This window comes from Dickeya fangzhongdai (assembly GCF_002812485.1).
In the GTDB taxonomy this organism is placed as follows: Bacteria; Pseudomonadota; Gammaproteobacteria; order Enterobacterales; family Enterobacteriaceae; genus Dickeya; species Dickeya fangzhongdai.
This window is the reverse complement of record NZ_CP025003.1, coordinates 1,438,472-1,496,142: the sequence shown is the minus strand read 5'-3', so window position 1 is coordinate 1,496,142 and position 57,671 is coordinate 1,438,472. Positions and strand designations below refer to the sequence as shown.

Genomic DNA, 57,671 nt, shown 5'->3' with positions numbered 1-57,671 from the left:
ATCTGGCCGCGCAAGCCATCGATATCGCGCTGAGTGTCGGCGAGTTGTTGCTGAAGTTGGGTTAATAACTGACTGTGAGCGTTAGAGATACGCTCAAGCTGAGTGACTCGATCTTCTACCGAGCCAGAGCCGACATTACTGATTGGCGCCTGGGCAGTAGCGGCCCAGGGGGCCGCTACGCCAACCAGTAACGACAGACTCAACACGTGATGTCTGAAGTTACTGCTCATGCGATTCTCTTAGTATACCAGAACGGCACGACGGTTCTTGGACCATGCTGCTTCGTCATGACCCAGAACGGCAGGTTTCTCTTTACCGTAAGAAACCACGGAGATCTGATCGGCAGACACGCCTTTACCCTGCAGGTACATCTGCACAGCGTTGGCACGACGTTCGCCCAGCGCGATGTTGTATTCCGGCGTACCGCGTTCGTCCGCATGACCTTCAACAGTCACTTTGTAGGACGGGTTGCTGCGCAGGAAAGCAGCGTGTGCATCCAGCATCTGAGCGAAATCAGGACGAATGTCGTATTTGTCCAGATCGAAGTAAACGATGTTGTTGCGCTGTAGTTCCTGCATCTGCAGACGAGCCTGCTCAGCAGAAGACATGTTGCCGCCATTTTCCATGCCAGCGCCGCCGTTCAGGGAAGACTGGTCGTTATTAGCGTGTTTGTTGGAGCTACATGCGGCAACAGCCAGCACCGGCAGAGCCAACATCAGGCCTTTCAGCACTTTATTGAATTGCATTTCTATGTCCTTTAAATAGGTTATTGTACATATTTTGATTACATATACGGCGACCAGGCAGGGAATCTCACCTGACCATCGGTTGCCGGAAGACGCGCTTTAAAACGCCCGTCGGTCGAAACCAGTTGCAGCACGGAACCCAGCCCTTGTTTGGAACTGTAGATTACCATGGTGCCATTGGGTGCGATACTCGGCGTTTCATCCAGGAACGTGTCCGTTAATACTTGAACGCCACCCGTTACCAGATCCTGTTTGGCGACATGCTGAGCGCCGCCGTTGGAGCTGACCATCACCAGGAATTTACCATCGCTACTGATTTCAGCATCCTGATTCTGAGCGCCTTCCCAGGTCAGACGTTGGGGAGCGCCGCCGTTAACACCGATTTTATAAATCTGCGGACGACCAGCCTGGTCAGAAGTATAGGCCAGCGTCTGGCTGTCAGGGAACCAGGTCGGCTCAGTGTTATTGCTGCGACCGTCGGTCACCTGAGAAATCTGACCAGAGCCCAGATTCATCACATACAGATTCAGGCTACCGCTCTTGGAGAGCGCAAACGCCAGTTTGGAGCCGTCCGGAGAGAATGCCGGCGCACCGTTATGACGCGGGAAAGAAGCGACTTGTTTGATATCGCCATTAGCCAGCGTCTGAACAACCAGCGCGGAGCGGCCGCTTTCAAACGTCACATACGCCAGTTTGCTGCCATCCGCCGACCAGGAAGGAGACATCAGCGGTTCCGGAGAACGGTGTACCACGAACTGGTTGTAACCGTCGTAGTCCGCTACACGCAATTCGTACGGATACTGCCCGCCATTGGTCTGCACCACATAGGCGATACGGGTACGGAAAGCGCCCTTGATGCCGGTCAGTTTTTCAAACACTTCATCACTGGCGGTGTGAGCGGCATAACGCAGCCACTGTTTGGTCACTTTGAACTGGTTCTGGGCCAGTACGCTGCCGGCACTGCCGGAGGTATCCACCAGTTGATAGGACACCAGGTAGCCATCCGCAGTCGGTTGAACCTGGCCGACAATTACCGCATCGATCCCCAGAGCAGTCCAGGCGGCCGGAGTCACTTCAGCGGCACTACCTGGCTGCTGAGGCATACGGCTCGGATCGATCGGATTAAACTTGCCGCTATTGCGCAAATCCGCGGCGACAATACTGCCGATTTCTTCAGGAACAGCGCCGCCCGCCGATTTGAACGGAACCACACCGATTGGGCGCGCAGAGTCGACCCCCTGGGTAATTTCAATACGGACTTCTGCATGCAACACAGCCGTCCACAGCATCAGAAAACTCAATGCAATTTTTAATGCCTGCTTCATCTCATCTCCCTTATCCCGGCTCCAGAGCCTACGATAACCTGGCAGCGTTTTAACAAACCCATATCAACAAACACGATGTGCACGGCGACCAGATATAGTCATAGTCTTAAACTCCGCCAACTGGCAACCGGGTCACTGCGGTTTAAAGTCTATCGGTGCGTTCTTGAAAGCTTCATATACATCAGAGCTGGGCGGCTTCGGTATCCGCGCCTGTTTGGCAGCAGCAATCGCCGCCTGACACAACGCCGGATCGCCCCCCTCGCTCTTCACATCAACCAGCAGGCCATCCGGCGCCAGTCTGATACGTAACGTACAGGTGCGCCCCTTGTAGGACTCCCAGTCATAAAATTTGCTCTGAATCGCGGTGCGAACCTGGCTGCCGTAGCTGTCCAGCGCAGCGCCGGATGCCCCGCTCTTCTTGTTATTGCCTACCCCGGCCGGCGCTCCGCCGCCAGCGGCACTGCCGCCGCCTTTCGGCGCGTTCTTCGATGAAGCCAGCCCGCCGAGCAGATCATCAACCTCACCGGCCTGTTTGGCCGCCTTTTTCTTGTCGTCAGCTGCTTTCTTGGCTGCGGCGGCCGCCTCGGCTTTCTTGGCAGCATCGGCTGCCGCCTTTTCCTTGGCGGCTTCCGCCGCGGCGGCCTTAGCCTCTTCCTCGGCTTTCTGCTTAGCATCAGCCGCCGCCTTGGCTTTGGCTTCCTCTTCCGCTTTTTTCTTTGCTTCTGCCGCGGCGGCAGCCTTGGCTTTAGCCTCTTCTTCCGCCTTTTTCTTCGCGTCGGCAGCAGCCTGCTTTTTCACTTCTTCCTCAGCACGCTTCTTCGCCTCGGCTGCGGCTTTAGCTTGCTGCTCGGCCTCCGCTTTGGCTTTAGCGGCGGCGGCTTCCGCCTGTTTCTGCTGTTCTTTCGCTTTCTGGGCGGCTTCTTCCGCCTGTTTACGTTGTTCTGCCTGTTCCTGCGCCTGCTGTTTCGCCTCTTCCTGCGCCTGCAGACGCTCTTTTTCCAGTTCTTTCAGCCGTTGCTGTTCAGCCGCCTGTTTCGCCTGCAGTTCTTCTGCCTGCTGTTCCGCCTGCTTCTTACGCAGCTGTTCGGCGCGGCGGGCATCGTTCTGTTGTTGTTGTTGCCGGTTGTACTGATCGACCACCGCGCTGGGATCGACCATCACCGCGTCGATGGATGACCCGCCGCCACCGCCGCTGGCGTCATCCATCTTCTGGTTCAGCGAACTCAGAATCAGCAACGTAATCAGAATAACGTGCAAAACGACCGAGATAATGACGGCACGCTTTAGCTTATCGTTTCGTTCGTTTGCCTTTAACACAAGGGGTTCCCAAAAACAGTTTTGCCAGACAAATGACTACTCATCGTGTAAAAACGTCATCGTGTAAAAACGTCATCGTGCACAAACGCCATTATCCACAGACTTCATCATTCACGGACTCGCCGGTCAAATCGGCTGTGTCATCAACCCGACAGATTTGACACCCGCCTGATGCAACAAATTCAGCGCCTTGATGATCTCATCATAAGGAACATCCTTGGCACCCCCGATCAAAAAGACCGTTTTCGGGTTTGCGGTCAGGCGGGACTGGGCTTCAGCCACCACCTGCTCCGCAGGCAGTTGATTCATACGATTATGATCAACCACCAGACTGTATTGCCCTACACCGGATACCTCGACAATCACTGGCGGATTATCGTTGCTGGATACGGTTTTGGATTCGGTTGCATCCGGCAGATCCACTTCCACGCTCTGGGTAATGATCGGTGCGGTCGCCATGAAGATCAGCAGCAGCACCAGCAACACGTCCAGCAGGGGAACAATATTAATCTCGGATTTCAGCGACCGGCGGCCGCCACGCGCACGAGCCATATCACCTCCCGATTAACGGTTGCCTTCGCTGGAGAAAGCCTGACGATGCAGGATAGCAATGAACTCTTCCATGAAGTTATCGTAATTCTGCTCAAGCTTGTTGACGCGCTGGTTCAGGCGGTTATAGGCCATGACCGCCGGAATCGCGGCGAACAGACCGATGGCGGTAGCGATCAACGCTTCCGCGATACCGGGCGCAACCATCTGCAACGTCGCCTGCTTCACTGCGCCGAGCGCGATAAATGCGTGCATAATCCCCCATACGGTACCAAAAAGACCGATATAAGGGCTGATGGAGCCGACGGTGCCGAGGAAAGGAATGTGGGTTTCCAATGTTTCCAGCTCGCGGTTCATGGAAATGCGCATGGCGCGAGACGCGCCTTCCACCACCGCTTCAGGCGCATGGCTGTTGGCGCGGTGCAAACGGGCGAACTCTTTGAAGCCCGCATAGAAGATTTGTTCGGTTCCGCCCAGGCTTTCGCGGCGAGTCTGGCTTTCCTGATACAAACGGGACAGTTCAATCCCCGACCAGAACTTGTCTTCAAACGCTTCGGCGTCACGCGTCGCAGAATTCAGAATACGGGTACGCTGAATGATAATCGCCCAGGAAGCGATGGAAAAACCGATTAAAATTAACATGATAAGTTTAACCAGAAGGCTAGCCTTCAGGAACAAATCAAGAATATTCATGTCAGTCACTGCTTAAACTCCGCGACAATAGACTTAGGAAGCGCAATTGGCTTCATTTGAAATGGATCGATGCATGCGACTAAAACCTCGGCATGGCTTAGCAGGGTGCCATGTGAGTCAAGGATTCGCTGTGCGAATGTCAGGGAAGCGCCGCGTATCACAACGATTTCGCTCTGCACTTCCAGTAAGTCGTCAAGACGCGCCGGGGCAAGATACTCAACCGTCATTTTACGAACAGCAAAGGCAACATGTTCATTCATGAGTACGCGCTGATGAAAATCGTGTGCGCGCAACATTTCGGTTCTGGCCCGTTCATAGAAGGCCACATAACGCGCGTGATAAACCACACCACCTGCATCTGTATCTTCATAGTAGACGCGCACTGGCCAGCGGAACACTTTATTACTCACTCTACATCCCGGTAATGCGATAAACCCCGCTACTATACGCAAGAGGGATAAGGTTTGGAATGGGTTCTATGTACAGGAAGGTAAATAATTATGGGTTGCGGACAACCCATAACCAAAAGGAATGAGAGGCTATTTTACAGGAAGTAGTAATACAATCCTGCGGCCAGGATCACAAAGGCCGGAAGGGGGGAAAAGAAAGCGCGCCAGCGCATCCCCTGAGGACGAAAACCCACGCCGTGAACGACGCCGGTACAGACCGCCCAAATCAGCGCTATCCCCTGCCAGACCGCCAGCGAGCTGGTGCGTGCGGCAAAACGCGCCGGCTCCCAGAATACGCAGCCGGCCAGCAGTAGCGCCATAATCAGGGAAAGGGCCCGTAACGGGCCCTTATCCATACAGCGGTACAGACGATCAATGAAAGCAATCATTGCGGTTTATCTTGATTCGTCTTGGTTGCTTCGCTCTGTTCCAGTGCCAGAGCGGTAATCACGCCTAGCGAACAAGCAAGAAGCGTTCCCAATATCCAGGCAAAATACCACATAAGTCAGGCTCCTTACTTAGTACAACGAATGAGAGTTCTGCTCAACATGCTCTTTGGTGATGCGTCCGAACATCTTGTAGTAACACCAGATGGTGTAGGACAGCACGATGGGAACGAAAATAATCGCTACCACGGTCATCACTCTGAGCGTAAGCAGGCTGGATGTGGCATCCCACATAGTCAGGCTGACATTCGGTACCGTCACCGACGGCATAATGAACGGGAACATGGCGATCCCGGCGGTCAGAATCACACAGGCGATACTGAGCGAAGAGAACAGGAACGCCATCGCGCCTTTCTCCGCACGGGCCATGACAGCAGTCATCAACGGCAGCACGACGCCCAGCAGCGGGATAGCCCACAGAACCGGGTGCTGATTGAAGTTGACCAGCCAGGCGCCGGCCTGACGCGCCACTTCTTTATGCAGCGGGTTAGATTCACCAGCGGTATTGATGACCGAGGTCACCGCATAGCCATCGATGCCATAAACCACCCAGACTCCGGCCAGAGCAAAGGTTACTGTCAGCGCCAGCGAAGAAAACTGAGCAACCTTTTTAGCGCGGAAGTGCAGATCGCCAGAGGTACGCATCACCAGATAGGTAGCGCCCTGAGCCACGATCATGCTCAGGCTGACAACGCCCGCCAGCAACCCGAACGGATTGAGCAACTGGAAGAAATTGCCGGTGTAGTACAGGCGCAGATACTCATCCACATGGAACGGCACGCCCTGCAGCAGGTTGCCGAATGCCACCCCGATGACCACCGGCGGTACGAAACTACCGATGAAAATGCCCCAGTCCCACATGTTACGCCAACGCGGATCTTCGATTTTCGACCGGTAGTCAAAGCCGACCGGACGGAAATACAGAGACGCCAGCACCAGAATCATGGCGATGTAGAAACCGGAAAACGCGGCGGCGTAAACCATCGGCCAGGCAGCGAACAGTGCGCCGCCCGCCGTGATCAACCAAACCTGGTTACCGTCCCAGTGCGGCGCGATGCTGTTAATCATCACACGGCGCTCTACATCGTTGCGACCCATCAGGCGAACCAGAACACCTACGCCCATGTCGAAACCATCGGTGACCGCAAAACCGATCAGCAGCACACCAATCAGCAGCCACCAGACAAAACGCAATACTTCATAATCAAACATAGTGGACTCCTGTTACCGTGCTTCCTGAGCCGCGATCGGCTGTTCGAAGTGATAGGCCCCCGTTTTCAGGCTGCTTGGACCCAGACGTGCGTACTTGAACATCAGGTACATTTCAGCCACCAGGAACAGCGTGTAAAGACCACAAATCAGTCCCATGGAGAACAGGATGTCTCCCGCGGTGAGCGAGGAGTTGGCGACAGCTGTCGGCAACACTTCACCAATCGCCCACGGCTGACGGCCGTATTCAGCCACAAACCAGCCGGCTTCAACGGCAATCCACGGTAACGGGATGCCGTACAGCGCGATACGATGCAGCCAGCGTTTTTGACCAATCTTGTTGCGCAGCACCGTCCAGAAAGACAGACCGATGATCAACAACATCAGCACGCCACAGGCCACCATGATGCGGAAGGAGAAGTACAACGGCGCCACACGCGGGATAGAATCCTTGACCGCCTGTTTGATCTGCGCATCGCTGGCATCAGCCACATTGGTGGTATAGCGCTTGAGCAGCAGGCCATAACCGAGATCCTGCTTGTTCTTGACGAATTCATCACGAACCGCCGGATCGGTGTTGCCGGAACGCAGTTGCTGCAACAGGTGATAAGCTTTCATCCCGTTACGAACGCGCACTTCATGCTGTTCCATCAACTCTTTCAGGCCGGTAACGGTCTTGTCGGTAGAACGGGTGGCGATCAGGCCCAACATATAGGGAATCTGAATCGCGTACTTATTCTCCATCGTCTCCTGATTCGGAATACCGAACAGAGTGAACGCCGCCGGCGCTGGCTGGGTTTCCCATTCAGCTTCGATGGCCGCCAGCTTGGTTTTCTGCACGTCGCCCATTTCATAACCGGACTCATCGCCCAGCACGATAACAGACAGCACCGCCGCCATACCAAAACTGGCTGCGATAGCAAAGGAGCGTTTGGCGAAAGCGACATCGCGCCCTTTCAGCAGGTAGTAAGAGCTGATGCCCAGAATGAACATCGCGCCGGTACAGTAACCCGCGGCGACAGTGTGAACGAATTTCACCTGTGCAACCGGGTTCAGCACCAGATCGGCAAAGCTCACCATCTCCATGCGCATGGTTTCGAAGTTGAAATCCGACGCGACCGGGTTCTGCATCCAGCCGTTAGCCACCAGGATCCACAGCGCAGACAGGTTGGAACCCAATGCCACCAGCCAGGTTACCGCCATGTGCTGCACTTTGCCCAGGCGATCCCAGCCAAAGAAGAACAACCCGACGAAAGTGGATTCCAGGAAGAACGCCATCAATCCTTCGATTGCCAGAGGTGCACCGAAGATATCGCCGACATAGTGAGAGTAATATGACCAGTTAGTACCGAACTGGAATTCCATGGTCAGACCGGTGGAAACGCCGAGAGCAAAGTTGATTGCAAACAACTTGCCCCAGAACTTGGTCATATCTTTGTAGATTTGTTTGCCGGACAGGACATACACGGTTTCCATGATCGCCAGCAAAAACGCCATCCCCAGCGTTAAAGGCACGAACAGGAAATGATACATCGCGGTCAAGGCAAACTGTAAACGTGACAGTTCGACTACATCAAACATCTTAACTCCTTGCTCCTCGCAGGAGGGTCTTTAGCTCGCTGTACGGACAAGCCACTAAATACCCGGCAGTTAGTAACCTAAAGAACACAACAATTGCTTTAGCACAGGCCTCAATATGCGCTACCACGTCACCACGGCGCATTTGAAAAGTAAGCCAAAGAGAAATTACAGAATTACAAATAGCATACTCGGATAAGAGTATCGGTATATTACGCCTCTACAACCCTACAATAAATAGGTTTTTACGTGATGCGGATTGAGTTTTTTGATTCTACGCCAACCTCTGCACCGCATACCGCCAAAGACACAATTGACCTGACGCAATTTAATCTTATTTTCAAATGGATATCCAGCCTGGATTTTTGATCTAAAACAAATATCCATCCCAATGTTAATAAAATGCGTCTTTTATTTTACATTTCATCAAATGTTAATCCAATGTAATTGGGCGGTTTCCGATGCGTGTCGTTAATAATATATTTCTTATTTTAATTAAAAATAGCGCGAGTTGATCTCAAATATAGAATTTTTTAATTTATGCGCTCATTGTTACTTTATTGTTGCCGGATTGATTAAATATTTTTCTTTCAGGCTATATTTTTGCGACAAGCTTCAAATATAAAAAAGGCCACCCGAGGTGGCCAAACATGTCGAACTTTGAAAATATTACACACTACTTTTCCGGTATGCTGAGCCTGCGGCTTAACGCCCCAGCACGGCTTTTACCGCATCGCCGATATCAGCCAGGCTGCGTACGGTCTTGACGCCCGCCGCTTCCAGCGCAGCGAATTTGTCATCCGCCGTACCTTTGCCGCCCGCGATAATCGCGCCGGCATGGCCCATGCGCTTGCCTTTCGGCGCCGTAACCCCAGCGATGTAACCCACTACCGGTTTGGTAACATGCTCTTTGATGTAAGCTGCCGCTTCTTCTTCCGCGGTGCCGCCGATTTCACCGATCATCACGATGGCTTCGGTTTGCGGATCCTGCTCGAACAACTTGAGAATATCGATAAAGTTTGAGCCCGGAATCGGGTCGCCGCCGATACCTACGCAGGTCGACTGACCCAGACCGGTATCAGTAGTCTGCTTCACCGCTTCATAGGTCAGCGTACCGGAACGGGACACGATGCCTACCTTGCCAGGCAGATGAATGTGGCCCGGCATGATGCCGATCTTGCAGGCGCCCGGCGTAATGACCCCCGGACAGTTCGGACCGATCATCCGAACGCCGCTCTGCTCCAGCTTCACTTTCACCGTCAGCATATCCAGCGTCGGGATACCTTCAGTGATACAGATGATCAACTGGATGCCGGCATCAATGGCTTCCAGAATGGAGTCCTTGCAGAACGGCGCCGGGACATAGATGACCGACGCTGTCGCGCCAGTGGCTTCTACCGCTTCGCGCACGGTATTAAATACCGGCAGACCCAGATGCTCGGTGCCGCCCTTGCCTGGCGTCACGCCCCCAACCATCTGCGTACCGTAAGCAATCGCCTGCTCTGAATGGAACGACCCCTGACTGCCGGTAAAACCCTGACAGATGACTTTGGTGTTTTTATCGATCAGAATGGACATTATTTACCCTCCACTGCAGCAACCACTTGCTGAGCCGCATCCGTCAGGCTGGTCGCAGCAATGATATTCAGACCACTATCCGCCAGTTTTTGCGCTCCCAGTTCGGCATTGTTGCCTTCCAGACGCACCACCACCGGAACGTTCACACCCACTTCGGCTACCGCGCCGATAATACCGTCGGCAATCAGGTCGCAACGCACGATACCGCCGAAAATATTCACCAGAACCGCTTTCACCTTGTCGTCGGACAGGATGATCTTGAAGGCTTCAGTAACACGCTCTTTGGTAGCGCCGCCACCCACATCAAGGAAGTTGGCCGGTGAACCGCCGTGCAGTTTCACGATGTCCATGGTTCCCATAGCCAGACCGGCGCCGTTTACCATGCAGCCGATATTGCCATCCAGCGCCACATAGTTCAGTTCCCACTGAGCGGCATGCGCTTCACGCGCGTCTTCCTGAGAGTGGTCGCGCATTTCGCGCAGTTCCGGCTGACGGAACAAGGCATTGCCGTCGGCGCCCAGCTTGCCGTCCAGACAGATCAGATCGCCCTGTTTGGTGATCACCAGCGGGTTGATTTCCACCAGCGCCAAATCACGCTCCAGGAACAGGGTCGCCAGTCCCATGAAAATTTTGGTGAACTGCGCCACCTGCTTGCCGCTGAGGCCCAGCTTGAACGCCAGCTCACGCCCCTGATACGGCTGCGGGCCGGTTAACGGATCCAGCGCGACTTTATGGATCAGGTGCGGCGTTTCTTCCGCAACTTTCTCAATCTCTACCCCACCCTCGGTGGATGCCATGAACACCACACGACGAGTGCCGCGGTCGACGACCGCACCCAGGTAAAGTTCTTTATCAATGTCCGTCGCGCCTTCCACCAGAATTTGGTGAACCGGCTGGCCGCTGGCGTCAGTCTGGTAGGTCACCAGACGCTTGCCCAGCCAGTTTTCGGCAAAGGCGCGAATCTCTTCTTTGCTGTTCACCAGCTTCACGCCGCCGGCCTTGCCGCGGCCGCCGGCATGTACCTGACACTTCACGACCCACGGACCTGCGCCAATCTTGGATGCCGCTTCTTCCGCTTCACGCGGTGTTGTGCAGGCGTAACCGGTAGGCGCCGGTAAACCATACCGCGCAAAGAGCTGTTTTGCCTGATACTCATGTAAATTCATGATGTTCTATCCATTTAAGTTTGAAGATAAGTCCAAAGACTCTCTGTCGTGGATAACGCCGCCGCGCGTTCGCAACGGCCTGCATAGCACATAATAAAGGCGGCAGGGCGCAGGCCGGCCGCCTTTCACTGCAACGCGTTAGACATCCAGCAGCAAGCGGGCCGGGTCTTCCAGCATCTCTTTAACGGTAACCAGGAAACCGACCGATTCACGGCCGTCGACCAGACGATGATCGTAGGACAATGCCAGGTACATCATCGGCAGAATCACCACCTGACCATCCACCGCCATCGGGCGATCCTTGATGGCGTGCATCCCCAGAATCGCGCTCTGCGGCGGGTTGATGATCGGGGTCGACATCAGGGAACCGAACACGCCGCCGTTGGTGATGGTGAAGTTACCGCCGGTCAGCTCTTCGACGGTCAGTTTGCCGTCACGGCCTTTCACCGCCAGTTCTTTGATTTTCTTCTCGATCTCGGCCATACCCAGCAGATCGACATCTTTCAGCACCGGCGTCACCAGACCGCGCGGGGTCGACACCGCGATGCTGACGTCAAAGTAGTTATGGTAAACCACATCTTCGCCATCAATGGACGCATTCACTTCCGGGAAACGCTTCAGGGCTTCCACAACGGCCTTGATATAGAAGGACATGAAGCCCAGGCGAATGCCGTGACGTTTCTCGAACGCCTCGCCATACTGCTTGCGCAGATCCATGATTGGCTTCATGTTGATTTCGTTGAACGTGGTCAGCATGGCGGTGCTGTTTTTGGCTTCCAGCAGACGCTCGGCCACACGCTTACGCAGACGGGTCATGGGAACGCGTTTCTCGCTACGGTTGCCCAGAGCCGGTGCAGATGAAACCGGCGCTGCGGCAGGCGCATCCGCCTTTTTGCCAGCCGGTTTCTGAGCAGCCAGGTGTTTTTCCACGTCTTCACGAGTGATACGGCCGCCGACACCGCTGCCCTTGATGGCAGCCGCGTCCAGATCGTGCTCGGCAATCAGACGACGGATAGCCGGACTCAGGGCATCGTTATTCTCATCTTCCAGCCCGGCTGTATGACGCTGTGCGGGCGTCGATTCTTTGCTCTGCGCTTTTTCGCTGGTTTCCTTGCCAGAGTTGTCGCCGGGACGCAAACGCCCCAGGACCTGACGGGACGTCACGGTGGCGCCTTCCGCTTCCAGCACCACTTCCAGCACGCCGGCTTCAATCGCAGGAACTTCCAGCACGACTTTATCGGTTTCAATTTCAACCAGCACTTCATCACGCTGGACGCTGTCGCCCGGTTTCTTGTGCCAGGTAGCCACAGTCGCATCGGCTACCGATTCAGGCAGGTCAGGGACAAGAATATCTACGCTACTCATTATCTATCCTTATTCATTTAATTAACGTTCAGCGCGTCATCAACCAGAGCTTGTTGTTGTTTCTGGTGTACGGACATATAGCCGACGGCGGGTGAAGCAGAGGCCGGACGACCGGCATACCGCAACGAGGCGCCAAAAGGAATCACCTCACGGAAGTGGTGCTGGCTGCAGTACCACGCGCCCTGGTTCAGCGGCTCTTCCTGGCACCAGACAAAATCATGTACGTGAGCGAACGGCTCCAGCGCGGCCTGCACGGCCTGATGCGGGAACGGGTACAGCTGTTCGATACGCACTATCGCCACATCTTTCTGTTCATTCTTGCGACGTTGTTCCAGTAAATCATAGTAGACCTTGCCGGAACACAGCACGACGCGCTTCACCGCTTTCGGATCAAGCTCGTCAATTTCCCCAATCGCCGGCTGGAACTGGCCGCTTGCCAGTTCATCCAGCGTGGAAGTAGCCAGCGGATGACGCAGCAGCGATTTCGGCGACATCACCACCAGCGGGCGACGCATGCCACGCAACGCCTGACGGCGCAACATGTGGTACACCTGCGCCGGCGTGGACGGAATGCACACCTGCATGTTCTGCTCGGCGCACAGTTGCAGATAACGCTCCAGACGCGCGGAGGAGTGCTCCGGTCCCTGACCTTCATAGCCGTGCGGCAGCAGCATCACCAAACCGCACATACGGCCCCACTTCTGCTCGCCGGAACTGATGAACTGGTCAATCACTACCTGCGCGCCGTTGGCGAAGTCGCCGAACTGGGCTTCCCAGATAGTCAGCGTGCGCGGTTCGGCGGTGGCATAACCGTATTCGAACGCCAGCACCGCCTCTTCAGACAGCACCGAATCCCAGACATTGAACACACCTTGCGCGTTATGCACATGCGCCAGCGGCGTGTAAGTGGAACCGCCTTTCTGGTTATGCACCACCGCATGACGATGGAAGAAGGTGCCGCGCCCGGCGTCTTCACCGGACAGACGTACCGGGATGCCCTCATCCACCAGCGTGGCGTAAGCCAGCGTTTCCGCTCCGCCCCAGTCGAACAGTTTTTCACCCGCCGCCATCTCGGCGCGGTCGTTATAAATCTTGGCGACGCGCGGCTGCATTTCCAGCGCTTCCGGCACTTCACTGATCCGGTGCGCCAGCTCCTGCAGGCGTTTGGTTTCAACCTTGTGCGGATAAGGCTCATCCCACTCATGGTTGAGATAAGACATCCAGGTGAAGGAGTGCATATCCATCGGGCGCCACTCGTCTACCACGCATTCGCCGGCATCCAGCGCGTCGCGGTAAAGATTGACTAGCTCGGTGGCGTCTTCCAGCGTCGCCATCTGCTGTTGCTCCAGACGGTCGGCGTAGATTTTACGCGGCGTCGGGTGTTTCTTGATCTTCTGGTACATCACCGGCTGGGTAGCACTCGGCTCATCGGCTTCGTTATGACCGTGACGGCGGTAGCACACCAGATCGATGAATACATCACGCTGGAAGGTGTTGCGGAAATCCAGCGCCAGACGGGTGACGAACGCCACCGCTTCCGGGTCGTCGGCGTTGACGTGGAAAATCGGCGCCTGCACCATCTTGCCGATGTCGGTACAGTATTCGGTGGAACGAGCATCACGCGGATTCGACGTGGTGAAACCGATCTGGTTGTTGATGACGATACGGATAGTACCGCCTACTTCGTAACCCCGAGCCTTAGACATGTTCAGGGTTTCCTGCACCACGCCCTGACCGGCAATCGCGGCGTCGCCGTGAATGGTGATCGGCAACACCAGAGAGCTGCTGGGGTTGTCCAGACGATCGATACGCGCGCGTACCGATCCAATCACCACCGGGCTGACAATTTCCAGATGCGACGGGTTGAACGCCAGCGCCAGATGCACTTTGCCGCCTTCGGTTTCCATATCAGACGAGAAACCCTGATGGTATTTCACGTCGCCGGTACCGAGGTGATCTTTGTGCTTGCCGGAGAACTCATCGAACAGATCCTGGGGTTTTTTACCCATCACGTTCACCAGCACGTTGAGACGCCCACGGTGGGCCATCCCCATCACCACTTCGCGCGTACCGTTTTTACCCGCGTGACGGATGATTTCCTTCAGCATCGGGATCAGCGCATCGCCCCCTTCGAGCGAGAAGCGCTTGGCACCTGGGAACTTGGCGCCCAGATAGCGCTCCAGCCCTTCGGCGGCGGTCAACTCTTTCAGAAAACGCTTTCTTTCTTCGACGGTAAAACTCGCCAGCCCCACTACCGACTCGATGCGCTGCTGAATCCAGCGTTTTTCTTCGGTATTGGTGATGTGCATGTATTCTGCGCCAATCGGGCCGCAGTAGGTCTGCTTGAGCGCCGCGTACAGCTCGCCAAGCTGCATGGTTTCCTTGCCGATGGCGAACGAGCCGACATTGAAGCTCTCTTTCAGGTCGTCGTCAGTCAGGTTGTGATAGGCAAGATCCAGATCCGGTACGTGTTCCTGTTTCCATAAACCCAGCGGATCAAGATTGGCATGCTGATGACCACGGAAACGAAAAGCGTTAATCAGCTGCAATACCTTAACCTGCTTGGCATCGTTGTCAGGATCGGTAATGGAAGAGGTATAACGCGAAGCGTCTTTCGCCAGGCGGCGGAAATAGTCGCGGGTTTTGGAGTGAAGTTGATCCGGTTTAACCCCAGTGGTGGGAAGTTGTTGAAAAATCGAACGCCAGCTGTGATCGATAGAATCCGGGTCAGTTAAAAAATCTTCATAGAGCTGCTCTATGTAGGACTGGTTCGCGCCCGCCAGATAGGAGGAATCCAGCCAGGCCTTCATTGCGCCGTTCTGCATTGTGATCCCTTAAGCTAATAAGCTTCAGTTTTCGCCGTGGTTAACATGTCTTATGTTGCCGTTATAAAACGGGTTGCCGTAAAAACGGTTCACTTGCTGTGCCTGGTTACACACGCTGCGGATATTCCTATCCTGAAGGAACCTTTAAAAAACGGTTCTGGCGCATAAGCCGGTTTTTAAAGGTTTCCTGTGACTCCCCCGCCTTACTGCGGGGGAACCGGTTTGTTACATGCGTCTGAAACTCAGGCGCTACGCTGCAACAGCATCGACTTGATATGGCCGATGGCGCGCGTTGGGTTCAAGCCTTTCGGGCAAACGCTGACGCAATTCATGATGCTGTGACAGCGGAATACGCTGAAAGCGTCATTCAGGTCGTCCAGACGCGCTTTGGTTTCCGTATCGCGGCTATCGATCAGGAAACGATACGCGGCCAGCAGACCGGCAGGCCCGATAAACTTATCCGGGTTCCACCAGAACGACGGGCAGGACGTGGAGCAGCAAGCGCACATGATGCACTCGTACAGTCCATCCAGTTTTTCCCGCTGTTCCGGCGATTGCAAATGCTCGCGCGCCGGCGGATTTTTCCCATTATTCAACAGGTAAGGTTTGATTTTCTCATATTGGGCATAGAACTGCCCCATGTCCACCACCAAATCACGAACAACCGGCAACCCCGGCAGGGGGCGGATCACAATTTTGCTATTGCCGTTACGCAGGGTGGACACCGGAGTAATGCACGCCAGCCCATTCTTGCCATTCATGTTCAGACCGTCAGAACCACACACCCCCTCACGACAGGAGCGGCGAAACGCCAACGTCGGATCCTGTTCTTTCAGGAGGATCAACGCATCCAGCAGCATCATGTCGCGGCCTTCTTCCGCTTCCAGCGTATAGTCCTGCATGCGCGGCGCACTATCGACATCCGGGTTGTAACGATAAACGGAAAATTCAACTTTCATCGCTTTCTCTCCGCACAATTAATAAGTACGCACTTTCGGCGGGAACGCCGGGCGCAGTTTAGGCTGCATGTTCACCTCACGGCGCGTCATGCTTTCGGTTTGCGGTTGATACAGCGAATGACACAACCAATTCTCGTCATCACGATCAGGATAGTCGAAGCGGCTGTGAGCACCACGGCTTTCAGTGCGGAAGTTTGCCGATACCGCGGTGGCGTAAGCGGTTTCCATCAGGTTGTCCAGCTCCAGACATTCGATGCGCTGGGTGTTGAACTCGCTGGAAGTATCGTCCAGACGGGCATTGTTGAGACGCTCGCGGATCACTTTCAGCTCTTCCAGCCCTTTCGCCATCGCGTCGCCTTCGCGGAATACCGAGAAGTTATTCTGCATGCAGGCTTGCAGCGCCTTGCGGATCTCCACCGGGTCCTCACCGGAACGGGTATTGTTCCACCGGTTGAGACGTTCCAGCGAGGCGTCGACATCGGAATCGCTGGCGTCGCGGGTATCGCCCTGTTCGGCCAGAGATTCCTGCAGGTGCATACCGGCGGAACGACCGAACACCACCAGGTCAAGCAGCGAGTTGCCGCCCAGACGGTTGGCGCCGTGTACGGAAACGCAGGCGATTTCGCCCACGGCGAACAGACCCGGAATCACCACGTCTTCGCCCTTCTCGTTCACGGTCAGCGCCTGGCCGGTTACCTTGGTCGGAATACCGCCCATCATGTAGTGGCAGGTCGGGATAACCGGAATCGGCTCTTTCACCGGGTCTACGTGCGCAAAGGTACGGGACAGTTCCAGAATGCCCGGCAGACGGGATTCAAGAACGTCCTTGCCCAGATGGTCCAGCTTCAGTTTGGCGTGCGGCCCCCACGGGCCATCGCAGCCCCGGCCTTCGCGGATTTCGATCATAATGGAACGCGCTACTACGTCGCGCCCCGCCAGATCTTTGGCGTTCGGCGCATAGCGCTCCATGAAACGCTCGCCGTGCTTGTTCAGCAGGTAACCGCCTTCACCGCGGCACCCTTCGGTCACCAGCACGCCGGCGCCGGCGATCCCCGTCGGGTGGAACTGCCACATTTCCATGTCCTGCACCGGCACGCCGGCGCGCAACGCCATGCCGACGCCGTCGCCGGTGTTGATGTGGGCGTTGGTGGTGGACTGATAGATACGGCCTGCGCCGCCGGTCGCCAGTACGGTGGCACGGGCTTTGAAATAAACGACTTCGCCGGTTTCGATGCAGATGGCGGTACATCCCACCACCGCGCCATCCTGGTTTTTCACCAGATCCAGCGCATACCATTCGGAAAAGATCGTGGTATGGTTTTTCAGGTTCTGCTGATACAGCGTGTGCAGCAACGCGTGACCGGTACGGTCCGCCGCCGCCGCGGTGCGGGCAGCCTGCTCGCCGCCGAAATTCTTGGACTGACCGCCGAACGGGCGCTGATAAATGCGGCCGTCATCCAGACGGGAGAACGGCAGCCCCATGTGCTCCAGTTCCAGAATCGCCTCCGGACCGGTTTTGCACATATATTCAATCGCGTCCTGGTCACCGATATAGTCGGAACCTTTCACGGTGTCATACATGTGCCATTCCCAGTTATCCTCGTGGGTGTTACCCAGCGCCACGGTAATTCCGCCCTGAGCGGACACGGTATGGGAACGAGTCGGGAACACTTTTGATAACAGGGCGCAGGACAGGCCCATCTGGGAAATCTGCAGCGCGGCGCGCATACCGGCACCACCCGCGCCGACGACAACGGCATCAAACTCTCTGACTGGCAAATTCATTACGCACCCCACACCACAACAGTTCCATAAATGACGTACACCAATAACGCGACCACGATAGCCAGCTGCAAAGTCAGCCGGACGGCCAGCGGTTTGATGTAATCAGTCAGCACCTGCCACATCCCGATCCAGGCATGGACCAGAATGGCGAACAACGTCAGCAGGGTGAATACCTTGGTGAGGTGCATGGCGAAGAAACCACGCCAGATTTCATACGTGATGTTACCGGCGCTGGCCACAAAGCCAACGATATACAGGACATACAGCACGATGACGATGGCAGAAGCGCGAAGTAATAACCAATCGTGTACGCCATTACGCCCCAATGCGGAGGCATTGCTTACCATACGAGGACTCCAGCCAAAAATGAAAGCACGACAGTAATAATGAAAGAGGTTTTTGCAGAACGTGATCCCGCCGCGAAATTTTCTTCGATGTAGCCGAAATCCATCAGCAGATGGCGCAGACCACCTACAATATGATAGGCCAGCGCGGTCAGAATGCCCCAGACAATGAATTTCACGATGAAGCTGTCCATGATGGCCGCCGCCTGGACAAACCCTTCCTGCGAAGAGAGGGAGAGACCGAGCAGCCACAACAGAATACCCACAGCAACAAACGTAATAACGCCGGAGACACGGTGAAGAATAGATGCTATCGCGGTAACGGGGAACCGGATCGTCTGCAGATCCAGATTGACAGGTCTTTGTTTTTTCACGGGTTTGCCCACACAGCTTTTATTATTTTCTTCCTCCGGACCTGTTGTGGGGTCAGACAGTGTGGACAGTGAGATGATGTTTGTCTCTGTCAATGCGCGCCTGAATCATGATCCTTTTCTTCAGTCGCACAAACCGATCACACTGGGTGCTCCTACTGCAGGGTATTCCGGAGACCTGGCGGCAGTATAGGCACTTCACATTCTTATTACAATTACCCTACAAACTGTTTGGGCACATTTGCCCTGAACAGTGAGTAAGATCACGAATTTCACAATTTATATAAAATTAATTATCTGATTTGACAAATCTTAAACATTTAAATTACAACTAGGACCCAAGAAACCTTTTGCCCTGTTAAAGCTCATCGGTAGCTCTTTCCCATTCACCAAAGTTATGTAACAGTGGGAAACAAAGTCCCCGGAAAAGTGATAAGTACTAGCTACAATTAGAGCAGGACAGGGTTAATGCCCAGGCTGGGAGAGCACGTGTTCACCCTGACTGTGGCCGCCTGACATATGGTCAACTCTGTACCCCGGTCTTCTTGCAGACCGCAGAGTGACGTCTGGTCTGTTTACTTTGTCCAGTGTGCGGGCATGACGGTATTTCTGCAGTGACGAATTTTTAAAATTAAAGATTAAAGCGCTAAGGAGACTGTAAATGGCTGATAAAAAAGCAACGCTTACCATAGACGGTAAAGAGTCTATTGAGCTGAATGTCCTGTCTGGTACGCTTGGCAACGACGAAATTGATATTCGTAGCCTCGGTTCTAAAGGTTATTTCACATTTGACCCCGGTTTTACCTCTACCGCGTCCTGTGAATCCAAAATCACTTATATTGACGGCGATGTGGGCGTACTGCTGCACCGCGGCTATCCCATCGCGCAACTGGCGGAAAAATCCAACTACCTGGAAGTCTGCTACATCCTGCTGTTTGGCGAAGCGCCGACGCAGGAACAGTACGACACCTTCAAGACCACCGTTACCCGCCATACCATGATTCACGAGCAGATCACTCGCCTGTTCCACGGCTTTCGCCGTGACTCCCACCCGATGGCGGTGCTGTGCGGCGTGACGGGCGCACTGGCGGCGTTCTACCATGACTCGCTGGACATCGGCAACGAACGTCACCGCGAAATCGCCGCCTATCGCCTGCTGTCGAAAATGCCGACCGTGGCGGCCATGTGCTACAAGTACTCCATCGGCCAGCCGTTCGTGTATCCGCGTAATGACCTGTCCTACGCCGGCAACTTCCTGCACATGATGTTTGCTACGCCGTGCGAAGAATACGTAGTGAATCCGGTGCTGGAACGCGCTATGGACCGCATCCTGATTCTGCATGCCGATCATGAACAGAACGCGTCCACGTCCACCGTGCGTACCGCCGGTTCTTCCGGCGCCAACCCGTTCGCGTGTATCGCCGCGGGCATCGCTTCGCTATGGGGGCCGGCACACGGCGGCGCCAACGAAGCCTGTCTGCGTATGCTGGAAGAAATCAGTTCCGTCGAGCACATTCCAGCCTTCATCAAACGCGCCAAGGACAAGAACGACTCGTTCCGCCTGATGGGCTTCGGCCACCGCGTGTATAAGAACTACGACCCGCGCGCCACCGTGATGCGCCAGACTTGTCATGAAGTGCTGAAAGAGCTGGGCACCAAGGATGACCTGCTGGAAGTGGCGATGGAGCTGGAAAATATCGCACTGAACGACCCGTACTTCATCGAGCGCAAGCTCTACCCCAACGTGGACTTCTACTCCGGCATCATCCTGAAAGCCATGGGCATTCCGTCCACCATGTTCACGGTGATTTTCGCGATGGCGCGTACCGTCGGCTGGATCGCTCACTGGAGCGAAATGCACGGCGAAGGGCTGAAAATCGCCCGTCCGCGCCAGCTGTACACCGGCCACAGCGAACGCGATTTCGAGCCATCAGTCACCAAACGCTAAACGCGGCCGCCCTCTGGTGGTTAGCAGTGAAAAGGTCGGGCTCAACCCGACCTTTTTTATTTGTATTTATCATACCGTTCGCCGCACCGGTCCCCTCACCCGCGTATCATTGCTGGCAGTGCGGGCAGGCATAAAACGGTCGTGACGCCACCAGGCTTTTCACAATAGGGTGACCACAGCGCTCGCAGGGTTTCCCATCCAGATGAAACACGTGAAAACGGAATAACGCGCCATGATGACGATTCTCATCGTCTTCCGAACCGCGAGTCTGGTACGACAATCTGGGAATCTCCAGCAGCATGCGGCTTAACATCGCCAGTTCAGTCTCGCTGAGATCCGCCGCCCGCCGCGTTGGCGCCAGCGCTGACGCCCACAAAATTTCCACCCGCAGATAATTGCCAAGCCCGGCCAAAAATCCCTGATCCAGCAGCAGGGTACCGAGTTGCCTGCGGCAAAAGCGCGCCGACAGCAGCCGTTCCCGCACCTCGTCGACCGTTAATGACTCATCCAGCACGTCCGGCCCAATCCGCTGTAAAAAAGGGTGAGTCGCCAGCTGTTCGGGCGTCAGCATAGTGATATCAGAGGCGCTGTAGAGCGAAACGGCATTATCGGCGGTATCCAACCTGACTCGCAGCTCCCGGCGGGTATCGGGCGGCTGTTTTCCCACACGCCAGACCCCGTACAGCTGATTATGGCTGTACATGACCACGTCATTGGAGAACCAGGTCAACAGCGCCTTGCCACGGGTGACGATACGTTCAACCTTTTCCCCCATCAGCGTTGCTTCGTAGGATTTGAGTTCAGGAAAAGCAAACCACACGCCAGTCAGCGTTTTTCCCACCACTGCGGCAACCAGCCGATCGGCGGCACGTCGAATTTCGGGGCCTTCGGGCATCCTCTCCTCCGTTATCGGGTCGTAACCTGTATGCCATACTGGGTGAAGCTTTCTCGCAACCGGCGGGCGAAAATCAGCGCGTGGGCGTTATCGCCGTGCAGACAGACCGTTTCCGCCTGTACCGCGACCCAACTGCCGTTGCTGGCGCGAACCCGCTGACGCTGCACCATTTCCAGCGTCTGAGCCAGCGCCAGTTCATCGCTGCTGATCACGGCGGAGGGCTGATCGCGCGGCACCAGCGAGCCATCAGCCTGATAGCTGCGGTCGGCAAACACTTCCTGACGAGTCTTCAGCCCGGCTCGTTTACCGGCACGAATCAGCTCGCTACCCGCCAGACCCACCAGACACAGCGACGAATCCACCGCCGCCACCGCGCGGGCAATGGCATCCGCCAGCGCCGGCTCGCGCGCCGCCTGATTGTAGAGCATGCCGTGGGGTTTAACGTGAAACAGGCGTGCGCCTTCCGCCTTGACGATCGCCGCCAGCGCGCCAATCTGGTACACCACCTGCGCGTAAACCGTTTCCGGCGGCAGGTTCATGGCCGAACGGCCGAAGTTTTCGCGATCGGGAAAGCTCGGATGCGCGCCAATCGCCACGCCATACTGGATGGCCCAGCGCACCGACTGGCGCATCAGGTCGGCGTCGCCGGCATGAAAACCGCAGGCGATATTGGCGGAACTGACCAATTGTAACAGTGCCTCATCGTGCTGGCCGCCTTCTCCCAGGTCGGCGTTCAAATCAATTACCATGCAGCCTCCAGGCCAGTTGTTCCAGATAGCGATGTTGCTCCTGCAATGCCCGTAGCGCGTCATCCGGCGAGCAGCGAATAAAATGCACCGGTTCGCCCAGGCGCAACTGCGCCATGTTGTACAGGTCAGCCTCAATCACGCAACCGATGCGCGGATAGCCGCCGGTCGTCTGGGCATCGGCCATCAGCACAATCGGCTTGCCGTTGTGGGGCACCTGAATCACCCCCGGCAGCAGACCGTGGGACAGCATTTCCCGGTGATTTTCACGCATCAGCTCCGGCCCCAGCAGGCGATAGCCCATACGGTTGCTCTGTGGGCTGAGATGCCAGCCGGTGCGCCAGAAATTGTCGCGCGCCTCTTCGCTGAACTCCTGATACTCCGGCCCCGGCAACACCCGCACCCGATTGCTGAACAGCAGTTGCTTAACCCCGACGGAACGGCCGGGTAAACGCCGCGGTTTTCCCAGCGGCAACGTATCGCCGTCCGCCAGCGGGCGTCCTTCCAGCCCGCCAATTCCCGCCTTCAGGTCGGTGCTGCGAGATCCCAGCACCTCCGGTACCGCGATTCCGCCGGATAGCGCCAGATAACTGCGCATGCCGTTACGTGGCGAACGCAGGCGCAACGTCTGCCCCGCTTTCGCCGCAAAACACCAGCCGGTCCATAGCGTTTTGCCGTCTAATGTGGCGTGACAGTCGGCCCCGGTCAGCGCAATCCAGCACGGTGTGGTGAAGGTGGCAACCAGTTGCCCCAGCGTGATTTCCAGCGCCGCCGTGTCCGTGTCGTTCCCCACCAGCAGATTGGCGAGCTTCAGCGCCGGGCTATCCAGCGCGCCGCACTGGCTGATGCCCAGTTGCCGCCACCCCGGGCGCCCGAGATCCTGCACCGTGGTCTGCAATCCTGCCCGGATAATCTTCAGCATATTCCCTCCCGCTGCGGAACAAAGCGTACCCGATCGCCCGGCCTCAACAACGTCGGCGGCGTCTGCATCGGCTGGAACAGGGCCAGCGAGGTGCGGCCAATCAGTTGCCAGCCGCCCGGCGTACTGAGCGGATAAACGCCGGTCTGGCTGCCGCCGATCCCTACCGAACCGGCGGGCACCAGCACCCGAGGTTCGGCGCGTCGCGGCGTGGACAGCGCCTCATCCAACCCGCCGAGATACGGGAAACCGGGTTGGAAACCGAGGAAGTAGACCACATAGCGCCCGGCGGCATGACGTTCCACCACCTGTTGCGCGGTCATGCCGCAATGCTCCGCCACCACGTTCAGATCCGGCCCTTGTTCGCCGCCGTAGATCACCGGAATCGCCACGTCGCGCTGTGGCACGTTGGTAAGCGATTCGCTCTCTTCCCACCAGCGTTGCAGCCGTTCGATAGCATCCAGCGCCTGCCGACGCGGATGCCGGAGCACCACCGTCAGGTTATTCATACCGGGGATGACTTCACTGACGTCGTCGTGCCCGGCCAGACGCTCCGCCAGCCCCCAGATTCGTTGCTGGCTTTCCAGTCGCAGCGGCGGCTCCAGTTCCAGCACCACCGCTTTCTCACCCAACAGATAACAGCGTGCGCGTTGCATCCTTCCTCCAGCCTGATGTTGTCTGTCTTATCCCGCCGCCGTCATGGTGTACGGCGTCCGACTGTTCAATTACGCCGGGTTAGGGATATCAATGAATGTCACGTCAAAACCATGTTGCGACGCCAGCCATTCGCCCAGCGAGCGGATCCCGGCCCGCTCGGTGGCGTGATGGCCGGCGGCATAGAAATGCAGCCCCATTTCACGGGCGGTGTGGATGGTTTTCTCCGATACCTCGCCGGTGATGAAGACATCAACGCCGAAGTCAGCCGCCTGATCGATAAAACTCTGCCCGCCGCCGGTACACCAGGCGATACGCCGGATCTGCGCAGGCGCATTGTCGCCGCTATGCAACACCGGCCGCTCCAGCGCCGTTTCCAGCCTCTGACGCAAGTCGTCGCCGCTGCAAGGCTGGGGCAGTTCGCCGTATGGCAACAGCGATTCAATCTCGCCCAGCACCCGGATCCCCAGCATCGCCGCCAGCCGGGCGTTGTTGCCGACTTCCGGATGAGCGTCCAGCGGCAGGTGGTAGCCGTACAGGTTGAGGTCATTAGCCAACAGGGTCTTCAGGCGCTGACGTTTCATGCCGCGCACTACCGCCGGCTCGTTGCGCCAGAAATAGCCGTGATGCACCAGCACCGCGTCGGCCTGCTGCGCCACGGCGGCATCCAGCAACGCCTGACAGGCGGTGACGCCGGTGACGATGCGCCGCACCTCGCTGCGCCCTTCCACCTGTAGCCCGTTGGGCCCGTAGTCCTGAAACGCCGCCACATTGAGAAAACCGTTGATCAGGCTTTCCAGTTCGGTATTACGCATAGCTTGTGCTCCTTTCTGTCTTCAGTGGCGATCATGCCGTTTCGCCGCTTTTCGCGGCTTCAAATGCCGCCAGCGTGCGCGTGCGCGCCTGTTTGTGATCGACAATCGGCAAGGGATAGTCGATGCGCCGCTGCTGGCGCACGGCCCAGTCGTGAGGCTGATGAACGGCCTTGCCCGGAACCTGCGCCAGCTCCGGTACCCAGCGCCGAATAAACACGCCTTCCGGGTCGAAGCGCTCGCCCTGCGTCGTCGGGTTGAAAATACGAAAATAAGGCGCGGCGTCGGTGCCGGTGGATGCCGCCCACTGCCAGCCGCCGTTATTGGCGGCCAAATCGCCGTCCAGCAGTTGGCTCATGAAGTAACGCTCGCCTTCACGCCAGTCGATCAGCAGGTCTTTCACCAAAAAACTGGCGCAAATCATCCGTAACCGGTTGTGCATCCAGCCGGTCTGGTTCAACTGACGCATCGCCGCATCAACGATGGGGTAGCCAGTCTCTCCCCGTTGCCACGCCGCCAGTTCGTCCGGCGCGTTGCGCCATGCCACGCGCCGCGTCCAGCCGATAAACGGCTGGTGCTTGCACAACGCCGGGCTGAACACCAGCAGGTGGCGGTAAAACTCGCGCCATACCAGCTCATTGAACCAGGTAAACGCGCCGCTTTCCGACCGGACCAGCCAGTCCGGGTGTTCCATCGTTAAGCGATTGAAACACTGACGCGGCGACAATACCCCCAGCGCCAGATACGGCGACAGCTTGCTGGTGGCGGCCAGCGCGGGCAGGTCGCGCTGTTCATGGTAGAACATCACCTGCTCACGGCAGAACTGGCGCAGGCGCTGCAAGGCCGCCGGCTCGCCGGCCGGAAAATCGGCATCAACGTCGGTTTGCGGATAGTCGAACGGCGCCAGCGACGCCAGCGTGATGTCGCCCTGTCGGCGAGCAGCCGGTGCGGGCACCGAACCGACATCGCTTTGTTGCAATCGTTTGAGAAAGGCGGCGCGAAATGGCGTAAATACCTTGTACATGTCGCCGGAGCCGGTGACCACGCTGCCGGGCGGCAACAGCAGGCTGTCGTCAAATCCCCGGCATTCGGTCACGCCGGTCAGCGCTTGTTCCAGTTGTTGGTCGCGCTGGCGTTCATTCCATTCATACTGACGGTTGTAAAACAGACGCGTCACCTGACGCTCGCGGCAGAAATCGACCAGCCAGCGTACACTGGCGGCGAAATCATCGCACTGATGGTAGTGCAGCGGGATGCCTTTCTCCCGCAGCGCCTGTTGCACACCACGCAAATTGTCCAGCAGAAACGCCGCCTGATACGGCGCCATGACATGGCTGGCCCACTGCTGCGGCGTGGCGATAAACACCGCCTCAACCCGTGCGTCGGGATCCTGGCAGGCAGCGTGCAGCGCCAGATTATCGGTAAGGCGTAAATCGTGACGAAACCAGACCAGATGTGTGGTCATGAACCATCCTTAACGTACTGCTGAAAAATTAATGCCCATAACGTAACCGCAGCGCCTCCGGGTAAGGATCAAAATAGCGCTGCTGCGCCAGCCAGGCATCCGGGTACTCCGCCATGTAATGGCGCAGCAGGGTGAGCGGCGCCAGCAACGGCTGCATGCCCTGACGATAACGATCGATCAACTGGGTCAGTTCCTGCCGCTGCCCGGCGGTCAACTGACGGCGAAAATACCCCTGCACATGCATCAGCACATTGGTGTGATTGCGCCGGGAAGCCGGGCGCGACAGCAGCGTCATAAATCGCAGCCGGTACTGCGCCGCAAACGCCTCCAGCGAATCCCACTGGTCCATCGCGGCGACGAACGGCCCCAGTTCGCGGTACTCCGGCTGCGAATGCGCCAGCAACAGCAGCTTGTAGCGGCTGTGGAAGCTCATCAGCGCGCCGCGGCTCAACCCTTTTTTCCATAGCTGGTTGAATTCATGCAACGCATAGACCCGGGCAATGAAGTTCTCACGCAGCGCCGGATCATGCAGGCGACCGTCTTCTTCCACCGGCAGCCACGGCAACGTTTCCCTTACTTGCTGGGTAAACAGCCCCACCCCGCTTTTACGCGCGTTGTTCTGAGCGGCATCATAAATTTTAACCCGTTCCATACCGCAGCTCGGCGATTTGGCGCAAACGATATAACCGCACAGGTGCGCCAGTTCCGCCGCTTTTTCAGCGGAGAACGCGGCCATGTTGTCCGTCACATCCAGCCCGGAACCATTGCTGGCCAGCAGGCGCAGGCGCCCTTCATCCGACTTAACCAGCCGCAATGCCGGACGCGGCACCGGCAAGCCGATCGCCATCTCCGGGCATACCGGTTCAAAATGAAAATAGGGAGCAAGCTGCTCAACGGCAAAGGCCAGTCGTTTATGCCCGCCATCAAAACGCACCGGATTGCCAAGCAGGCAGGCGCTGATGCCAACGGGAATCAGATCGGCTGTCATGGTGTCCCCTGTATTAAAAGAGAGTGCTATCTCAATAGCATAGCGGAATTATCCCGCTTTCCCCGGAAGATAAACGTTACAGTCAGCGCATCCGCGCCGCGACTAACTGGCAAAATCATAACAGAGCGCGCCACGGCTACGCAGAGGGAAGCGGTCAGATATTCAGCAAAAGAAACAGGAAAAAAGGGTACCAGCGGTAATAACAGCGCAAACAGCACAGAAAGGAAGAACAGCCGCCAGGCGGCTTTCCTGAACGAGCGGGGTCAATCAGTAAAAATAGCCGGCGGCATGCTCCGACTGTTCCAGCCACACCGGCTTATCGCTGGTCTTTAGCCAAACGCGATGCAGGTAGCTGTAAAAACGGGAACGGCCACGCCAGCACAGCATCACCGGCAGCGCCAGAATCCCCACCAGCACCACGCCGATGCGGCGCAAGGCGACCCGGTACCAGGGATAAACAACGTAGGACATCATTAACGCCTCCTGATTAAACGGTTTACTTTTGATTAAATTTTACACTCATCGGACCAGATAGCAACACGAGAATTAACTATTTTTCCATCAACATCAATAAGTTAAATTATGGTTAATTTTTTGATTCTCAATAGTTACACATCACTAACCCACGCTAAAAAATCTGCCAGCCGGAATGCACCGACGCCTGCGCTCTTCTCTGGCATATCAGCAGCCTAACTGACGTATCCTTCACCATTTTTATACTTTTTTTACGCCCGCCTCGTGGAAATTTGCACCTTCTTTTTTCCGCTCTGCGTAGCCTGAACGCCGTAGGAAGAATCCCATTTCTCAGGCGCGCCTGACCAGTTAATGCCGTTGCACGGTGCGCCAGATAAGGGAAACGACCGGATGATAGCGAGTCAACACCGTTGGAGGTGACCTGTGAATATTGGCCTGATGGCAGGCGGTATGCTGGTGGTACTACTGCTGGTTTATCTTTTTTATGCATTGCTCAACGCGGAGGAATTCTGATGCCCAGCGATGCTTTTTTATTGATCGTCAGCCTGTTTGCGATCCTGCTGGTGCTGGCACAGCCGCTCGGCCAGTTTATGGCGCGGCTGGTGGAAGGCGAAACCGGCCGCATGCGCCGTTACGAGCTGAGCGCGGCCCGGCTGTGTGGTTTTTCAACCCGTGAAATGGGATGGCAACACTACACCGGCGCGATTCTGGTGTTCAACCTGTTGGGTATCGTGCTGCTGTTCCTGATGCTGGCGTATCAGGATCATCTGCCGCTGAACCCACAGCAGATGCCGGGCCTGTCCTGGCATCTGGCGCTCAACACCGCGATAAGTTTTGTGACCAACACCAACTGGCAGGCTTACAGCGGGGAAAACACTCTGAGCTATTTCAGCCAGATGGTGGGGCTGACGGTACAGAATTTCCTGTCTGCCGCCACCGGCATCGCCGTGGCTTTCGTGCTGATGCGCGCCTTCGCCCGCCGCACTACCCACGAACTGGGCAACGCCTGGCTGGATCTGCTGCGCATCAATCTGTATCTGCTGCTGCCGATTTCACTGCTGCTCAGCCTGTTCTTCATTAGTCAGGGCAGTATTCAGAACTTCCTGCCCTACCAGCATATCACCACGTTGGAAGGCGCATCGCAGGTGCTGCCGATGGGGCCGCTGGCCTCGCAGGAAGCCATTAAAATGCTGGGCACCAACGGCGGCGGTTTTTTAGGCGCCAACTCGGCTCATCCGTTCGAAAACCCGAATGCGCTGACTAACTTCGTACAGTTGCTGTCCATCCTGCTGATTCCGGCGGCGCTGTGCTTTACCTTCGGCCGGGTGGTGAATGACCGTCATCAGGGCCATACCCTGCTGTGGGCGATGTCGCTGATGCTGATCGCCGCCACCGCGGTAGTGATGTACGCCGAAGTGAGCGGCAATCCGCATCTGTTGTCGCTGGGCGCGGACAGCGCGCAAAACATGGAAGGCAAGGAATCCCGTTTCGGCATTCTGACGTCAGCCTTTTTCGCCGCCATCACCACCGCCACCTCCTGCGGCGCGGTCAACGCCATGCATGACTCATTTACCGCGCTGGGCGGCCTGATCCCAATGTGGCTGATGCAGATTGGCGAAGTGATCTTCGGCGGCGTAGGTTCCGGCTTCTACGGCATGCTGGTGTTCGTGATGCTGACCGTGTTTATTGCCGGGCTGATGATCGGCCGAACCCCGGAATACCTCGGTAAGAAAATCGAGGCCTGGGAAATGAAGATGGCGGCGCTGGCGATTCTGATCACCCCGGCGCTGGTATTGCTGGGCACTGCGCTGGCGCTCGGCACCGAAGCCGGCCGCGCCGGCATCCTGAACCCCGGCGCACATGGCTTTAGCGAGGTGCTGTACGCCTACTCCTCGGCCGCCAACAACAACGGCAGCGCCTTTGCCGGCCTTAGCGTCAACACCCCGTTCTATAACCTGACGCTGGGTATCGCGATGCTGCTGGGCCGCTTCTCGTCGCTGATTCCGGTGCTGGCGATCGCCGGTTCGCTGGTGGCGAAAAAACGCCAGCCGGAAACCAAGGGATCGTTGTCCACCCGTGGCCCGCTGTTCATCGGTCTGCTGATCGCCATCATTTTGCTGATTAGCGCGCTGAACTTTATTCCTGCCCTGGCACTCGGTCCAGTTGCCGAGCATTTACAGTCAAGTCTGGTTCACTGAGCCGGAGAAAGAAGATGATTCGTAAACAGCAAACGCTTTTTGATTCCGCTCTGTTGCGTAACGCGCTGGTGGATTCGGTAAAAAAACTCGATCCGCGCGTCCAGTGGCGCAATCCGGTGATGTTCGTGGTGTATATCGGCAGCCTGCTGACCGCCGGTATCTGGCTGGCGATAGTCAGCGGACAAACCGCCGGCAGCGCCGGGTTCACCGGCGCGGTTTCACTGTGGCTGTGGGTGACGGTACTGTTCGCCAACTTCGCCGAAGCGCTGGCGGAAGGCCGCAGCAAAGCGCAGGCGGAAACCCTCAAAGGCGTGAAAAAAACCAGTTGGGCCAACAAGCTGGCCGCGCCGCACCATGACGCCGCCACCCAGAAAGTGCCGGCCGACAGCCTGCGCAAAGGCGACGTGGTGCTGGTGTCCGCAGGCGAGATGATCCCCTGCGACGGCGAGGTGCTGGAAGGCGGCGCCTCGGTGGATGAAAGCGCCATCACCGGCGAATCGGCGCCGGTGATCCGTGAATCCGGCGGCGATTTCGCCTCGGTGACCGGCGGCACCCGCGTGCTGTCCGACTGGCTGGTAATCCAGTGCACCGTCAACCCTGGCGAAACCTTTATCGACCGGATGATCGCCATGGTGGAGAGCGCCAAACGCCGCAAAACCCCGAACGAGGTGGCGCTCACCATCCTGCTGGTGGAACTGACTATCATTTTCCTGCTGGTGGTCGCCACGCTGTCGCCGTTCTCCTGGTTCAGCGTCACCGCCAACAACAGCGGCTCGGTGATTAGCATCACCGTGCTGGTAGCGCTGCTGGTGTGCCTGATCCCCACCACCATCGGCGGCTTGCTGTCGGCCATCGGCATCGCCGGCATGAGCCGCATGCTGGGCGCCAACGTCATCGCCACCAGCGGCCGTGCGGTAGAAGCCGCCGGCGACATCGACGTGCTGCTGCTGGACAAGACCGGCACCATCACGCTGGGCAACCGTCAGGCTTCCGCGTTTCTGCCGGCGCCGGGCGTGAGCGAGCAGGCGCTGGCCGACGCGGCGCAGCTGGCCTCGCTGGCGGACGAAACCCCGGAAGGCCGCAGCATCGTGGTGCTGGCCAAACAGCGTTTCGGCCTGCGCGAGCGGGCGCTGCGGGACCTGGACGCCACCTTCGTGCCCTTCTCGGCGCAGACCCGCATGAGCGGCGTCAATATTCAGGGGCGCACCATCCGCAAAGGCGCGGTGGACGCGCTGCGACGTTACATTGAAGCCAATCAGGGCCAGTTCCCGGCGGAAGTGGAAGACGCCGTCGCCGGCGTGGCGCGTCAGGGCGGCACCCCGCTGGTGGTCGCCGAAGGCAAGCGCGTGCTGGGCGTGGTGGCGCTGAAAGATATCGTCAAAGGCGGTATCAAGGAGCGTTTCGCCGAACTGCGCAGCATGGGCATCAAGACCGTTATGATCACCGGCGATAACCCGCTGACCGCCGCCGCCATTGCCGCCGAAGCGGGCGTGGACGATTTTCTGTCGGAAGCCACGCCGGAAGCCAAACTGGCGCTGATTCGCCAGTATCAGGCGGAAGGCCGCATGGTGGCGATGACCGGCGACGGCACCAACGACGCCCCGGCGCTGGCGCAGGCCGACGTGGCGGTGGCGATGAACTCCGGCACTCAGGCGGCCAAAGAGGCCGGCAACATGGTGGATCTGGATTCCAACCCCACCAAGCTTATCGAGGTGGTGCATATCGGCAAGCAGATGCTGATGACCCGTGGTTCGCTGACCACGTTCAGCATCGCCAACGACGTAGCCAAATATTTCGCCATCATTCCGGCCGCGTTTGCCGCCACCTATCCGCAGTTGAACGCGCTAAACGTGATGCAACTGCACTCCCCTGCCTCGGCGATGCTGTCGGCGGTGATCTTCAACGCGTTGATTATCGTGTTTCTGATCCCGCTGGCGCTAAAAGGGATCAGTTATAAACCCATGAGCGCCGCGGCGCTGCTGAGCCGTAACCTGTGGATTTATGGGCTGGGCGGTCTGCTGGTGCCGTTCGTCGGCATCAAACTAATCGACGTGCTCCTGACTGTCACCGGGCTGGCGTAACTGAAGGTAATTATCATGAATTATGTCCGTTCTTCCCTGGTTTTATTACTGCTGATGACCCTGATCACCGGCGTCGGCTACCCGTTGCTGGTCACCGCGCTGGGGCAATGGCTGTTCCCGGTGCAGGCCAACGGTTCCCTGCTTTATCGGCAGGACGAAGCGGTCGGCTCGTCGCTGATTGGGCAAGCGTTCAGCCGTGACGGGTACTTCCAGAGCCGCCCGTCCGCCACGTCGGACAGCGCCTACAACGTGATGGCGTCCGGCGGCAGCAACCTCGCCGTCAGCAACCCGGCGCTGGACAAAGCCGTCAGTCAGAACGTCGCGGCCTGGCACCAGCGCCGCGGCGACAACGCGCCGGTACCGGTGGAACTGGTCACCGCCTCGGCCAGCGGCCTGGACCCGCACATTTCAGTGTCGGCCGCCGACTATCAGGCCGGACTGGTCGCCAAAGCACGCGGTCTGACGCAGGATCAGGTAGAACAGTTGATCAATCGCTATACGCGCACGCCGTGGCCCGCATTTATCGGAACGCCGGTGGTGAATGTCGTAGAATTGAATATGGCGTTAGACCAGCTTAAACCGCTTCCCTGATTAAGGGCCCACCCTACGAGGAACAGAAATGACCGACGAGGAACAGCGTCGACCCGACCCGGACAGCCTGCTGAGCCAGATTGAAGAACAGCCGCGCGGCAAACTGAAAATCTTCTTCGGCGCCTGCGCCGGGGTCGGGAAAACCTACGCCATGTTGCAGGAAGCGCAGCGCCTGAAGGCCCAGGGGCTGGATGTGCTGGTCGGGGTGGTGGAAACCCACGGGCGCAGCGAAACCGCTGCGCTGGTGGAGGGGCTGCCGCATTTGCCGATGAAGAAAATCAGCCATTACGGCCGTCATCACCATGAATTCGATCTGGACGCGGCGCTGGCGCGCTGCCCGGCGCTGATCCTGATCGATGAACTGGCGCACAGCAACATCCGTGGTTCCCGTCATCCCAAACGCTGGCAGGACGTGCAGGAACTGCTGGACGCCGGCATCGACGTGTTCACCACCGTCAACGTGCAGCACCTGGAAAGCCTGAACGATATCGTCGGCGGCGTGACCGGCATCCGGGTGCGGGAAACCGTCCCGGACCCGATTTTTGACGACGCCAATGAAGTGGTGCTGGTGGACCTGCCGCCTGACGACCTGCGCCAGCGCCTCAATGAAGGCAAAGTTTACCTGCCGATGCAGGCGGAACGCGCCATCGAAAACTTCTTTCGCAAAGGCAACCTGCTTGCTCTGCGCGAACTGGCGCTGCGGCGTATGGCCGACCGGGTGGACGACCAGATGCGGGCGATGCGCGCCAGTCAGGGACGCGAACGAGTCTGGCATACCCGCGACGCTATCCTGCTGTGCATCGGCCGCGGCGCGGGCAACGAAAAGCTGGTGCGCACCGCCGCCCGTCTGGCCGCCCGTCTGGGCAGCATCTGGCACGCGGTTTACGTCGAAACGCCGCGCCTGCACCGTCTGCCGGAAGGCGAACGACGGGCGATCCTGCGCGCGCTGAAACTGGCGCAGGATCTGGGGGCGGAAACCGCCACCCTTTCCGACCCGTCGGTGGAGCGCGCGGTACTGCGCTATGCCCGCGAGCACAATCTGGGCAAGATCGTGATTGGTCGTCACCCCGAACAGAAACTCGGCTGGTTGCGCCGCACCCGCTTCGCCGAGAAACTCGGCAAGTTAGGGCCTGACCTCGATTTGGTCGTAGTGTCGGTACAAGACGACGCCGCGCCGCCTCCGCCCAAGACCCCGGATATCCGGGGAATCACCGACAAATGGCGGTTGCAGCTGTACGGCTGCGGCGTCGCCGCCCTGCTCTGCACATTGATTACGCTGCTGGCGCTGTGGTCGCCGTTCTCCATGCTGGAGCCGGTCAATCTGGTCATGCTCTACCTGCTGGCGGTGGTGATCATCGCGCTGTTTTATGGCCGCTGGCCGTCGGTGTTCGCCGCGGTCATCAACGTCGCCAGTTTCGATCTATTTTTTGTGGTGCCCAAGGGGACATTCGCGGTAGCGGACGTTCAGTATCTGGTCACGTTTGCGGTGATGCTGACCATCGGTATTCTGGTGGGGAATCTAACCGCCGGCGTGCGTTATCAGGCCCGCGTCGCCCGCTACCGTGAGCAACGGGTGCGGCATCTGTACGAAATGTCCAAGGCGCTCAACCGCAGCCTGTCGGTGCAGGATATCGCCAAAGCCAGTCACCATTTCCTGCGTTCCACCTTTCAGGCCAAGATCGCCATTCTGCTGGCCGAGCCGGTATCCTCCCCGACGGCAGAGCTGCAACAGGCCGCGCTCGACGAACCCGATCAACTGATCGTCGATCAGGCCATCGCCCGCTGGAGCTACGATCACGCCGCCCCTGCCGGAGCCGGCACCACGACCCTGCCGGGCGTGCCGTATCAGCTTCTGCCGCTGGCGACGCCGCAACTGACCTTCGGCGTCATCGCCATCGAGCCGAATAATGTTCGCCAGCTGATGATTCCGGAACAACAACGCATGCTGGAAACCTTCACGGTATTGATCGCCAACGCGCTGGAGCGTTTGCATCTGGTCAAAAGCACCGAAAACGCGCGGCTGGACGCCGAACGCGAGCAGCTACGTAATTCGCTGCTGGCCGCCCTGTCCCATGATTTGCGTACCCCATTGACGGTGCTGTTTGGTCAGGCGGAAATCCTGACGCTTAACCTGGCGTCCGAAGGCTCGCCCTATGCGCCGCAGGCCAGCCAGATCCGCCAGCACATCCTCAGTACCACCCGGCTGGTCAACAACCTGCTGGATATGGCGCGCATCCAGTCCGACGGCTTCAATTTGCGCAAAGAGTGGCAAACGCTGGAAGAACTCGCCGGAAGCGCGTTGCGGCAGTTGGAAAATTCGCTGGCAAACAATACTATTCATTTACGGTTGCTGCAGGACATGACCCTGGTGTACTGCGACGCCAGCCTGATCGAACGGGTGTTGATCAACCTGCTGGAAAACGCCATCAAATATGCAGGCGAGCAGGCGACGATCACCGTTTCCGCCAGCCAGGTTTCCTCCCCGACCTCCGGCGATATGCTGGAAGTGCAGGTGCGGGATAACGGCCCCGGCATCCCCGAAGGTCAGGAAAGAATGATTTTTGACAAGTTCGCCCGCGGGCACAAAGAATCTTCCATTCCCGGCGTCGGTCTGGGGCTGGCAATCTGCCGGGCCATTGTGGAAATTCACGGCGGACGAATCTGGGCCACCAACGCGGATGACGGCAGTGCGGTGTTCCACTTTACTTTGCCGCTGGCGCCGCCGCCGGCGCTCGAACCTGAAGAGATGGAGTCCTGACCCTGTTACAGACCAACATCCTGATCGTAGAAGATGAGAAAGAGATCCGGCGTTTTGTCCGCAACGCGCTGGAGAACGAAGGCTGTCGCGTATTCGACGCTGAAACGCTGCAACGGGGACTGATCGAAGCCGCGACCCGTAAACCGGATCTGATTATTCTCGATCTGGGTCTGCCCGACGGCGACGGTATTGATTACATCCGGGATCTGCGCCAGTGGAGCGCGATTCCGGTTATCGTGCTGTCCGCCCGTACCGACGAGCAGGACAAGATAGACGCGCTGGACGCCGGCGCCGATGATTACCTCACCAAACCGTTCGGCATCGGCGAGTTGCTGGCACGGGTTCGGGTGGCGCTGCGCCGTTTCAGCGCCTCCCAGCAGGAAACCCCACTCATTAGCTTTTCGAACGTCACGGTGGATTTGGTCAATCGTCAGGTCATGCGCGACCAGCAGGAACTGCACCTGACGCCGATTGAATTCCGACTGCTGACCACCCTGCTCGCCAGCCCCGGCAAGGTGCTGACGCAGCGCCAACTGCTCAATCAGGTCTGGGGTCCTAACGCGGTGGAGCACAGCCATTATCTGCGTATCTACATGGGTCATTTGCGTCAAAAACTGGAACACGACCCGGCCCGCCCGCGTCACTTTCTGACCGAGACCGCCATCGGCTACCGGTTTATGCCCTAGTTTGCGTCCTTTACTGATTTATGCCGCTGGCGCCCCGCCCGCGTCAGGCGTAGCATCCTGATTTTTATCCGCGAGAAAAATATCAATGAGTAGCTGGTTACTTTACGCCTTGCTGTCGGCGTTGTGCGCCGCGCTAGTGGCGCTGTTTGGCAAAATCGGCCTGCAACAGCTGGACGCCAATACCGCCACCGCCATTCGTGCGGTGATCATGGCGCTGTTTCTGGTCGGCGTGGTGGTGGCGCAGGGCAAAACATCGTTGTTCGGCACCGTACTTGCCAACCACAAGGCGATGGTGTTCATCGTGCTGAGCGGCGTGGCGGGCGCGCTGTCCTGGCTGTTTTATTTTATGGCGCTGAAAAGCGGCACCGTCGCGCAGGTGGCGCCCATCGACAAACTGAGCGTGGTGTTCGCGGTGATTCTGGCGGCGCTGCTGCTGGGAGAAAAAGTGTCGCTGTTGGCCGGGGTTGGCGTCGCGCTGATTTCCGCCGGCGCGCTGTTGGTGGCGTTGGGATAAACGACTGGCCGCAGGCATAAAAAAGGCGCTGTTGACACAGCGCCCTGCTTTTCAACCGGGTTGACCCGTTACTTCGCGCTGCTCAACACCGCGCTGACAATCTCAACCGCTTCTTTCTCGATTTTCTCGCGGTGCTCCGCGCCGAGGAAACTTTCGCAGTAAATTTTGTAAGCCTCTTCCGTGCCGGACGGGCGCGCGGCAAACCAGCCGTTGTCGGTCATCACCTTCAGGCCGCCAATCGACGCGCCATTGCCGGGCGCAGCGGTCAGACGAGCGGTGATCGGGTCGCCTGCCAGCGTGCTGGCGGACACCATTTCCGGCGACAGTTTGGACAACGCCGCTTTCTGCGCGTGCGTCGCCGGCGCCTGCAAACGGTTGTAGCTCGGCGCGCCAAAACGCTCGGCCAGCGCATCATAGTGCTGCTGCGGGTTTTTGCCGGTCACCGCGGTGATTTCCGCCGCCAGCAGACACAGGATGATGCCGTCTTTGTCGGTCGACCACGGTTTGCCGTCAAAACGCAGGAACGACGCGCCGGCGCTCTCTTCGCCGCCGAAGCCCAATGTCCCGTCGAACAGGCCGTCTACAAACCATTTGAAGCCGACCGGCACTTCCACCAGTTTACGGCCGAGATCCGCCACCACCCGGTCGATCATGGCGCTGGACACCAGCGTTTTGCCGACCGCCACCGACTCGCTCCACTGCGGGCGATGACGGAACAGGTAGTTGATAGCCACCGCCAGATAGTGGTTCGGGTTCATCAACCCGGCCGGGGTGACGATACCGTGACGGTCATAATCCGGATCGTTGGCGAAAGCCAGATCAAACTTGTCGCGCAGCGCCAGCAGACCAGACATCGCCGACACGGACGAGCAGTCCATGCGGATCACGCCATCGTGATCCAGCGTCATGAAACGGAAGGTCTGATCGACGGCGTCGTTGACCAGCGTCAGGTCCAGCTGGTAGCGCTCGGCGATGCGCTGCCAGTAGGCAATGCCGGAGCCGCCGAGCGGATCGACGCCGAGTTTCAGGCCGGCGCGCTGAATCGCCGCCATGTCCACTACCTCGCCCAGCGCCTCGACATACGGTTCAACCAAATCGCGCTCGTGCAGATGACCGCTCAGGCGCGCCTTATCCAGAGACTGACGTTTCACGTCGCGCAGATTGTCCGCCAGCAGCGCGTTGGCGCGTTTCTCAATCACGCTGGTGAGGTTGGTGTCCGCCGGGCCGCCGTTAGGCGGGTTATATTTGATGCCGCCGTCTTCCGGTGGGTTATGGGAAGGGGTAATCACGATGCCGTCCGCCAGCGCGCCGCCCTGACGATTGTGCACCAGAATCGCGTTCGACACCGCCGGCGTCGGGGTAAAACCGTTATCCTGCTGAACAATGACGTCAACGCCGTTGGCCGTCAGCACTTCCAGCACCGAGATAAACGCCGGCTCGGACAACGCATGGGTATCTTTCCCCACGTAGCACGGCCCCGTGATGCCCTGACGGCTACGCTCTTCGGCAATCGCCTGAGCAATCGCCAGAATATGGGCTTCATTGAAGCTGTGGCGGGCGGCGCAACCGCGATGCCCGGAGGTGCCGAATTTAACCGACTGAGCCGGATTGGTGACATCCGGGCGCAACACATAATACTGGGACGTCAACTGTGCGACATTAATCAGGTCGCTTTGCCGGGTAGGTTGTCCGGCTCTCGGGTGATTAGCCATTGGCGTTTCTTCCTGACGCAGTGATTTAAATAGTGCCGCAAACTTTCTCAGTCAGTTCCGGCGGGAACTGCATCGCCAGCATGATGTACTCGATCATGCTGCGTTTGCGACCGGTATTGGTGTTGGTGATAACCCAGTAAGGCGTGTCGTCGATGTGCCGGGGTTTGGTCTGAGCGCCGTGCAGCAACAAGGTCTGCTCGTCGGCGGCAAAATAGACGCGGGTGCGGCCATGCAGCGATTCGGTAGCAGCCGCAAACGCTTCCGGCGACAGGCGATGCAGGGTGGACAGTACCAGCAGAAAACGATTGACCGCCTTGTTCTGCTCGGCATATTCGTCCGACAGCAGCAACTCGCGCACGGTTCTTACCCGGTCACGAGACGGCTGTGCGGCCGCAGGCTGGGCGATTGTCGACGCCGCTGGCGACGGAGTTGCCGCGGCGGCTGGCTGCGCGCCGCTGAATTTCAGCATGCGCCGTAAAATATCCGATGCACTCTCGCCGATATGCTGAGTGTGGCTGGCGATATAACGGTAAAGCTCGTCGTCGACCTCAATAGTTTTCATTTTTATCCAGTACTGTTTTATGTCTTTAATCAATCATCAGGAATTATACAGGCTATGCGCAACCCGCGAACAGCGTCAGACGCCGGTGACGCCAAATTCAGGATTATCCTGAATTTGCGCACGCATCCCTGTTCCATGAATGCGGCTTTCTATCCCCTGCCCCGACGAGCGCTGCCCGACAGAGTTTACCCTGCGGCGAAGCGTCATGGTAAAGTCATGATACCCTAAGCCACTGTCTCTCTGAATGAACTTCACCATGAAATTGAATTATCGCTGGCAAAACGCGCAACACCCGCAGAACCGGTTACCGGTTATTCTCATTCACGGCTTGTTTGGCAATCTGGACAATCTTGGCGTTCTGGCCCGCGACCTGCAAAAACACCACGATACGTTGCAGATTGATCTGCGCAACCACGGGCTGTCGCCCCGCTCTCCGGAGATGAACTACCCGGCGATGGCGCAGGATGTGCGTGAACTGATTGACGAACTGGGGCTGGAGCGTGTGATTCTGGTCGGTCACTCGATGGGGGGAAAGGTATCGATGGCGCTGACCGAAATGCTTGCCGGGCGTATCGAGCGCATTGTGGCGATTGATATCGCGCCGGTGGACTATCAGGTGCGTCGTCACGACAACGTTTTCGCCGCCATTCGCGCCGTTAGCGATGCTGGCGTGGAGCAGCGCGCCAAAGCCGCGGAAATCATGCGTGATTACCTGCCGGGAGAAGAAGGCGTCGTCCAGTTTTTGCTGAAGTCTTTCCAGCAGGGAGAATGGCGCTTTAACGTGCCGGTATTGTGGGATCAGTACGAACACATCGTTGGCTGGCAAGAGGTGCCCGCCTGGCCCGGCCCGATCCTGTTTATCCGCGGCAGCGAGTCGCCTTACCTGGACGATCGCTATCGCGATGCGCTGCTGCGCCAGTTCCCTGCCGCCAAAGCGCACGTGGTGAGCGGCGCCAGCCACTGGGTTCATGCGGAAAAACCGGAAGCGGTGCTGCGCGCCATCCACCGTTTCCTGGCCGCCGACTGATAACGCAGCAGGCAACGTCGGAATCTCGGCTGCCGGACATCGGCGCCAACCGGAGTCAATCTACGGTTTAATTGCGCGCCGCCCTCCAGTAAACCGTTGTCGCCACCGCAACGGCTGGGGTATCATGGCGCGCGCAGTATTGAGGGACGGCTGTCTGGCCACTTGCATCGTTAACCACATTTCATCAAAACGCGGCCTGAGTTGCCGAAAGCGACGGATTACCCCGGTGTTCGAATCCCGGTGATCAAAAGCGGCGTTTTGGCCGAATTTCTTGCAGTACCATTATCTATGGCAAAAGAACAAACGGATCGCACCACGCTGGATCTGTTCGCGAACGAGCGTCGTCCGGGGCGGCCCAAAACCAACCCGCTCTCCCGCGACGAGCAGTTACGGATCAATAAACGCAATCAGTTACGGCGTGACCGGGTGCGGGGTCTGCGTCGCGTTGAGCTGAAAATCAATAGTGAAGCGGTAGACATTTTGAATGCGTTGGCTGAGCAGAAAAACATCAGCCGCAGTGAACTGATCGAACAAATACTGCTGGCGCAGCTGGCGGAACAAGAAAACTAAACCTCGCTGGCGTCGTCCATGACGCCGGTCGTCCTATTACATCAGAACGTTTCCACGACTATCAGAACGTTTCCCAGTTATCGCTGCTCTTTTTACTGCTGCTCGTCGTAGCGGCCGGCAGGGCTTTGGCGGGAGCCGCCACCGCTTTGGACGGCGCCTGACGATCGCGTCTCGGCGGCAGACCGGCCGACTGTTCTTCCGACAGACGGAATACCGATACCGCTTCGGTCAGCACCATCGCCTGCTCTTCCAGCGAACGGGTTGCCGCCGAGGCTTCCTGTACCAGCGCGGCGTTCTGCTGAGTCACGCTATCCATTTCCGTGATTGCCTGACCGGCCTGAGCGATACCTTTACTCTGCTCATCCGACGCCGTGGCGATTTCCGCCATAATGTCGGTGACGTTGGTTACCGCGGTCACGATCTCGCTCATGGTGCTGCCCGCATCGGCTACCAGCGTCGACCCGTTATCCACACAGCGCACCGACTCGGCAATCAGGTGTTCGATCTCTTTGGCTGCCTGCGCACTGCGCTGCGCCAGACTTCTCACCTCGCCGGCCACCACGGCAAAGCCCCGTCCTTGTTCACCGGCGCGGGCCGCTTCCACCGCTGCGTTCAACGCCAGAATGTTGGTCTGGAAGGCAATACCGTTGATAACGCTGGTGATCTCGGCGATTTTCTTCGAGCTGCCGGAGATTTCCGCCATGGTTTTCACCACATTATCAACCAAATCCCCGCCCTTACTGGCGGTGGTGGAAGCCTGACGGGCCAGCTGACTGGCGTGGCTGGCGTTTTCAGCGTTCTGCTTCACCGTTGATGTCAGCTGTTCCATGCTGGCGGCGCTTTCTTCCAGCGCTGCCGCCTGTGACTCGGTGCGAGCCGCCAGATCGTTGTTACCGGAAGCGATTTCCGATACGCCCTGATAAATAGAGTCAGCACTGGTACGAATGGTGCTGACGGTATTGGCCAGACTGCCCTGCATATCGCGCAACAGCGGGAACAGCCGGCCCACGCAGTTGTTGCCGAAATCCAGAATCGGTTTCCCCAGACGGCCGTTGGCAATCACCTGGAAATGATCGCGCAGATCGTTAAGCGGGCGCACCAGACAAGCCACCAGATAGCGGTCGGTCAGGAATAACATCACCAGACCGGCGATCAGCCCCGCCAGCAAAATGTTCTGGCCGACGCCAGTGATAGTCTCCAGTCGGTTGCCGGCATCGACGAACATCGTCGAACCCGCTTTATTAAAGTTGGTGAAAGAGACGTTGAACTGGCGGCTGAAGGCCGGCACGATATCTTTGGCGAATTTGTCATAGTCATCGAACTTTTTGTCCGCCGCACGCTGGAACATGGGCTCGACGCCCTGAGTAATCAGATTGCCCCAGTCGCGGATTACCGCGTCAACCAACTCCGGCGACATGCCGGCATGATCAATCTTCTTGAATGCTTCCAGGTTGGATTTCAGTAAATCCAGCGCGGCCTGTGATGATTTTTGCTGTTCGTCCGCTTTCTGGTTATCGCCGCTCTGACGATAGTCAATCGCACGCGCCAGTCGGGTCACCATGCGGAAATACTGGTCGTTGCCGGTGTTAACCAAATTCATATTGTTGACCAGCAACGCACTGGTTTTGGAGGTTTCGTTCATGGTCCGGAACGAATACATGGTGTAGACCGAAACAGCAATCCATAACACACAGAAGATGCCAAGCACCCACAGCATGGCTGTGCGAATGGCAATATTTTTTAGGAATTGCATAGTTGACTCCATAAATGGGCTATTGGTCGAGGAGGTAAGTCTTGTTTTGATTTATGCGATGAGAAAGTCTCTCGCTTTGTAAGAAACATTGCTGCACATTTACATTCAATAAAAGCACCATGCTCTGTCATCGTCAAAACTATAGGAATGTTTAGTGTTTTATGTCGTTTAAAAGCTAATAAAAATTAGATATTTAACCAATTATCCATATTTTCAGTCATCTGTACGAATATCGTATTTTAAAAAAATTAAAAAAACATTAAGGGAGTGATGCAAAAACAATCAATTAATCGCTTCCGCGCCATTTCACGATATGGCAACAGATACACGTTTATCCGTCAGACAGTGTCTGCTATTATTAGCGGATCGTGGGTGACGCAAGCACCATACCCTTAAGAATCAAGAGGTTATTTTATCTATGGCTCTCATAGGCATTTTTTTTGGCAGTGACACGGGCAATACCGAAAACATCGCCAAGACGATCCAGCAACAACTGGGCAGCGACGTCGCCGAACTGCACGACATTGCCAAAAGCAGCAAAGAAGATCTTGAGCGTTTCGACATCCTGCTGCTGGGTATTCCAACCTGGTATTACGGCGAAGCGCAGTGTGATTGGGATGACTTCTTCCCTACGCTGGAAGAGATTGATTTTGCCGGCAAGCTGGTCGCCATCTTCGGTTGTGGCGATCAGGAAGACTATGCGGAGTACTTCTGTGACGCCATGGGCACCATTCGCGATATTATCGAGCCGCGTGGCGCCAATATCGTCGGTCACTGGCCGACCGAAGGCTATTACTTCGAAGCCTCAAAAGGTCTGTCGGATGACACCCACTTTATCGGTCTGGCCATCGATGAAGATCGTCAGCCGGAGCTGACCAGCGAACGCGTCTCCAACTGGGTCAAGCAAATCAGCGAAGAGCTGAACCTGAAAGCACTGCAGGCCTGATTCATCTATGGCTCTGATACCGATGTATTCAGAGCCATATCTATATAGATAGACAAAACCTATCACAATCAGTGATACATTTTTTTAACTTTTCATTCCGACAGGGTACAATACCCACTCGGTCAGCCGGTTGCGTTTAATGACCTGTCTTGGCGTACAATATGTCTCTCGCAGGGAACAACTCTGAATACAGAGAGTTAGCAAGAATCATATTGTAAAAGTTCCGTGGTTTTCATTTCGACGGCGCGGTTCTATAATTGAGACACAGTGACCTTTTTTAAGCCGACCGATGATACTAGGCTAATAGCCTCCCAGATAAAGCAAGTAACAGGACTAAATCCGCATGACTGACAACAATACCGCATTAAAGAAGGCTGGCCTGAAAGTCACACTTCCACGACTGAAAATTCTGGAAGTGCTTCAGGATCCTCAATGCCACCACGTCAGCGCGGAAGACTTATACAAAAAGCTGATTGATATGGGGGAAGAGATTGGTCTGGCTACCGTTTACCGCGTGCTTAACCAGTTTGACGACGCCGGCATCGTTACCCGTCATAACTTCGAAGGCGGCAAGTCGGTTTTCGAACTCACGCAGCAGCACCATCATGATCATCTGATCTGTCTGGATTGCGGCCGGGTGATTGAATTCAGCGACGAGTCTATCGAAGCGCGCCAGCGTGAGATCTCCGAGAAACACGGCATCAAACTGACCAACCACAGCCTGTATTTGTACGGCCATTGCAGTAGCGGCGATTGCCGTGAAGACGACAATGCGCACAACGAACGCTAATCACTCGATGCAGAGAAAAAATAAAACCGCCGCGGCGGTTTTATTTTTGTCTTTTTCCCGGTAGCCGGGCGGCTGTTACCCCGCCCAACTGTCCCGCAAACCGACCGTGCGGTTAAACACCAGATTATCCGCACTGGAATAAACGCGATCGGCGCAGAAATACCCTTCACGCTCAAACTGATAGGCTTTTTCAACTTCAGCCTGACCCAGACTGGCTTCCACAAAGCCCTGGGCGACAGTCAGCGAATCCGGGTTGATGGTGGAGAGAAAATCCTCCGCCGCGCCGGGGTTAGCCACGCTGAACAGACGGTCATACAGACGGAACTGCGCCGGCAGTGCATGAGCCGCCGATACCCAGTGGATCACGCCTTTCACTTTACGGCCGTCAGCCGGATCTTTGCTCAGGGTTTCCGTATCGCAGCTGCAGTAAATCGTGGTGATCACGCCCTGCTCGTCTTTATCAATGTGCTCGGCCTTAATGACATAGGCGTTACGCAGGCGCACTTCTTTGCCCAGCACCAAACGTTTGTACTGCTTGTTGGCTTCTTCGCGGAAATCAGCGCGATCGATATACACCTCGCGGCTGAACGCCACCTGGCGCGATCCCATTTCCGGTTTATTGGGATGATTGGGCATAGTAAGCCACTCTTCATGCCCTGCCGGCAGGTTCTCAATCACTACCTTCACCGGATCCAGTACCGCCATCGCCCGTGGCGCGTTCTCGTTCAGATCGTCGCGAATGCAGGATTCCAGCGCCGCCATCTCCACGGTGTTGTCCTGCTTGGTGACGCCGATACGACGACAGAACTCACGAATGGACGCCGCAGTGTATCCGCGACGACGCAAGCCGGAGATAGTCGGCATACGCGGATCGTTCCAGCCTTCCACCACTTTCTCGTTCACCAGCTGGTTCAGTTTACGCTTGGACATCACCGCGTATTCCAGATTCAGGCGGGAAAACTCATACTGCCGCGGGTGGGCAGGAATGGAGATATTATCCAGCACCCAGTCATACAGGCGGCGGTTGTCCTGAAATTCCAGCGTACACAGCGAATGGGTGATACCTTCCAGCGCATCGGAAATGCAGTGGGTGAAATCGTACATCGGATAAATGCACCATTTGTTGCCGGTCTGATGGTGCTCGGCAAATTTGATGCGGTACAGCACCGGATCGCGCATAACGATGAACGGCGAGGCCATATCGATTTTGGCGCGCAGGCACGCCGTGCCTTCAGCGAAACCGCCGCTGCGCATTTTCTCGAACAGCGTCAGGTTTTCTTCGACGCTACGGTCGCGGTACGGGCTGTTTTTACCCGGCGAGGTCAGGGTGCCGCGGTATTCGCGGATCTGCTCCGGCGTCAACTCATCGACATACGCCAACCCTTTATTAATCAGTTCAATCGCGTAAAAGTGCAGCTGATCAAAATAATCAGACGAGTAGCGAACGTTGCCGCTCCAGGAAAAACCCAGCCACTGAACGTCATGCTTGATGGACTCAACGTACTCGATATCTTCTTTTACCGGGTTGGTATCATCAAAGCGCAGGTTGCACTTGCCGTTGTAATCTTCGGCAATGCCAAAGTTCAGGCAGATGGACTTGGCGTGACCGATGTGCAGGTAGCCGTTCGGCTCCGGCGGAAAACGCGTCTGAATATGGTCGTGTTTGCCGGTAGCCAGATCTTCATCAATGATCTGGCGAATAAAGTTGGTTGGGCGGGCTTCAGCCTCACTCATGCTTGGTTCCTCAAATGCGAAAAAACAACCCATAACCACTAATGATCCAACAAGCCACGCTGGGAAACAACCGTTTGTTTCACGAAAGTTTAAGATAAAAAAACGGAGCGTACGTCTCCGTATGCTCCGTTTCCCAACATCTGACAACCATGGGGCGTCGCCGAATTATTCCTGCGACACCTCGCGTAACGCCGCCGCAATGTTTTCCGCCTGAGTGCCAACCACAATCTGCACGCTTTGCTTGTTGAGACGGATGACCCCGGCCGCCCCCAGCTTGCGTGCAGCGGGTTCATCCACCAGGCCGGAATCCTTCACGCTCAGGCGCAAGCGGGTAATACAGGCATCAATTCCGGTCAGATTATCCTTGCCGCCGATAGCCTGCAGGTAACCTCTCGCCACCGACTGGCTGTTGCCGGCAGGAGCGGCGGTTCCCTCGGATGAGGACTGCGCCGCGGCGGCTTCACGCCCCGGCGTCATCAGGTTAAAACGGGTGATGGTGAAGCGGAACACCACATAATAGATGACAAAGAACGCGGCGCCTTGCAGCAGCAGCATGTACCAGTTCGTCGCCAGCGGGTTGCGCGAAGACAACACCATATCCACCAGACCGGCGCTGAAACCAAAACCGGCAATCCAGTGCATGCTGGCCGCGATGAATACCGAAATCCCGGTCAGTACGGCGTGCAGCACATACAGCACTGGCGCCACAAACATGAAGGAGAACTCCAGCGGTTCGGTAATGCCGGTGAAGAAGGCTGCAAACGCCGCCGCCACCATAATCCCCGCCACCCGACTGCGGTTTTCCGGACGAGCGCAGTGATAAATCGCCAGCGCCGCCCCCGGCAGGCCAAACATCATGATCGGGAAGAAACCGGCCTGATAGCGCCCGGTAATACCGGGAACGGCTTTGCCGGCGTCAATCGCCTGCTGCCCGCTGAGGAAGTTAGGAATATCATTGATGCCGGCCACATCAAACCAGAACACCGAGTTCAGCGCATGGTGCAGCCCCACCGGAATCAGCAGACGGTTAAAGAAGGCATAGATACCGGCGCCGACCGATCCCAGTTGCTGAATATGCTCGCCAAAGGAAACCAGCGCGTTGTAGATCACCGGCCAGACGTACATCAGCACGAACGCCACCACGATCATCAGCATCGAAACCAGAATCGGCACCAGGCGGCGACCGCTGAAAAAAGAGAGCGCCTTGGGCAATTCGACCTGGCTGTAACGGTTGTATAGTTCGGCGGAAATGATCCCGACCAGAATACCGATGAACTGGTTTTCAATCTTACCGAACGCTTTTGGCACCTCCGCCAGTGGGAGGTGCTGAATCATCGACACCGCCGCAGGCGAACACAATGTCGTCAGCACCAGATAGCCGACAAAACCGGACAACGCCGCGGCGCCGTCTTTATCTTTCGACATACCGTAGGCGACGCCGACCGCAAACAGCACCGCCATATGCTCGATAATGGCGGCGCCGGACTTGATCAACAGCGCGGCCAGCGCGCTTTCACTGCCCCAGCCGACCGGATCAATCCAGTAACCCACCCCCATCAGGATGGCGGCTGCGGGCAACGTGGCGACCGGCACCATCAGGGCGCGGCCTACTTTTTGTAAATAACCGAGTGTACTCACCTTCCCCTCTCTTTCCCTTACGGGCAAAAATTGTCTGTCAGCCTTGTTATAGAATCACCCGCCAGCGATGTGGGCCTGGCAAGAGTGCCAAAAAAATAATTCGTTACGCAAATTAATAACGGTGATTATGTGATAATTATCACCACAAAAGCACATACAAAATGTTTATGGCGCGGCATTAACACGACTTATTTTAAGACTAAAAAAAACGCGCTACACTAGCCCCAGATAAATTCCGAAACGTGGTGCGGGCATATTACCTGACGGCCGTGCTATCCGACTGCGTTTACCCGATGAATAATTGCCTTCGCTAACCGATTGCCTGAGGAGAGCCCCATGAGACTGATTCCGCTAACGACCCCCGCCGAGGTTGGCAAATGGGCCGCCCGCTATATCGCCGAGCGCATCAACGCCTTCAACCCGACGGCGGAGCGCCCATTCGTGCTCGGCCTGCCGACCGGCAGTTCGCCGCTGGAAGCTTACAAATCCCTGATTGCGCTGTACGATGCCGGTCAGGTCAGCTTCAAACATGTCGTCACCTTCAATATGGATGAATACGTCGGGTTGCCGGCGAACCATCCGGAAAGCTACCGCACCTTCATGTACCAGAATTTTTTCAATCACGTTGATATTCCGGAAGGAAACATTAACCTGTTGAACGGCAACGCGGAAGATATCGCCGCCGAGTGTCAGCGTTATGAAGAAAAAATCAAGTCTTACGGCAAGATTCATCTGTTCATGGGCGGCGTCGGCAACGATGGCCACATCGCTTTCAACGAACCGGGTTCTTCTCTGGTGTCCCGCACACGTATCAAGACCCTGACGGAAGAGACCCGCATCGCCAATTCCCGTTTCTTTGGCGGCGACGTCAATCAGGTGCCCAAATATGCCTTGACGGTGGGTGTCGGTACGTTGCTGGATGCGGAAGAAGTGATGATTCTGGTCAGCGGCCGCCATAAGGCTCAGGCGCTTCAGGCCGCGGTGGAAGGCAACGTTAACCACATGTGGACCATCAGCTGTCTGCAGTTGCACGCCAAAGCGCTGATGGTGTGTGACGAACCGTCCACAATGGAGCTGAAAGTGAAAACCGTGAAATATTTCCGCGAGCTGGAAGCTGAAAATCTCAAAAATCTGTAATCGGTGAGCCAGGAGCTTATAGATGTACGCTTTAACCAACGGCCGTATTTTTACCGGCCATCAGATCCTTGACGGCCATGCGGTCGTCGTCGCCGACGGTTTGATCGAGGCAGTCTGCCCGACACGCGAACTGCCCGATAACCTGCCCCGGCGCGATCTCGCCGGCGCATTACTGGCCCCTGGCTTTATCGACCTGCAATTGAACGGCTGCGGCGGCGTCCAGTTCAACGACGCGCTGAACAATCTTTCCGTCAAAACGCTGGAAACCATGCAGCGGGCCAACGAAAAATCCGGCTGCACCAGCTTTTTGCCGACGTTGATCACCTCTTCCGACGAGTTCATGCGCCACAGCATCGGCGTGATGCGCGCCTGGCTCGCCCAGCATCGCCATCAGGCGCTTGGGCTGCATCTGGAAGGTCCCTGGCTCAACCCGGTGAAGAAAGGCACCCATGACGCCGCCTTTATCCGCCAGCCGGACGAGTCATTACTCAATTATCTGTGCGATAACGCCGATGTGATCAGCAAAATCACGCTGGCCCCGGAAATGGTATCGACGACGGTTATCCGGCAGCTGACCGCCGCAGGTATCGTGGTGTCCGCCGGTCACTCCAACGCCACCTGGGAACAAGCCAAACAAGGCTTTGCCGCCGGTATTCGCTTTGCCACTCACCTGTTCAACGCCATGCCGGCCCTTGTCGGGCGCGAACCCGGTCTGGTCGGCGCCGTCTATGACGCGCCGGAAGTCTACTGCGGCATCATCGCCGACGGCCGCCATGTCAGTTGGGCCAACATCCGCAACAGCAAACGCATCAAGGGCGACAAACTGGTGCTGGTCACCGACGCCACCGCGCCGGCCGGTTCCGACATCGACCGGTTCACATTTGCCGGTAAAACCATATACTACCGCGACGGCATTTGCGTGGATGAGCACGGCACCCTGAGCGGTTCGGCGCTCACCATGATCGATGCCGTGCGCAATTGCGTAGAACACGCGGGTATCGCTCTGGACGAGGCGCTAAGAATGGCGACGCTCTACCCGGCGAGAGCCATCGGAGAAGACCACCGACTGGGAAGCATTGAGACGGGCCACGTGGCTAACCTGACGGTATTGACCCGCGATTTTGACATCCTCAATACGTTTGTTAATGGTGAAGAAGTCTTTCATAAACAGTAAAACGTATTGCATCGACACGAGTAATGCGTCATGACCACAGGCGGACAAACCCAGATAGGGAACATTGATCTGGTCAAACAACTCAACAGTGCGGTCGTGTACCGCTTGATCGATCAGCAGGGCCCTATTTCCCGGATTCAGATTTCAGAGCAGAGCCAGCTTGCTCCCGCCAGTGTCACCAAAATTACCCGCCAGTTGCTGGAGCGCGGTCTGATCAAAGAAGTGGATCAGCAAGCGTCAACCGGCGGGCGCCGCGCCATTTCCATCATTTCCGAAACGCGGCCGTTTCATACCGTCGCGGTGCGACTTGGCCGCCACGACGCCACCCTCGCCTTATACGACCTGCAAGGTAAACGGCTGGAAGAAGAGCACTGCAACCTGCCGGAAAACACCCAGGATACGCTGGAAAGCGCGCTGTTCACGGTTATCGATCAGTTCATTGCCCGTCACCAACGTCGTATCCGCGAGCTGATCGCCATTTCGGTGGTGCTGCCGGGACTGGTCGACCCCATCGCCGGCGTGGTGCGTTATATGCCGCACATCAGCGTGGACAACTGGCCGTTGGTGGATAATCTCGAACGGCATTTCAACGTGCACAGCTTTGTCGGCCACGATATTCGCAGCCTGGCGCTGGCCGAGCATTACTTCGGCGCAACCCGTGACTGTCAGGACTCGTTGCTGGTGCGGGTTCACCGCGGCGTGGGCGCCGGCATTCTGGTCAACGGCAAAATCTTTCTCGGCAGCAACAGCAATGTCGGGGAAATCGGCCATATCCAGATCGACCCGTTGGGCGACCGCTGCCACTGCGGCAACTTCGGTTGTCTGGAAACGGTAGTGTCGAACGGTGCGCTGGAGCAACGGGCGCGTGATTTATTGCAGCAGGGATTTCCCAGCAAGCTGACGCTGGATAACTGCCAGATCGCCGCTATCTGCAAAGCCGCCAACCGGGGTGACCTTCTGGCCCGTGAACTGATCGAGGCCGCCGGGCAACATCTGGGCAAAGCCATTTCGATTGCCGTCAACCTGTTCAATCCGCAGCGGGTGGTCATCGCCGGTGAAATTACCGGCGCGGACAAAATTCTGCTGCCCGCCATTCAACGCTGTATCAACGCACAGGTGCTGAAAGACTTTCGGCAAAACCTGCCGGTAGTCGTCTCCGAATTGCAGCACTTATCCGCCATCGGCGCCTTTGCGCTGGTGAAACGCGCGATGCTGAATGGCGTATTACTGCAACGTCTGCTTGAAAATCAGTAGGTTTAGTTTTCTGCTATAAGGCCGGATTATGAGATCGCTAAAAATCCGGCGCCTTCTCTCTGCCATTTTGAATAAAACCCAATAAATCACACCAAAAATTACACATTCACCAGCACAATGGCTTTTTTCATTAAATGATATTGAACTGCCATCCCCTTTTGATGCTAAATCAGTGTTACCGATACGGCGGCGAGTCACCCTCTGAGGTGAGATACGGCAAGGAAAAGCGCTGATTACCGCCATACACTTTGACTGTTTCACGTTGTGATGCGTGGATAAAGGGAGCCTCTTGTATGTGTTCTATTTTTGGTGTGCTTGATCTGAAAACCGATCCGGTTGAATTGCGCAAAAAAGCGCTGGAATTGTCCCGTCTGATGCGTCACCGCGGCCCGGACTGGTCTGGTGTTTACGCCAGCGACAAAGCCATTCTGGCGCATGAGCGTCTGTCCATCGTCGACGTCAACACCGGCGCTCAACCGCTTTACAACCAGGCGCACACCCACGTTCTGGCCGTGAACGGCGAAATTTACAACCATCAGGCTCTGCGTCAGCAATACGGCGACCGCTATCAGTTCCAGACCGGTTCCGATTGCGAAGTGATTCTGGCGCTGTATCAGGAAAAAGGTCCGGAATTTCTGGACGAATTGCGCGGTATGTTCGCCTTTGCCCTGTATGACAGCGAAAAAGACGCCTATCTGATCGGCCGCGATCACCTGGGCATCATCCCGCTTTATATGGGCTATGACGAACACGGCAACTTCTACGTGGCGTCTGAGATGAAAGCGCTGGTGCCGGTGTGCCGCACCATCAAAGAATTCCCGGCCGGCAGCTACCTGTGGAGCCAGGACGGCGAGATTCGCGAATACTATCGTCGCGACTGGTTCGATTTCGACAACGTTAAAGACAACGTAACCGACGCCAACGAACTGCGCGAAGCGCTGGAAGAATCGGTGAAAAGCCACCTGATGTCCGACGTTCCTTACGGCGTGCTGCTGTCCGGCGGGCTGGACTCTTCCATCATTTCCGCCGTCACCAAAAAGTTCGCCGCTCGTCGCGTGGAAGACGACGAGCGCAGCGAAGCCTGGTGGCCGCAGTTGCACTCGTTCGCGGTCGGCCTGGAAGGCGCGCCTGACCTGAAAGCCGCACGCGATGTCGCAGAACATCTGGGCACCGTACACCACGAAATCCATTTCACGGTACAGGAAGGTCTGGACGCCATCCGCGACGTGATTTACCACATCGAAACCTATGACGTCACCACCATCCGCGCCTCAACGCCGATGTACCTGATGTCCCGTAAAATCAAGGCGATGGGTATCAAGATGGTGCTGTCCGGCGAAGGTTCGGACGAAGTATTCGGCGGCTATCTCTACTTCCACAAAGCGCCGAACGCGAAAGAATTTCATGAAGAAACCGTGCGTAAACTGCTGGCGCTGCACCAGTATGACTGCGCCCGCGCCAACAAAGCGATGTCCGCCTGGGGCGTCGAAGCCCGCGTGCCGTTCCTGGACAAGAAATTCCTGGACGTAGCGATGCGCATCAACCCGAAAGACAAAATGTGCGGCAACGGCAAGATGGAAAAACACATCCTGCGCGAGTGCTTCGAATCCTATCTGCCGCACAGCGTGGCCTGGCGCCAGAAAGAGCAGTTCTCTGACGGCGTGGGCTACAGTTGGATTGACTCTCTGAAAGAAGTCGCGGCCAAACAGATTTCCGACCAGCAACTGGAAACCGCACACTTCCGTTTCCCGTACAACACGCCGACCACCAAAGAAGGCTACCTGTACCGCGAAATTTTTGAAGAACTGTTCCCGGTCCCAAGTGCGGCTGAATGCGTCCCCGGCGGTCCTTCTGTGGCCTGTTCGTCCGCCAAGGCGATTGAGTGGGATGAATCTTTCAAAAAGATGGATGATCCGTCGGGTCGCGCCGTCGGCGTGCACCAGTCCGCCTATCAGTAATCGGTTTTATTTTACTGTTTTAAACGGGCCCTTAGCGGCCCGTTTTTCTTATGGAATACAGCCAAAAGCCTGCTTTCTGACGCTTTTCTCACCATACTGTTCATAACCCAAACAAACAGCGCGAATACGCCGTTTTTAGGGAAAAAATGTGTTGACGCCAAAAGACCAACTCCGCATAATGCGCCCCGCAACGCCGATGAAGGTGACGCGGAAAAGATGGCTACGTAGCTCAGCTGGTTAGAGCACAGCACTCATAATGCTGGGGTCACAGGTTCGATTCCCGTCGTAGCCACCATTTTTTCCTGCGGGAGTGGCGAAATTGGTAGACGCACCAGATTTAGGTTCTGGCGCCGCAAGGTGTGCGAGTTCAAGTCTCGCCTCCCGCACCATTACCTTTGTCGGTGTAGAAAACCAAAGCGTCAGCCTAGGTATGCAATAGTTTTATTGGGGTATCGCCAAGCGGTAAGGCAGCGGGTTTTGATCCCGCCACTCCCAGGTTCGAATCCTGGTACCCCAGCCATGAATCAAGTGAGACACGTCATACGATGTGCGCCCTGTTGGGGTATCGCCAAGCGGTAAGGCAGCGGATTCTGATTCCGCCATCCCGAGGTTCGAATCCTCGTACCCCAGCCATATTCAGTCATGAAGCCAACGGCTTCTGACCGTGCAGTAATTTGGCTACGTAGCTCAGCTGGTTAGAGCACAGCACTCATAATGCTGGGGTCACAGGTTCGATTCCCGTCGTAGCCACCACCTTAAAATTGGGGTATCGCCAAGCGGTAAGGCAGCGGATTCTGATTCCGCCATCCCGAGGTTCGAATCCTCGTACCCCAGCCATACAGAAAAGCCCGTGCAAACGGGCTTTTTCTTTTTTTATGCTTTTATCGTTTATTGGTTACCGCTCATCAGCTATTTCATCTGCATCAATAACCGGCGCCGGCTTAACGCCAGTACCGGCTCGTTCATCAATGCGCCACCGAATTGGAAAACAGGTTAATCACCGCCACGCCGGCAATGATTAGCGCCATTCCCAATACCGCCGGCCAGTCCAACCGCTGATCGTAAAAAATCCAGCTTATCACCGCGATCAACACAATCCCTACGCCCGACCAGATGGCGTAAATCACGCCGGTCGGCAATACCCGCATGGAAACGGTCAGACAGTAAAACGCGATGGCGTAGAACACCACCGTCACCACACTCGGCACCAGCCGGGTAAAGCTCTCCGACAATTTCAGCGCCGTTGTCGCCACCACTTCCGACACAATCGCCAGACAAAGAAATAAATAGGTCATCAGTTTCACTACTCAGAAATAAGGAATTCGCCGCAAGCCGTTAGGATAACGCGTTATAGTGGTCGCCTCTTGGCAGATATAGCGGTATCAATGTAATCACACTGCATGAAAGCGGCATGACGGCGAACAGATCATGAAAAAACAGCGTAGCGGCTACGCTGTTTACAACCCCAACGCGTAACGCAACGCCTGCTGTTTCAGTTTTCCGGCGCGCTGCGCCGCCATCAACGCCAGGTTGCGGGCAAATTCAAGCGGCGGCAGCCGGTTACTGAACGCGCCGTAAAACAGATCCATGCCGCTTTGCATCAGCAGATTGTCAGGCTTGCGCTGCCGCTGATAACGTCGCAATACCGGCTCGCCGTACCAGACTACGCCTTCATCACGCGCCCGAATCACCACATCGAGCAGCGTGGAAACGTCCCGATATCCCAGGTTCACGCCCTGCCCCGCCAGCGGGTTGATGGTATGCGCAGCATCGCCAATCAGGGCCAGCCCCGGCAATACATACTGCTGCGCATGACGACGCACCAGCGGAAACGCGCCGGCCGCGACCGCATTGACCTCACCCAGCCGCGCAGGAAACGTCTCGGCGATAGCCTTATTCAGTTGAGGAAGCGACATCGCCTGCAACTGGCGGATACGCTGCGGGCTGTCGTACCACACCAGCGAGCACCAGCCGTCAAACAGCGGCAGAAACGCGCGCGGCCCGGACGGCGTGAAGCGCTGCCAGGTCGCCTCCTGCTGCGGGCCGGCCATTTCGGCGCTGATCAGCATGCAGGACTGGCGATATTGCCAGCCGGTGATACCAATGCCCGCCCACTGGCGAATTTTCGAATTGGCGCCATCAGCGCCAATCACCAGCAACGCAGACAGGCTATCGCCCTGCTCGCCAGTCAGCACCCATTGCTCGCCTTCACGATGCATGCGCTGCAATTGCCACGGACACAATAGCGTCACGCCGGGCGTCTTCTCCAGCACCTGCCACAACGCCAGTTGCAGAATACGGTTCTCTACCATAAACCCCAGCTCGGGTAACCCGAGGTCGGCCGCATCGAACACAACATGCGCATTGTCCCATTCCCAGGTTTCGAGCCGCCGGTAAGGCGCGCTGCGCATCAGCCCGACGCCCTGCCAGGCTCCCAGCCGCTCCAGCAGCCTGACCGACGCCTGACCAATCGCCGATACCCGCACGTCCGGCGCGCTGCCTGCGACAAACGGCGGCGGCGTTTCCTGCTCCAGCACCGCCACCTGAAAACCGTTCTGCGCCAGTCCCAACGCGGCGGCGGCACCAACCATGCCTCCGCCTACAATCACCGCATCATAGTGCATACCTGCCCCACTGTTTCTATTGCGCCGATAAAGAAGACTCAGGCGCCAGAAAGACAAAAGATGGCGATAGTTTACTGGATTTCGGCAACGTTTTTCAGAAAAGCGACGTGCCGCTCGCTCTGGTCACAACGACGGCAAAAGATTACAATACGCGCCCGCATGTACGCGCCCCGTTGAAGGTAAGCGTGTTTACCCGCACTGAGTAATGGCTAGTCGATGACGATGACAAAGAAACTGCATATCAAAACCTGGGGCTGTCAGATGAATGAATACGATTCATCGAAGATAGCCGATCTCCTGGAAAGTACGCACGGTTACCAGCTGACCGAAGTCGCGGAAGAAGCCGACATTCTGCTGCTGAATACCTGTTCGATCCGTGAAAAGGCGCAGGAAAAAGTGTTTCATCAGCTCGGCCGCTGGAAAACGCTCAAAGACGTCAACCCGAATCTGATTATCGGCGTGGGCGGCTGCGTAGCTTCGCAGGAAGGTGAACACATTCGCGACCGTGCGCATTACGTGGACGTGATTTTCGGGCCGCAGACCCTGCATCGTCTGCCGGAAATGATTAACCATGTGCAGGGTACCCGCAGCCCGATCGTGGATATCAGTTTCCCGGAAGTGGAAAAATTCGACCGGCTGCCGGAACCGCGCGCCGAAGGGCCGACCGCATTCGTCTCCATCATGGAAGGCTGCAACAAATACTGTACCTTCTGCGTGGTGCCTTATACCCGCGGCGAAGAAGTCAGCCGCCCGGTTGACGACGTCCTGTTTGAAATCGCCCAGCTGGCGGCTCAGGGCGTACGTGAAGTCAACCTGCTGGGCCAGAACGTGAACGCTTACCGCGGCGCGACGCACGATGACGACATCTGCAGTTTTGCCGAACTGCTGCGTCTGGTGGCGACGATTGACGGTATCGACCGCATCCGCTTCATCACCAGCCACCCCATCGAATTCACCGACGATATCATCAGCGTGTACGAAGATACGCCGGAGCTGGTGAGTTTCCTGCACCTGCCGGTTCAGAGCGGCTCCGACCGCGTACTGACCATGATGAAGCGCCGCCACACCGCGCTGGAATACAAGGCCATCATCCGCAAACTGCGTAAAGCCCGTCCGGCGATCCAGATCAGTTCCGACTTTATCGTCGGCTTCCCGGGCGAAACGCAGGAAGATTTCGAGCAGACCATGAAACTGATCGCCGATGTCGATTTCGACATGAGCTTCAGCTTTATCTACTCGCCTCGCCCCGGCACCCCGGCCGCCGACATGGTGGACGACGTGACCGAAGAAGAGAAAAAACAGCGGCTGTACATTCTGCAGGAACGCATCAACCAGCAGGCCATGCAGTACAGCCGCCGGATGATGGGCACAGTACAACGCATTCTGGTCGAAGGCACCTCGCGCAAGAGCGTGATGGAACTGTCCGGCCGTACTGAAAACAACCGCGTAGTGAACTTTGAAGGAACGCCCGACATGATCGGCAAATTCGTCGACGTGGAAATTGTCGACGTTTACCCGAACTCGCTGCGTGGCGTGGTAATCCGTACCGAAGATCAAATGGATCTGCGCGTTAGCGAGTCGCCGACGTCGGTTATCGCTCGTACCCGTAAAGAGAACGAGCTCGGCGTTGGCATCTATCAGCCGTAATACGCTGATGATCGTTCTCAGGCGGGCCGTCAAACGGCCCGCTTTTTCTTTGCTGCGACATCTGGAGTAGATTCATCCCATCCCCCCGCCGCCTTTATGCCGAATGTGACTTGCGCCCTGCGGGGTTCACGATAAATAATCAGGGTAATCTCTGCGCCACATCCGGGCAGATATCACTGCCTGTGGCACAGCGTCATTGCTCATTCTGCTTAAACCCAAGAGGAATAGTTTGAACGTAACGATAAAAGAAATTGCCCTCGAACCCGCGGACAACAAACGCCTGCTCAGTCTGTGCGGCCCGTTTGACGATAACATCAAACAGCTGGAACGCCGCCTCGGCATAGAGATCAATCATCGCGACAACAACTTCAAGCTGGTGGGGAAAGACCTCTGCATCGACGCCGCTGCCGACATCCTGCGTCATCTTTATGTAGATACCGCGCCGGTACGCGGCGTGATTCCGGATATCGAGCCGGAACAAATTCATCTGGCCATCAAGGAATCCCGGGTACTGGAACAGACCGCCGACAGCGTGCCGGAATACGGCAAGGCGGTGAATATCCGCACCAAACGCGGCGTGATCAAACCGCGTACCCCCAATCAGGCGCAGTACATCGCCCATATCCTCGATCACGACATCACCTTCGGTATCGGCCCGGCCGGCACCGGGAAAACCTATCTGGCGGTAGCCGCCGCGGTGGATGCGCTGGA

Annotated in this window: 52 protein-coding genes and 6 tRNA genes (2 of these 58 running past the window's edge); 24 read left to right on the top strand and 34 right to left on the bottom strand. The window is 56.9% G+C overall.

What is annotated here, in order from left to right; genetic code table 11:
* The 19 genes from cpoB to sdhC all read right to left on the bottom strand — a co-directional run.
* Positions 1-230 carry the 5' portion of a cell division protein CpoB gene (gene cpoB, locus CVE23_RS06940; protein ID WP_038918327.1) on the bottom strand. Its footprint begins 595 nt before the window's first position, so only the first 230 of its 825 coding nucleotides appear in the window; its start codon is at positions 228-230; the stop codon falls past the left edge of the window.
* 9 nt (positions 231-239) lie between these two features.
* Positions 240-746 carry a peptidoglycan-associated lipoprotein Pal gene (gene pal / locus CVE23_RS06935; protein WP_013317030.1) on the bottom strand — a complete coding sequence of 169 codons (507 nt, stop codon included), beginning with the start codon at positions 744-746 and terminating at the stop codon, positions 240-242.
* Between the two features lie 38 nt (positions 747-784).
* Positions 785-2,071 carry a Tol-Pal system beta propeller repeat protein TolB gene (gene tolB, locus CVE23_RS06930; protein WP_038918326.1) on the bottom strand — a complete coding sequence of 429 codons (1,287 nt, stop codon included), beginning with the start codon at positions 2,069-2,071 and terminating at the stop codon, positions 785-787.
* Between the two features lie 132 nt (positions 2,072-2,203).
* Positions 2,204-3,388 (bottom strand): cell envelope integrity protein TolA, encoded by a 1,185-nt coding sequence (gene tolA / locus CVE23_RS06925; protein ID WP_038918325.1) that lies wholly within the window; start codon positions 3,386-3,388, stop codon positions 2,204-2,206.
* Between the two features lie 126 nt (positions 3,389-3,514).
* On the bottom strand, positions 3,515-3,940 hold the full coding sequence (tolR, locus tag CVE23_RS06920; protein WP_012770579.1) for a colicin uptake protein TolR: 426 nt from the start codon (positions 3,938-3,940) through the stop codon (positions 3,515-3,517).
* A gap of 12 nt (positions 3,941-3,952) precedes the next feature.
* Positions 3,953-4,639 carry a Tol-Pal system protein TolQ gene (tolQ, locus tag CVE23_RS06915; protein ID WP_033570051.1) on the bottom strand — a complete coding sequence of 229 codons (687 nt, stop codon included), beginning with the start codon at positions 4,637-4,639 and terminating at the stop codon, positions 3,953-3,955.
* Positions 4,636-5,040, bottom strand: coding sequence for a tol-pal system-associated acyl-CoA thioesterase (gene ybgC / locus CVE23_RS06910; RefSeq protein ID WP_038660789.1), 405 nt, complete (start codon positions 5,038-5,040; stop codon positions 4,636-4,638). The genes tolQ and ybgC overlap by 4 nt, the downstream gene beginning before the upstream one ends.
* Before the next feature lie 134 nt (positions 5,041-5,174).
* Positions 5,175-5,468 (bottom strand): cyd operon protein YbgE, encoded by a 294-nt coding sequence (gene ybgE, locus CVE23_RS06905; protein WP_100849161.1) that lies wholly within the window; start codon positions 5,466-5,468, stop codon positions 5,175-5,177.
* Positions 5,465-5,581, bottom strand: coding sequence for a cytochrome bd-I oxidase subunit CydX (cydX, locus tag CVE23_RS06900; RefSeq protein ID WP_012770583.1), 117 nt, complete (start codon positions 5,579-5,581; stop codon positions 5,465-5,467). The genes ybgE and cydX overlap by 4 nt, the downstream gene beginning before the upstream one ends.
* A gap of 16 nt (positions 5,582-5,597) precedes the next feature.
* Positions 5,598-6,737: a cytochrome d ubiquinol oxidase subunit II gene (gene cydB / locus CVE23_RS06895; protein ID WP_049853572.1), complete on the bottom strand. Its 1,140-nt coding sequence runs from the start codon at positions 6,735-6,737 to the stop codon at positions 5,598-5,600.
* Between the two features lie 12 nt (positions 6,738-6,749).
* Positions 6,750-8,315, bottom strand: a complete 1,566-nt coding sequence (cydA, locus tag CVE23_RS06890; protein ID WP_038660796.1) for a cytochrome ubiquinol oxidase subunit I — start codon at positions 8,313-8,315, stop codon at positions 6,750-6,752.
* A gap of 702 nt (positions 8,316-9,017) precedes the next feature.
* Complete coding sequence (sucD, locus tag CVE23_RS06885; RefSeq protein WP_038918322.1) at positions 9,018-9,890, bottom strand: succinate--CoA ligase subunit alpha; 873 nt, start codon at positions 9,888-9,890, stop codon at positions 9,018-9,020.
* On the bottom strand, positions 9,890-11,056 hold the full coding sequence (gene sucC, locus CVE23_RS06880; RefSeq protein ID WP_100849160.1) for an ADP-forming succinate--CoA ligase subunit beta: 1,167 nt from the start codon (positions 11,054-11,056) through the stop codon (positions 9,890-9,892). Before sucC ends, sucD begins: the two co-directional genes overlap by 1 nt.
* Before the next feature lie 138 nt (positions 11,057-11,194).
* On the bottom strand, positions 11,195-12,421 hold the full coding sequence (gene odhB, locus CVE23_RS06875; RefSeq protein WP_038918320.1) for a 2-oxoglutarate dehydrogenase complex dihydrolipoyllysine-residue succinyltransferase: 1,227 nt from the start codon (positions 12,419-12,421) through the stop codon (positions 11,195-11,197).
* Between the two features lie 17 nt (positions 12,422-12,438).
* Positions 12,439-15,246 carry a 2-oxoglutarate dehydrogenase E1 component gene (gene sucA, locus CVE23_RS06870; protein ID WP_038918318.1) on the bottom strand — a complete coding sequence of 936 codons (2,808 nt, stop codon included), beginning with the start codon at positions 15,244-15,246 and terminating at the stop codon, positions 12,439-12,441.
* A 242-nt stretch (positions 15,247-15,488) separates the two neighbouring features.
* Positions 15,489-16,205 (bottom strand): succinate dehydrogenase iron-sulfur subunit, encoded by a 717-nt coding sequence (locus CVE23_RS06865; protein ID WP_038918317.1) that lies wholly within the window; start codon positions 16,203-16,205, stop codon positions 15,489-15,491.
* Between the two features lie 18 nt (positions 16,206-16,223).
* Positions 16,224-17,990: a succinate dehydrogenase flavoprotein subunit gene (gene sdhA / locus CVE23_RS06860; RefSeq protein WP_038660815.1), complete on the bottom strand. Its 1,767-nt coding sequence runs from the start codon at positions 17,988-17,990 to the stop codon at positions 16,224-16,226.
* Positions 17,990-18,337, bottom strand: coding sequence for a succinate dehydrogenase membrane anchor subunit (gene sdhD / locus CVE23_RS06855; protein ID WP_033570062.1), 348 nt, complete (start codon positions 18,335-18,337; stop codon positions 17,990-17,992). Before sdhD ends, sdhA begins: the two co-directional genes overlap by 1 nt.
* Positions 18,331-18,720 (bottom strand): succinate dehydrogenase cytochrome b556 subunit, encoded by a 390-nt coding sequence (gene sdhC / locus CVE23_RS06850; RefSeq protein WP_038918316.1) that lies wholly within the window; start codon positions 18,718-18,720, stop codon positions 18,331-18,333. Before sdhC ends, sdhD begins: the two co-directional genes overlap by 7 nt.
* Positions 18,721-19,366: 646 nt before the next feature.
* On the opposite strand from sdhC, the gene CVE23_RS06845 reads away from it, so the two are divergent.
* Positions 19,367-20,653 carry a citrate synthase gene (locus CVE23_RS06845; protein ID WP_038660825.1) on the top strand — a complete coding sequence of 429 codons (1,287 nt, stop codon included), beginning with the start codon at positions 19,367-19,369 and terminating at the stop codon, positions 20,651-20,653.
* 106 nt (positions 20,654-20,759) lie between these two features.
* Here CVE23_RS06845 and nei read toward each other — a convergent pair whose 3' ends face one another.
* The 8 genes from nei to CVE23_RS06805 form a co-directional block, all read right to left on the bottom strand.
* Positions 20,760-21,548 (bottom strand): endonuclease VIII, encoded by a 789-nt coding sequence (nei, locus tag CVE23_RS06840; RefSeq protein WP_100849159.1) that lies wholly within the window; start codon positions 21,546-21,548, stop codon positions 20,760-20,762.
* Positions 21,549-21,559: 11 nt separating this feature from the next.
* Positions 21,560-22,297 (bottom strand): 5-oxoprolinase subunit PxpA, encoded by a 738-nt coding sequence (gene pxpA, locus CVE23_RS06835; RefSeq protein ID WP_100849158.1) that lies wholly within the window; start codon positions 22,295-22,297, stop codon positions 21,560-21,562.
* A complete protein-coding gene (gene pxpC, locus CVE23_RS06830) occupies positions 22,287-23,216 on the bottom strand; it encodes a 5-oxoprolinase subunit PxpC (RefSeq protein ID WP_038660834.1) in 930 nt (309 codons plus the stop codon). The genes pxpA and pxpC overlap by 11 nt, the downstream gene beginning before the upstream one ends.
* Entirely contained in the window at positions 23,210-23,869 is a 660-nt protein-coding gene (pxpB, locus tag CVE23_RS06825) for a 5-oxoprolinase subunit PxpB (protein WP_100849157.1), read from the bottom strand. Before pxpB ends, pxpC begins: the two co-directional genes overlap by 7 nt.
* A gap of 69 nt (positions 23,870-23,938) precedes the next feature.
* Positions 23,939-24,682, bottom strand: coding sequence for a type 2 GTP cyclohydrolase I (locus CVE23_RS06820; RefSeq protein WP_100849156.1), 744 nt, complete (start codon positions 24,680-24,682; stop codon positions 23,939-23,941).
* 31 nt (positions 24,683-24,713) lie between these two features.
* The gene (phrB, locus tag CVE23_RS06815) at positions 24,714-26,144 is read right to left on the bottom strand and encodes a deoxyribodipyrimidine photo-lyase (RefSeq protein WP_100849155.1); all 1,431 of its coding nucleotides are present in this window, start codon (positions 26,142-26,144) and stop codon (positions 24,714-24,716) included.
* Positions 26,145-26,172: 28 nt separating this feature from the next.
* A complete protein-coding gene (locus CVE23_RS06810; RefSeq protein ID WP_038918309.1) occupies positions 26,173-27,132 on the bottom strand; it encodes a YbgA family protein in 960 nt (319 codons plus the stop codon).
* A 267-nt stretch (positions 27,133-27,399) separates the two neighbouring features.
* Positions 27,400-27,606, bottom strand: a complete 207-nt coding sequence (locus CVE23_RS06805) for a YbfA family protein (protein ID WP_038918308.1) — start codon at positions 27,604-27,606, stop codon at positions 27,400-27,402.
* 438 nt (positions 27,607-28,044) lie between these two features.
* Here CVE23_RS06805 and kdpF point away from each other — a divergent pair, with 438 nt between their 5' ends.
* The 7 genes from kdpF (at position 28,045) to CVE23_RS06770 (ending at position 36,434) form a co-directional block, all read left to right on the top strand.
* Positions 28,045-28,119, top strand: a complete 75-nt coding sequence (gene kdpF / locus CVE23_RS06800) for a K(+)-transporting ATPase subunit F (protein WP_202428405.1) — start codon at positions 28,045-28,047, stop codon at positions 28,117-28,119.
* The gene (gene kdpA / locus CVE23_RS06795; protein ID WP_100849154.1) at positions 28,119-29,804 is read left to right on the top strand and encodes a potassium-transporting ATPase subunit KdpA; all 1,686 of its coding nucleotides are present in this window, start codon (positions 28,119-28,121) and stop codon (positions 29,802-29,804) included. Before kdpF ends, kdpA begins: the two co-directional genes overlap by 1 nt.
* Before the next feature lie 14 nt (positions 29,805-29,818).
* Positions 29,819-31,885, top strand: coding sequence for a potassium-transporting ATPase subunit KdpB (kdpB, locus tag CVE23_RS06790; protein WP_038918306.1), 2,067 nt, complete (start codon positions 29,819-29,821; stop codon positions 31,883-31,885).
* Positions 31,886-31,900: 15 nt separating this feature from the next.
* Complete coding sequence (kdpC, locus tag CVE23_RS06785; protein ID WP_100849153.1) at positions 31,901-32,476, top strand: potassium-transporting ATPase subunit KdpC; 576 nt, start codon at positions 31,901-31,903, stop codon at positions 32,474-32,476.
* A gap of 28 nt (positions 32,477-32,504) precedes the next feature.
* Positions 32,505-35,234, top strand: a complete 2,730-nt coding sequence (gene kdpD / locus CVE23_RS06780; protein ID WP_100849152.1) for a two-component system sensor histidine kinase KdpD — start codon at positions 32,505-32,507, stop codon at positions 35,232-35,234.
* Positions 35,231-35,920, top strand: a complete 690-nt coding sequence (gene kdpE, locus CVE23_RS06775) for a two-component system response regulator KdpE (protein ID WP_038918302.1) — start codon at positions 35,231-35,233, stop codon at positions 35,918-35,920. The genes kdpD and kdpE overlap by 4 nt, the downstream gene beginning before the upstream one ends.
* Before the next feature lie 85 nt (positions 35,921-36,005).
* Positions 36,006-36,434, top strand: a complete 429-nt coding sequence (locus CVE23_RS06770; protein ID WP_038918300.1) for an EamA family transporter — start codon at positions 36,006-36,008, stop codon at positions 36,432-36,434.
* A gap of 68 nt (positions 36,435-36,502) precedes the next feature.
* Here the strand turns inward: CVE23_RS06770 and pgm are convergent, their stop codons facing one another.
* Positions 36,503-38,146, bottom strand: coding sequence for a phosphoglucomutase (alpha-D-glucose-1,6-bisphosphate-dependent) (gene pgm / locus CVE23_RS06765; protein WP_038918299.1), 1,644 nt, complete (start codon positions 38,144-38,146; stop codon positions 36,503-36,505).
* A gap of 25 nt (positions 38,147-38,171) precedes the next feature.
* On the bottom strand, positions 38,172-38,708 hold the full coding sequence (gene seqA, locus CVE23_RS06760) for a replication initiation negative regulator SeqA (protein ID WP_038918298.1): 537 nt from the start codon (positions 38,706-38,708) through the stop codon (positions 38,172-38,174).
* Between the two features lie 256 nt (positions 38,709-38,964).
* Here seqA and ybfF point away from each other — a divergent pair, with 256 nt between their 5' ends.
* Together ybfF and ybfE are read left to right on the top strand one after the other, a co-directional pair.
* Complete coding sequence (ybfF, locus tag CVE23_RS06755) at positions 38,965-39,735, top strand: esterase (RefSeq protein WP_038918297.1); 771 nt, start codon at positions 38,965-38,967, stop codon at positions 39,733-39,735.
* Between the two features lie 288 nt (positions 39,736-40,023).
* On the top strand, positions 40,024-40,305 hold the full coding sequence (ybfE, locus tag CVE23_RS06750; protein WP_033111703.1) for a LexA regulated protein: 282 nt from the start codon (positions 40,024-40,026) through the stop codon (positions 40,303-40,305).
* A gap of 61 nt (positions 40,306-40,366) precedes the next feature.
* Here ybfE and CVE23_RS06745 read toward each other — a convergent pair whose 3' ends face one another.
* Positions 40,367-42,058 carry a methyl-accepting chemotaxis protein gene (locus CVE23_RS06745; protein WP_049853563.1) on the bottom strand — a complete coding sequence of 564 codons (1,692 nt, stop codon included), beginning with the start codon at positions 42,056-42,058 and terminating at the stop codon, positions 40,367-40,369.
* 418 nt (positions 42,059-42,476) lie between these two features.
* Between CVE23_RS06745 and fldA the strand changes: the two genes are divergently transcribed.
* Complete coding sequence (gene fldA, locus CVE23_RS06740) at positions 42,477-43,004, top strand: flavodoxin FldA (RefSeq protein WP_038918295.1); 528 nt, start codon at positions 42,477-42,479, stop codon at positions 43,002-43,004.
* Between the two features lie 343 nt (positions 43,005-43,347).
* Complete coding sequence (gene fur / locus CVE23_RS06735; protein ID WP_013316991.1) at positions 43,348-43,794, top strand: ferric iron uptake transcriptional regulator; 447 nt, start codon at positions 43,348-43,350, stop codon at positions 43,792-43,794.
* 75 nt (positions 43,795-43,869) lie between these two features.
* Here the strand turns inward: fur and glnS are convergent, their stop codons facing one another.
* Positions 43,870-45,528: a glutamine--tRNA ligase gene (glnS, locus tag CVE23_RS06730; protein ID WP_038918294.1), complete on the bottom strand. Its 1,659-nt coding sequence runs from the start codon at positions 45,526-45,528 to the stop codon at positions 43,870-43,872.
* A gap of 165 nt (positions 45,529-45,693) precedes the next feature.
* Positions 45,694-47,166 (bottom strand): N-acetylglucosamine-specific PTS transporter subunit IIBC, encoded by a 1,473-nt coding sequence (gene nagE / locus CVE23_RS06725; protein ID WP_100849151.1) that lies wholly within the window; start codon positions 47,164-47,166, stop codon positions 45,694-45,696.
* A gap of 336 nt (positions 47,167-47,502) precedes the next feature.
* Here nagE and nagB point away from each other — a divergent pair, with 336 nt between their 5' ends.
* The 10 genes from nagB (at position 47,503) to CVE23_RS06670 (ending at position 53,526) form a co-directional block, all read left to right on the top strand.
* Positions 47,503-48,303 (top strand): glucosamine-6-phosphate deaminase, encoded by an 801-nt coding sequence (gene nagB / locus CVE23_RS06720; RefSeq protein ID WP_038918291.1) that lies wholly within the window; start codon positions 47,503-47,505, stop codon positions 48,301-48,303.
* 22 nt (positions 48,304-48,325) lie between these two features.
* Complete coding sequence (gene nagA, locus CVE23_RS06715; RefSeq protein ID WP_100849150.1) at positions 48,326-49,477, top strand: N-acetylglucosamine-6-phosphate deacetylase; 1,152 nt, start codon at positions 48,326-48,328, stop codon at positions 49,475-49,477.
* Between the two features lie 30 nt (positions 49,478-49,507).
* Positions 49,508-50,731, top strand: a complete 1,224-nt coding sequence (gene nagC, locus CVE23_RS06710; RefSeq protein WP_038660899.1) for a DNA-binding transcriptional regulator NagC — start codon at positions 49,508-49,510, stop codon at positions 50,729-50,731.
* 293 nt (positions 50,732-51,024) lie between these two features.
* Positions 51,025-52,689, top strand: coding sequence for an asparagine synthase B (asnB, locus tag CVE23_RS06705; protein WP_038918287.1), 1,665 nt, complete (start codon positions 51,025-51,027; stop codon positions 52,687-52,689).
* Between the two features lie 218 nt (positions 52,690-52,907).
* Positions 52,908-52,984 (top strand) — tRNA-Met (locus tag CVE23_RS06695).
* 9 nt (positions 52,985-52,993) lie between these two features.
* A tRNA-Leu gene (locus tag CVE23_RS06690) sits at positions 52,994-53,078 on the top strand.
* Positions 53,079-53,134: 56 nt separating this feature from the next.
* Positions 53,135-53,209: transfer RNA gene (locus tag CVE23_RS06685), tRNA-Gln, on the top strand.
* A gap of 38 nt (positions 53,210-53,247) precedes the next feature.
* Positions 53,248-53,322, top strand: a tRNA-Gln gene (locus CVE23_RS06680).
* Positions 53,323-53,365: 43 nt separating this feature from the next.
* A tRNA-Met gene (locus tag CVE23_RS06675) sits at positions 53,366-53,442 on the top strand.
* Between the two features lie 9 nt (positions 53,443-53,451).
* A tRNA-Gln gene (locus CVE23_RS06670) sits at positions 53,452-53,526 on the top strand.
* 128 nt (positions 53,527-53,654) lie between these two features.
* Here the strand turns inward: CVE23_RS06670 and CVE23_RS06665 are convergent.
* Both CVE23_RS06665 and ubiF read right to left on the bottom strand, forming a co-directional pair.
* A complete protein-coding gene (locus tag CVE23_RS06665) occupies positions 53,655-53,984 on the bottom strand; it encodes a DMT family transporter (protein ID WP_100850420.1) in 330 nt (109 codons plus the stop codon).
* Positions 53,985-54,146: 162 nt separating this feature from the next.
* Positions 54,147-55,313 (bottom strand): 3-demethoxyubiquinol 3-hydroxylase, encoded by a 1,167-nt coding sequence (gene ubiF / locus CVE23_RS06660; protein WP_100849148.1) that lies wholly within the window; start codon positions 55,311-55,313, stop codon positions 54,147-54,149.
* Positions 55,314-55,535: 222 nt separating this feature from the next.
* Between ubiF and miaB the strand changes: the two genes are divergently transcribed.
* On the top strand, positions 55,536-56,960 hold the full coding sequence (gene miaB, locus CVE23_RS06655; RefSeq protein WP_038920849.1) for a tRNA (N6-isopentenyl adenosine(37)-C2)-methylthiotransferase MiaB: 1,425 nt from the start codon (positions 55,536-55,538) through the stop codon (positions 56,958-56,960).
* Positions 56,961-57,189: 229 nt separating this feature from the next.
* Positions 57,190-57,671, top strand: the 5' end (the start) of a protein-coding gene (locus CVE23_RS06650) for a PhoH family protein (protein ID WP_038918284.1). Its footprint extends 571 nt past the window's final position; 482 of the gene's 1,053 nt are visible here — the first part of the coding sequence; it begins with the start codon at positions 57,190-57,192; its stop codon lies beyond the right edge, outside the window.

What these genes read in the sequence shown, in the direction of transcription:
- pgm (WP_038918299.1), bottom strand. Translation starts at nt 38,146, where the DNA reads ATGGCTAATCACCCGAGAGCCGGACAACCTACCCGGCAAAGCGACCTG.
- kdpD (WP_100849152.1), top strand. Translation starts at nt 32,505, where the DNA reads ATGACCGACGAGGAACAGCGTCGACCCGACCCGGACAGCCTGCTGAGC.
- odhB (WP_038918320.1), bottom strand. Translation starts at nt 12,421, where the DNA reads ATGAGTAGCGTAGATATTCTTGTCCCTGACCTGCCTGAATCGGTAGCC.
- seqA (WP_038918298.1), bottom strand. Translation starts at nt 38,708, where the DNA reads ATGAAAACTATTGAGGTCGACGACGAGCTTTACCGTTATATCGCCAGC.
- sucA (WP_038918318.1), bottom strand. Translation starts at nt 15,246, where the DNA reads ATGCAGAACGGCGCAATGAAGGCCTGGCTGGATTCCTCCTATCTGGCG.
- CVE23_RS06845 (WP_038660825.1), top strand. Translation starts at nt 19,367, where the DNA reads ATGGCTGATAAAAAAGCAACGCTTACCATAGACGGTAAAGAGTCTATT.
- miaB (WP_038920849.1), top strand. Translation starts at nt 55,536, where the DNA reads ATGACAAAGAAACTGCATATCAAAACCTGGGGCTGTCAGATGAATGAA.
- nagB (WP_038918291.1), top strand. Translation starts at nt 47,503, where the DNA reads ATGAGACTGATTCCGCTAACGACCCCCGCCGAGGTTGGCAAATGGGCC.
- fldA (WP_038918295.1), top strand. Translation starts at nt 42,477, where the DNA reads ATGGCTCTCATAGGCATTTTTTTTGGCAGTGACACGGGCAATACCGAA.
- CVE23_RS06745 (WP_049853563.1), bottom strand. Translation starts at nt 42,058, where the DNA reads ATGCAATTCCTAAAAAATATTGCCATTCGCACAGCCATGCTGTGGGTG.
- phrB (WP_100849155.1), bottom strand. Translation starts at nt 26,144, where the DNA reads ATGACCACACATCTGGTCTGGTTTCGTCACGATTTACGCCTTACCGAT.
- cydA (WP_038660796.1), bottom strand. Translation starts at nt 8,315, where the DNA reads ATGTTTGATGTAGTCGAACTGTCACGTTTACAGTTTGCCTTGACCGCG.
- fur (WP_013316991.1), top strand. Translation starts at nt 43,348, where the DNA reads ATGACTGACAACAATACCGCATTAAAGAAGGCTGGCCTGAAAGTCACA.
- asnB (WP_038918287.1), top strand. Translation starts at nt 51,025, where the DNA reads ATGTGTTCTATTTTTGGTGTGCTTGATCTGAAAACCGATCCGGTTGAA.
- ybfF (WP_038918297.1), top strand. Translation starts at nt 38,965, where the DNA reads ATGAAATTGAATTATCGCTGGCAAAACGCGCAACACCCGCAGAACCGG.
- pal (WP_013317030.1), bottom strand. Translation starts at nt 746, where the DNA reads ATGCAATTCAATAAAGTGCTGAAAGGCCTGATGTTGGCTCTGCCGGTG.
- glnS (WP_038918294.1), bottom strand. Translation starts at nt 45,528, where the DNA reads ATGAGTGAGGCTGAAGCCCGCCCAACCAACTTTATTCGCCAGATCATT.
- pxpB (WP_100849157.1), bottom strand. Translation starts at nt 23,869, where the DNA reads ATGCAACGCGCACGCTGTTATCTGTTGGGTGAGAAAGCGGTGGTGCTG.
- ubiF (WP_100849148.1), bottom strand. Translation starts at nt 55,313, where the DNA reads ATGCACTATGATGCGGTGATTGTAGGCGGAGGCATGGTTGGTGCCGCC.
- sdhD (WP_033570062.1), bottom strand. Translation starts at nt 18,337, where the DNA reads ATGGTAAGCAATGCCTCCGCATTGGGGCGTAATGGCGTACACGATTGG.
- pxpA (WP_100849158.1), bottom strand. Translation starts at nt 22,297, where the DNA reads ATGGTAATTGATTTGAACGCCGACCTGGGAGAAGGCGGCCAGCACGAT.
- kdpC (WP_100849153.1), top strand. Translation starts at nt 31,901, where the DNA reads ATGAATTATGTCCGTTCTTCCCTGGTTTTATTACTGCTGATGACCCTG.
- ybfE (WP_033111703.1), top strand. Translation starts at nt 40,024, where the DNA reads ATGGCAAAAGAACAAACGGATCGCACCACGCTGGATCTGTTCGCGAAC.
- kdpA (WP_100849154.1), top strand. Translation starts at nt 28,119, where the DNA reads ATGCCCAGCGATGCTTTTTTATTGATCGTCAGCCTGTTTGCGATCCTG.
- sucC (WP_100849160.1), bottom strand. Translation starts at nt 11,056, where the DNA reads ATGAATTTACATGAGTATCAGGCAAAACAGCTCTTTGCGCGGTATGGT.
- CVE23_RS06770 (WP_038918300.1), top strand. Translation starts at nt 36,006, where the DNA reads ATGAGTAGCTGGTTACTTTACGCCTTGCTGTCGGCGTTGTGCGCCGCG.
- pxpC (WP_038660834.1), bottom strand. Translation starts at nt 23,216, where the DNA reads ATGCTGAAGATTATCCGGGCAGGATTGCAGACCACGGTGCAGGATCTC.
- CVE23_RS06805 (WP_038918308.1), bottom strand. Translation starts at nt 27,606, where the DNA reads ATGATGTCCTACGTTGTTTATCCCTGGTACCGGGTCGCCTTGCGCCGC.
- cydB (WP_049853572.1), bottom strand. Translation starts at nt 6,737, where the DNA reads ATGTTTGATTATGAAGTATTGCGTTTTGTCTGGTGGCTGCTGATTGGT.
- nagC (WP_038660899.1), top strand. Translation starts at nt 49,508, where the DNA reads ATGACCACAGGCGGACAAACCCAGATAGGGAACATTGATCTGGTCAAA.
- CVE23_RS06810 (WP_038918309.1), bottom strand. Translation starts at nt 27,132, where the DNA reads ATGACAGCCGATCTGATTCCCGTTGGCATCAGCGCCTGCCTGCTTGGC.
- CVE23_RS06820 (WP_100849156.1), bottom strand. Translation starts at nt 24,682, where the DNA reads ATGCGTAATACCGAACTGGAAAGCCTGATCAACGGTTTTCTCAATGTG.
- ybgE (WP_100849161.1), bottom strand. Translation starts at nt 5,468, where the DNA reads ATGATTGCTTTCATTGATCGTCTGTACCGCTGTATGGATAAGGGCCCG.
- sucD (WP_038918322.1), bottom strand. Translation starts at nt 9,890, where the DNA reads ATGTCCATTCTGATCGATAAAAACACCAAAGTCATCTGTCAGGGTTTT.
- tolB (WP_038918326.1), bottom strand. Translation starts at nt 2,071, where the DNA reads ATGAAGCAGGCATTAAAAATTGCATTGAGTTTTCTGATGCTGTGGACG.
- kdpB (WP_038918306.1), top strand. Translation starts at nt 29,819, where the DNA reads ATGATTCGTAAACAGCAAACGCTTTTTGATTCCGCTCTGTTGCGTAAC.
- CVE23_RS06665 (WP_100850420.1), bottom strand. Translation starts at nt 53,984, where the DNA reads ATGACCTATTTATTTCTTTGTCTGGCGATTGTGTCGGAAGTGGTGGCG.
- nei (WP_100849159.1), bottom strand. Translation starts at nt 21,548, where the DNA reads ATGCCCGAAGGCCCCGAAATTCGACGTGCCGCCGATCGGCTGGTTGCC.
- nagA (WP_100849150.1), top strand. Translation starts at nt 48,326, where the DNA reads ATGTACGCTTTAACCAACGGCCGTATTTTTACCGGCCATCAGATCCTT.
- sdhA (WP_038660815.1), bottom strand. Translation starts at nt 17,990, where the DNA reads ATGAATTTGCCAGTCAGAGAGTTTGATGCCGTTGTCGTCGGCGCGGGT.
- tolR (WP_012770579.1), bottom strand. Translation starts at nt 3,940, where the DNA reads ATGGCTCGTGCGCGTGGCGGCCGCCGGTCGCTGAAATCCGAGATTAAT.
- CVE23_RS06865 (WP_038918317.1), bottom strand. Translation starts at nt 16,205, where the DNA reads ATGAAAGTTGAATTTTCCGTTTATCGTTACAACCCGGATGTCGATAGT.
- cydX (WP_012770583.1), bottom strand. Translation starts at nt 5,581, where the DNA reads ATGTGGTATTTTGCCTGGATATTGGGAACGCTTCTTGCTTGTTCGCTA.